Below are 57,671 nucleotides of genomic sequence, written 5' to 3' on the forward strand. Positions count from 1 at the left end.
GGTCTCCGACAGCAGCAGCTCACAGCTGGAGATGGCCGCGCGCCAGTCTTTATTCAGCAGATCGGCGATATCGCTTTTTACCGCCTGCTGCTGTTCGTCCATCAGGCGCTGCGTCATGTCGATGCTGTCAAAGATTTCCGCGACCGAATATTTCAGCGGCGCAAAGACGTTGCGATGCCAGTGAAATTCGTCGCCATCTTCCTCGGCGGCGTCGGCGGCGCGCTTCAGCTCCTGCGCAACAATCGACAGCTGCATCGACAGGCGCAGCGTGGAAAATTCGCGCTGGCGGATGTAATAGTCGGTGATGCCGATCGCCAGTGGCGTCAGACGATAGATGGCGTGACCTTCGGTCAACTCGCTGGTAAAACGGTTAAGCAGGCGCTGACGCACCATGTCGTTGATGGCGTTGTTAGCACGGACCTGAACGGTTTCGTGGGTTTGTTCAAACGCTTTGCTGACGTGACGAAAGGCGTCAATCAGCTCACCTTCACTCATCTCGCCGTCCATGCGCTCCCCGTTGAGGGTGGCGATGGCCAGCAAAAACGCCAGACGTTCTACCGGCAGCGCAAGGGAAAAGTCATTCTTGCGCGCCCATGCCACCAGTTCGGGGACCGTCTGGGAAAATTCGCTCATAGTTGATCCTTCTACCTGGGTTTGCGCGCAGTCACGTGGATATAGCGCCCTAAACTCAAAAAGGGCTCCTGACGACAGTAGCGCCGTTCCATCTCAATAATTTCCTCAACGCTCTTCCCGGCGCCGGGCTGCGGCTTCATGTAGTCACTGAACACGCGGATACCGGCACGCTGCTCGGTGATAAATCCGCACTGCGTCAGCCAGCGCTGTACATCGTCAGGATCGCGGGGGAAATCCGGCGACAGCGTGCGTTTTTTGCGCTTGTTCATGTTGGCGCGCAGATAGCCGAAATTGCCGAGCGTCAGGGTGCGGAACGTCAGGCCGTGCGCGTTATAAAACATCAGCGACAGCACACCACCGGGTTTCAGCGTATGCCACAGCGCCTGCAGCACCGCCAGCGGATCCGCCACCCACTCAAGCACAGCGTGAAACAATACCAGATCCACCGGCTTATCCAAATGTTCGCCAACCTGCTGCGCGCTAATTTGTTTGAATTGCATGTTGTGGCTCACACCTGCGCTGTGCGCATGGGCGGCGGCCAGCTTAAGCATCTCGCCCGACAGGTCGCACAGCAATACCTGATGCCCCTGCGCAGCAAGACCGCTGGAGATCTGACCGACGCCACCACCGGCATCCAGCACCGTCAGCGGGCCGGCGGGCAGCGTCGGCAGAATGGCGTTCAGCTCATCCCAGATGATCGCCTGACGCACCTGGCCTTTACGGGTGCCATAAATATTTTGCGAGAATTTATCCGCCAGATCGTCAAAGTTACGATCCTGCATGGTGATGGCTCCGCTTTGCTGCATTCAACTTGTGCTATTTTGTCACAGGCTCGACAAGAATGAACCTTTCATGCCGCAGTAACTGTCTGGCTGCTGTTTTTTCGGACAAAAGGAGACGTTTTCGATGTTTTTTGCCTTAAAAAAATGGATTGGCGCGATGCTACTGCCTTTGCCATTGCTGTTAACGCTTATGGCGGCAGGACTTTTACTGCTCTGGTTCAGCCGCTGGCAAAAAAGCGGCAAAATCCTTATCTCATTGAGCTGGCTGATGCTGTTACTGCTGAGTCTGCAACCGGTGGCCGACCGGCTGCTGGCCCCGCTGGAAAACCAGTATGCCACGTGGAATGGCAGCGAGCCGGTGGACTATATCGTGGTGCTGGGCGGGGGTTACACCTATAACCGGCAGTGGGCACCGAGCTCCAACTTGCTGAACAACAGCCTGCCGCGTGTGACCGAAGGCGTTCGCCAGTGGCGACGCTATCCTCAGGCCAAAATGATCTTCACCGGTGCCGCTGCGGGCTACAATCCGCGCAGCAACGCCAGCGTTGCTGCTGACGTGGCGCGCAGCCTTGGCGTGCCCGACGATGCCATTATCGTGCTGGATCAGCCACATGACACCGGCGAAGAAGCGCTGGCGGTGAAGCAGACCATCGGGCAGCATCCGTTTTTACTGGTGACGTCTGCCAACCATCTGCCACGCGCCATGCACTTTTTCCAGAGCGCCGGCCTGAATCCGCTACCGGCACCGGCTAACCAGCTGGCGATCACCTCACCGATCAGCGTCTGGGATCGCACGCTGCCCTCGCCGCTGTGGCTCAGCCATAGCCAGCGCGCGGTGTACGAAACGCTGGGGCTGATCTGGCAGCGGCTGCGCGGCAGTGGCAAACCTTCAGCCGAGCCAGGGGAGTAGCTGCGCGCGGGCATGGTCAAAGCGCGGGCGGTCAAACTGGCCGCTGCTGACCAGCGTGTCAACGCAATCCCACAGCTGATAGAGCCAGCGGCGCCAGACGAAACCGTCATCCACCGGCGCACGCTGTAAATAGTGCTGCAGCAGCGATGCTTCAGCACCGTTTTCCGCCAGGCGCATCAGCTCATACTCACGCGGGGCCCACAAAATGGTGCCCGGCTGGGTCATCGCCACCAGCTGATCGCTGTGCGGGTCTTTCAGCATACTGGCGAGACGCAGATTGCCGTGCATTAGCACGCACGGGTCGTCAAAGCCGACAAACAGCTGCGCCAGCTGTTCGCGGCTGCGGAACAGAATCTGACGATCGGCGTGGGTAAATCCGGGGGGCGACAGATAGCCCAGCGTGGACCACAGCACCTCCACCCGCTGGCGATACCATGCCGGCCAGCGATTTTCCTGCACGCTGTCAACGCTGCCGACCAGGCCATGGCTGTCAATGCGGTGCCACGCCAGCAGCCCTTCGACAATCTGTTCACACAGCTGCTCCCAGCGCGCTGCCGTGCGCGCCGGCGCTTCGGCCGATACGCCATTTAAGCGCGCCAGCAGCAGCATTTCATGCGCCGGCGGTTGCTGACTCAAAACCAGGCCGTACACCGTGGGCAGCGTAATCAGCCCTTCATGCGCCAGCATGGTGAGTTTTTTCGCTTCGAGCGCGGCGCGTCCCTGATGACGAAAATATTTGGCCACCAGCGGCATCGGCTTGCCGTGGTCATCATAGAGGGCGTAAAGACGCGATTGTGCCTGTTCGCTGATGGTTTCCAGCCGGCTGACGCTTTCGCCCAGCACCAGCGCCAGTTCTGCACGGAGTTGTTCCATGGAAGAGTCCTCCGGAGTTAACTCATTGCACCATCCTGGAGGTCATGACGGCGCAAAACTTAGCGCCAGATCAAACTTTGCGGCCAGCCGGGGCGCTGGCCGCTGACGATTATGCCTGCATCGCTTCTCGCACGCGCAGCAGATCGTCCGGCGTATCCACACCGACGCTCGGCACGGTGGCCGCTACCGCCACGTGGATCTTTTCGCCGTACCACAGCACGCGCAGCTGCTCCAGCAACTCGATCTGCTCCAGCGCACAGGGTTGCCATGCCACATAGCGACGGATGAAACCGGCGCGATAGGCATAGATACCGATGTGGCGCAGCAGTGTATCGCCAATCTGCTCACGCGACTGCGCGTAACGTTCGCGGTCCCACGGAATGGTCGCACGTGAAAAATAGAGCGCATAGCCGCTGGCATCGGTGACCACTTTTACCGCGTTGGGATTGAACGCCTCTTCTGCCTCGTGAATCGGTACCGCCAGCGTGGCCATGCCGGCATCCGCCTGGGCCAGATTGTCCGCGACCTGACGCACAATCTCCGCCGGAATCATCGGCTCGTCGCCCTGTACATTCACGATGATGGTATCGTCAGCAAACTGATACTTTTCAATCACCTCGGCCAGGCGCTCGGTACCAGATTGATGGTCGGCGCGCGTCATGCAGACTTCCCCGCCGGCAGCGGTCACCGCCGCCGCCACGTCAGGATGATCGGTGGCCACAATCACCCGCTCGGCGCCGGACTCGCGTGCACGTTCCATCACGTGCACCACCATCGGTTTACCGTGAATATCCAGCAGCGGTTTGCCCGGCAGGCGCGTGGAGGCGTAGCGTGCCGGAATAATCGCTACGAAACTCATGGATGAATCTCTTCAACGGACAGGGTGCGCGCTTCCACTTCCAGCAATACCGGAATACCGTCACGCACCGGGAACGCCAGTCCGTCGGGTTTGCAAATCAACTCCTGCTGCTCTTTGTTGTAATACAGTTTTCCGTTGCAGACCGGACAGGCCACAATCTCAAGTAAACGGTGATCCATACTTTTCTCCTTTCAGGACCGATACGTCAGAGGATTAGCATACCATAGCGCAATCAGGGGCGGCGCGCCGCCATCGGCTTATATGCTGACGTGCCAGCACGTGGACCAGGCGGCCCGCAGCGCATCAGGCGCGTTTTCCAGCACCACTTCGCTGGCGCCCTGCCAGGCGGCGAAGCGGTTAATGGCTTTATGCACATCGGCGAGAAACTGCTGGCTCAGCCGCACGCCGGGCTCCAGCCAGAAGGCCCGCAGAATCAGGCGCTGCGCCTGGCGATCCATTTTGGCATCGACGCGCCCTTTCAGTACGCCGCGGTGCAGCAGCGGCAGGACAAAATAGCCGTATTTACGTTTGTGCTCCGGCGTATAGCACTCGATGCGGTAGTCAAAATTGAACAACTCAAGCGCGCGGCGGCGATCCCATACCACCGGATCAAACGGTGACAGCAGCGCGCTGTGCGTGGCGGCCTGCGGCTGCGCCAGTTGCGGCAGTTGCGTGTGGTGCAGCCACATCTCGCCCAGTTGCTCAACCTCAACGCGCTGAATCACTTCCTGCTCAGCGGCCTGCGCCAGCCAGAGTGCGATGGGCGCACGTTTCAGCCGGTAGTAATCGGCCAGCCAGCTGGCGCGGAAAATGCCGAGGCTGCGCGCGCTGTGATCCAGCATCTGCATCACCGCCTCGTTCTCGCTCAGCGCATGCTGCTCGTCGCGCCAGTGCGGCATCACCCGGCTACGCAGATCGTAGACGCGCTGGAAGTTACGGCGCTCGACAACCATCAGCTCACCGGCGCTGAACAGGTTCTCCAGATGTCGCTTGTGCGGCTTCCACGCCCACCAGCCGGGTTTGGTGTGCTTGTCGCTGGCAAAATCAGCGGCGCGTACCGGACCGGTGGCGGCGATATGTTGCAGCAGATCGGCGATCTCCTGCTGATGCTGATCCACCCATTGCTGATTGTATTTCCAGCCCAGGCGCTGCGGAGCCAGCATGCGGTGACGCAGCAGCGGATAATCTTCAAAAGGGATAAAACAGGCTTCATGCGCCCAGTATTCAAACAGCGCGCCCGCCGCCAGCGTTTGCTCCAGCCACTCAGCAGGAAAAGCGCCCAGCCGGCTGAACAGCACCAGATACGGACTGCGCGCAACCACATTAATGGTATCGATTTGCAGCAACGACATCTGCCGCACGCAGGCGTGAATATCGGCAAAACGCGCCTGACGGCGCGGCGGACGTAGCAGGCCCTGGGCAGAGAGGTGCAGGTTGCGGGCGGTTTGCAGAGAGAGGGAATGCGTGCTGGTCATTACGTCGTCCCTTTAGATGGTTAGCGCGACCGGGCGTCGCGCGCAGCTGTACAGAGTTGCGTCAGATCGGCCAGTAATGCGGCCAGTGGCGCGCCCGCCAGATGCGCATCCACCGGCAGATACCACCAGTTAGCGCGGGCAAAATGGCGGCATTTGACCGCGTCTTTTTCCGTCATCAGCAGGCACTGTGCATCCTGAGTCAGGCTGCGTAACTCTTCTTCGCTATAAGCGTGGTGATCGGCAAAGGCAATCTCTGCCACCGGCTGCACGCCCTGCTGCTGCAGCGTATTGAAGAAACGCGGTGGATGACCGATGCCGGCCATCGCGACAATTGGCGGCAGCTGCGTCAGCGCAGCCTGTTCGCCGGTCAGCAGATTGACCGCCAGACCCGGCTGCAGCGTCATGACGATCTCGCCAGCCTGTGCGCTGCCCCCGTTGACTACCACGGCATCAACCTGCGCCAGTCGCGATGCGCGTTCACGCATCGGTCCGGCCGGTAGCCACCAGCCGTTACCAAAGCGACGCACGCCATCCACCACCACGATTTCGCGATCGCGCTCTAACGCATAGTGCTGCAGGCCATCATCCGTCACAATCACATCCAGCGGATGCGCCGCCAGCAGGGCCTCGATTGCCAGCCGGCGCTGCGGTGCCACTGCCACCGGCACCTGGGTGCGCTGGGCGATCAGCACCGGTTCATCACCAGCCTGTTCCGTCGCGCTATCCTGATTGACCAGCAGCGGATAGCGTTCCGCCTTACCGCCGTAACCGCGCGACACTACACCCGGACGCAGCCCCTGCTGTTGCAGCGCCTGCACCAGCCAAATCACCAGCGGTGTTTTACCGTTGCCGCCCGCGGTCAGGTTGCCAACGACAATGACCGGACAGGGCGCGCGCCAGCGGGTACGCCAGCCGCGCCGATAGCTCAGGCGAATCAGCCAGGTGATAGCGCCATACAGCAGACTCAGCGGCCACAACAGCAGCCACAGCGGCGAGCGTCCGCTCCAGATACGTTCAATCATTGACCGAACTGCAGTTTGTGCAGCTGCGCGTAAGCGCCTTTCTGCGCCAGCAGCACCTCATGGGTGCCGCGCTCTACGATACGCCCATCCTCGACCACCACGATTTCGTCGGCTTTTTCAATGGTGGAGAGACGGTGCGCAATCACCAGCGACGTGCGGTTCTTCTGCAGCTCATCCAGCGCCGACTGGATGGCGCGTTCGGATTCGGTATCCAGCGCCGAAGTGGCTTCATCGAGAATCAAAATCGGGCAGTCACGCAGCAGCGCACGGGCAATGGCGATACGCTGACGCTGGCCGCCAGACAGCAGCACGCCGTTTTCACCAATGACCGTATCGAGACCGTTATCCATCTTGTTGATGAAGTCCATGGCGTGCGCCATGGTCGCCGCCTGCTCGATTTGCTCGCGGGTGTATTCACCGTTGCGTGCATAAGCAATGTTATTGGCGATGGTGTCGTTGAACAGATGGACATTCTGCGAGACCAGCGCCACCTGATTACGCAGCGATCGCAGGGTATATTCCCGCAGGTCGTGGCCATCCAGCAGAATCTCGCCCTCGTTGATATCGTAAAAACGCGTCAGCAGGCTGGCCATGGTGGATTTACCCGAGCCGGAACGGCCCACCAGCGCCACGGTTTTACCCGCGGGCAGCGTGAGATTAATATCACGCAGCGCCGGAATGTCGCGGCCCGGATAGGTAAAGGTCACGTTGCGGAATTCAACATCCCCTTTTGCACGCGTGATTTCGCGCTTGCCGTTGTCGATCTCCTGCTCGCTATCCAGAATAGTGAACAGCGTCTGACAGGCTGCCATGCCGCGCTGGAACTGGGCATTGACGTTGGTCAGCGATTTCAGCGGGCGCATCAGGGCGATCATCGACGAGAACACCACGGTAATGGTACCGGCAGTCAGGGTATCCATCACGCTCGGGAAGCTGGCCGCATACAGTACAAAAGCCAGCGCCAGCGATGCGATCAGCTGGATCACCGGATCGGAAATCGAAGAGGCCGAGACCAGTTTCATGCCCTGCTGGCGCATTTTATTGCTCACCTGCGAGAAACGCTCAGCTTCAACTTCCTGTCCGCCAAAAATCAGTACTTCTTTATGCCCTTTCAGCATCTGCTCAGCACTGGTGGTCACCTGCCCCATGGTGTTCTGCATATTTTTACTGATGCTGCGGAAACGCTTGGATACGGTGCGGATGGCAAAAGAGACCAGCGGCGCCAGCAGGATCAAAATCAGTGACAGCTGCCAGCTGTAGTAAAACATCATGATGAATAGGCCAATGATCGATGCGCCTTCGCGTACCACCGTCACCAGCGCGCTGGAGGAGGAAGAGGCCACCTGTTCAGAATCGTAGGTAATCCGCGACAGCAGCGTACCGGTAGACTGCTGGTCAAAGAATGCAACCGGCATGCCCATCATGTGGCCGAACAGGCGACGGCGCATGTTCATCACCACATTGCCGGAGACCCATGAGATGCAGTAACTGGAGATATAACTGGTTACGCCGCGGATCAGCATCAGGCCGATGACCGCCAGCGGCATCCACAGCAGAACGGATTTGTCGGCTTTGCCGAAACCATCATCCAGTAAAGGTTTCAACAGGGAGAGCATTAGGGTGTCGCCTGCCGCATTGAGTATCAGCGCCACGGCGGACACAATCAGGCCAGCCTTGTGCGGTGCAATCATCGGCCAGAGTCGGCGAAATGTCTGCCACGTTGAGAGGTCTTTGTCTTGATGCATTATTTATTCACGCTGTTTGAAATAGCCGCTCATTCTACCTGGAATCGCGTTTGACGCCAAACCACTGATGATACCAGCGGGGGATTATTTGCTCTCTTAACCCCTTAATCTGCCAGCGACCCTGCCGTATCGCGATGTGAATCTGGCCTGATTGCGCAGTGTCATACCAGCGATAGCCCTGCTCGCGGTAACGCTGGACCACGGCGACGGCGGGCATACGCCAGGCGTTATAGCGCGCCAGCGAGGCCAGCGCCGCCTGCCCGGCAACACTCCGTAACAGTAAAGGGCCGGAGGAGCTCCGGCTGCCATGATGGGGCACCTGGATAACAGTGGATTTTAAACCGTGTTTTTCGAGGGCGACCAGCTTGCGCTCCGCCTCCAGCTCGATGTCCCCGGTCAGTAACAGGCTGAACTGGCCATCATCCACGCGCACCACGCAGGAGTCGTTATTTTGCCCGGCGGTCTGCGCGCGCGGCGGCCATAGCGCGTGAAAGTGCAAACGCCCCCACTGCCACTGCTGGCCGCGATAGCACGGCAGATGCCCGGGCTCGCCGAGCGCGCTGCGTACCCGCAGACCAGGCTGCGCCTGTTGCAGCGCGGCTAATCCACCACGGTGATCGAGATGCTTGTGGCTCAGGATCACCCCTTGCAGTTGGCGCCCGGTGTAGTGCAGCCAGGGTAACAAAACCCGCCCGCCAGCATTGTCCTCTGCCCAGCCGGGTCCGCTGTCATACAGCATCACCTCATTTCCCTGGCTGATCGCCACCGCCAGACCATGTCCGACATCGACCATGTCAATCTGCCAGTCGTCCTGCTGGGCATTGCTGCGCCAGAGCCACAGCAAGAGCAACAGCGCGCAGCAGGGCATCAGCGCCTTCGCGAGCAAGCCGCTGCGCCACAGCGCCAGCCCGGCCCAAAGCAGCAGCACCGCCGGCAGCGTATCGCTCCAGCGCCACCAGCCGGCGGGCAGCCACGCCAGCCCCTGCATCACCAGGCTGACCGACAGGTCGGCCAGCTGCCATAGCGGAATGGCGATTGCAGGCAGCGGCAACAGCATCGCCAGCAGAATCAACGGCACGGTAATCAGCGACACCACCGGCACTGCCAGCAGGTTGGCCACTAGCGCGCTCAGGCTGAGCCCGTGGAACAGAAAGATCTGCAGCGGCGCCATCAGAATCATCATGCCCAATTGCAGGTGCAGCAGTCGAAGCATGAGCCAGCGGCGCGGCTGGCGGAAACGTGGCGACAGAGGAAACCACTGAAACCACAGTATCAGCATCGCCACGGCCAGCGCCGACAGCCAGAAGCTCTCAGACAGCACCGTCAACGGATCAAGCCATAACAAACTCCCTACGCAGAGCGTCCACACCTGCCAGTTGCTCAGCTGCCAGCCAGCTATACGCGTCGCCAGCCACAGCGTTAACGCCAGCATCGCGCGCTGTGCCGGCGGATGACTGCCGGAGATCCAGCAATAAGCTGCCGCTGTTAACCCGCTGATCAGCAGCGGCATCAGATAGCCGATTTGCCTGGCAGGTAACACTAACTGGATGACGCGCGCCAGTAGCCAGCCTACGCTGGCCGCCAGCGCGATATGCATGCCGGAGATGGCCATCAGGTGCGCGGTACCGGTTTCGCGCAGCAAGGCTCGCTGGGCCGGGGTCATCGCGTCACGCACGCCAAAGGCCAGTGCCTGTATTATTGCGGGCTGCGTTAACCCGGTGAAACGCGCCAGATGATGATCGATAAAACGCGTCCGCCAGCTGCAGCGCAGAGACTCAGCCTGCTGGCTGACAATACGCCCCTGCAGCGCGCTGTGGTTAGCAATGGCAAAACGCTGCAGATCAAATTCGCCCTCGTTGAGCCGGGCGTGCACCGCGCGTAGCCGCAGCTGCATCTGCCAGCGCTGTCCCGCACACCAGGCGACCTCATCGCTGACATTACGCAGCGTGACAAACAACGGTGGAAAGACGTAGCGGTCACCTGTCCGGATTATCTGCGCCGTGAGCTGGTTCTTCGCGGGATTCACTGCAGTTATCTGAAGCGTGGCCGCCACCGGTGCCACGGTCAGTTGCTCGAGGGTATCGACCGTCTGACGCGCCTCGATCAGTGCCCAGCTCAACAGCAGCAAGCCCAGTCCGGCGTAGCGCAAAAGCATTACTGATGTACACGCCAGCAACAGTGCGCTTATTAACAGCAGCACAATGGTGCTGTAAGCAGGGATGTGCGGCAGCATACCCAGCGGCAGCGCCGCGAGGAGCATCATTCTGGCTACCACTGTTATTGTCACGCGCACGCCCTCTTCTGTCATTGCCGCAGATTGTGCGCGCTGGCAGAGGCAAAATCATGCGGCTAAATGTCGATTTCAGAGAGGGATTACGCGCAGTTTATGGTGGTTGCAGGAAATGAACAGCAACATGGAAGCATGATCGCAAACCTGAATGCGAGGCAAAAAAAAACGACACCTGCAGGTGTCGTTTTTATCGTTCGGTAACGGCTTAGCCGTAGATATTTGCACGGTCACGCAATTCTTTGCCTGGCTTGAAGTGGGGAACGTATTTACCTTCCAGTTCCACTTTGTCACCCGTTTTCGGGTTACGACCAGTGCGCGGTGCGCGGTAGTGCAAAGAAAAGCTGCCGAATCCCCGGATTTCAATGCGCTCGCCCTGGGCCAGCGTAGTGGCCATGTGCTCGAGCATCTCTTTGACCGCATCCTCAACGACTTTCGCCGGGATATGAGTATGCTGGCCAGCAAGTCTTTCAATCAGTTCTGACTTGGTCATGTAACCTCCGGTTAATCCCTGTTTGGAAAGGTATGACAGCTTTTACCGAAACCGGACGATTTTCACCGTCCGGTGCTTCGGGTCGATTACTCGCCTTTAGCCGCTTTGAACGCTTCAGCCATTGCGTTAGAGAAGTTGCCATCTTCCTGTTTGGTGTTAACAGTGTTGATAGCTTCTTTCTCGTCAGCCTGGTCTTTAGCACGAACAGACAGGCTCACAACGCGGTTCTTACGGTCAACGCCGGTGAATTTCGCTTCAACGTCGTCACCTACGCTCAGAACCTGAGTGGCGTCTTCGATGCGGTCCAGAGAAGCTTCAGAAGCGCGCAGGTAACCTTCTACGCCGTCAGCTAATTCTACTGTAGCACCTTTAGCGTCAACTGCAGTGACTTTACCCGTCACGATTGCGCCTTTCTTGTTCAGGGTGATGTAGTTGTTGAATGGATCTTCAGCCAGCTGCTTCACGCCCAGAGAAATACGCTCACGCTCTGCGTCAACCTGCAGTACAACGGCAGCGATTTCGTCGCCTTTCTTGTACTCACGAACGGCTTCTTCGCCAGTCGCGTTCCAGGAGATGTCAGACAGGTGAACCAGACCGTCGATGCCACCGTCCAGGCCGATGAAGATACCGAAGTCAGTGATTGACTTGATTTTACCTTCAACGCGATCGCCTTTGTTGTGGGTCTCTGCGAACTGCTGCCATGGGTTAGATTTGCACTGCTTCAGACCCAGGGAGATACGACGACGCTCTTCGTCGATGTCCAGAACCATAACTTCAACCACATCACCTACGTTGACAACTTTAGATGGGTGGATGTTTTTGTTGGTCCAGTCCATTTCAGACACGTGTACCAGGCCTTCAACGCCTTCTTCGATTTCAACGAAGCAGCCGTAGTCAGTCAGGTTGGTCACGCGACCGGTCAGTTTGGTACCTTCCGGATAACGCTTAGCGATAGCAACCCATGGATCTTCGCCCAGCTGTTTCAGGCCCAGAGATACACGAGTACGCTCGCGGTCGAACTTCAGCACTTTAACAGTGATTTCGTCGCCCACGTTGACGATTTCGCTTGGATGCTTAACGCGCTTCCACGCCATATCGGTGATGTGCAGCAGACCGTCAACGCCACCCAGGTCAACGAATGCGCCGTAGTCAGTGAGGTTCTTAACGATACCTTTGACTTCCATGCCTTCCTGCAGGTTTTCCAGCAGCTGATCGCGCTCAGCGCTGTTTTCAGATTCGATAACCGCGCGGCGAGAAACCACGACGTTGTTACGCTTCTGATCAAGCTTGATTACTTTGAATTCAAGCTCTTTGCCTTCCAGGTGCAGAGTGTCGCGGACCGGACGAACGTCAACCAGTGAACCTGGCAGGAACGCACGAATACCGTTCAGCTCAACTGTGAAGCCACCTTTAACTTTGCCGTTGATAACACCGGTAACAGTTTCAGCGTCTTCGTAAGCTTTTTCCAGCGTGATCCAAGCTTCGTGACGTTTAGCTTTCTCACGGGACAGCAGGGTTTCACCGAAGCCGTCTTCTACTGCATCCAGAGCAACGTCAACTTCGTCGCCCACCTGGATTTCCAGTTCGCCGGCTGCGTTCTTGAACTGTTCTGCAGGGATAGCAGATTCAGATTTCAGACCCGCATCAACCAGCACGACGTCTTTGTCGATAGCAACAACGACGCCACGAACGATGGAACCCGGACGGGTTTCGATTTCTTTCAGGGACTCTTCAAAGAGTTGAGCAAAAGATTCAGTCATATTGATAATCTTAGGATTCTTCAATTTAACGTCCACCTGACGTCATTGTCGGATGGGGTTGTTTCACATGCCCTGCACCGCTTCCCTGGCACAGGGTTACTACAATTCGGTCGCCGAAAAGATTAAATGCCCAGCTTCTGGCGGGCATAATCTAGTGCCTTTTCAATCACTTGCTCAATGGTCATGCTGGTTGAATCCAGCACCAGAGCATCAGCGGCTGGCACTAAAGGCGCGATGGCGCGGTTACGATCGCGGTCGTCGCGTTCCTTTATCTCGGATAAAAGGCGATCAAAGTTAACACTAAAGCCCTTTTCCTGCAACTGTAGCATACGGCGATGCGCACGCTCTTCGGAGCTGGCATCGAGGAAAATTTTAACGGGCGCGTCCGGGAAAACCACGGTGCCCATATCACGTCCATCGGCGATTAAACCCGGCTCCTCGCGGAAAGCACGCTGTCGGCGCAGCAAGGCTTCACGCACGCGTGGAAATGCCGCCACGCGCGACGCCGTATTGCTCACTTCCTGGGTGCGGATTTCGCCGGTGACATCCTCACCTTCCAGCACTACCTGCATTTCACCGTCTACCGACAGAAAACGCACGTCAAGGTGCGCCGCCATGGGCACCAGCGCTTCTTCCGACTCGATATCCACCTGATGATGCAGCGCGGCCAGAGCCAGTACGCGATAAATAGCCCCTGAATCCAGCAGGTGCCACTGCAACGACTCCGCCATCGCTTTACATAAAGTCCCTTTACCCGCGCCGCTTGGGCCATCAATGGTAATTACCGGGGCGATTGCCGTCATTGTTCTCTCCTGTTGCTGCGTGCTGATGATCAGCCTTCTTGGCTGTCTGGATTGCGCGGCATTATACGCTGCCCGCGTCCGCTTGGTTACCCTTTAGCGTAGACAGCGCCAGAAATTTCGACAGTTTCAGAACAATTTCCCGCCAGTGAGGCCAGCAGAGGGTTCAGAAGCCCGGCACGGCGGTACCGGGCGGGCGGATTAGGATGCGTGGCTGATTTTTGCCAACTGCTGGAAGTAATCCGGGAAGGTTTTTGCCGTACAGCCGGGATCGAGAATGGTTACCGGCGTGTCGGACAGCGCAACCAGCGAGAAACACATCGCCATACGGTGATCGTTGTACGTGCCGATATCGGCGTGCTGTAACTGCGCAGGCGGTGTGACGCGAATAAAATCGTGCCCCTCTTCCACTTCCGCACCAACTTTACGCAACTCGGTCGCCATGGCCGCCAGGCGATCGGTCTCCTTTACGCGCCAGTTATAGATGTTGCGCATCAGCGTGGTGCCTTCGGCAAATAGCGCGGTGGTAGCGATTGTCATTGCCGCATCCGGAATATGGTTCATGTCCATATCAATGGCGTTCAGCGCACCGCGCGTGCAGGCAATATAATCGTCGCCCCACTCAATCACTGCTCCCATCTTCTCCAGCACATCGGCAAAACGGATGTCGCCCTGCACACTGTTGCGGCCAATGCCGGTAACCCGCACCGTACCGCCGCGAATTGCCGCAGCGGCAAGGAAATAGGACGCTGACGACGCATCGCCTTCCACCAGATAATCACCCGGCGACTGATACTGCTGCTGACCTTTCACCACAAAGCGCTGGTAGTGCTGATTCTCAACGTCCACGCCAAAGCAACGCATCAGGTGCAGAGTGATATCAATGTAGGGTTTGGAAACCAGCTCGCCTTTAATAGTGATCGTGGTGTCGTTGTGTGCCAGCGGCGCGGTCATCAGCAGCGCCGTCAGAAACTGGCTGGAAACGCTGCCATCGACACTGACTTCGCCGCCGGTAAATCCGCCGTTCAAACGCAGCGGCGGATAGTCGGTTTGTTCGAGGTAATCAATGCGCGCGCCGCCCTGCCGTAACGCATCGACCAGATGGCCGATAGGACGCTCTTTCATGCGCGGTTCGCCGGTCAGTACTACCGACTGCTCACCGAGGCACAGTGCGGCCGCCAGCGGACGCATCGCGGTTCCGGCATTGCCCAGGAACAATTCCAGCGGCTGTTCGGCACGCAGCGGTCCACCATTGCCGACCACTTCACACACGGTGCGATCGGCTGACAGGGTATAGCTGACACCCAGCGCCTGCAGCGCATTAAGCATGTGTTTAACATCATCGCTGTCGAGCAGGTTGGTCAGGCGCGTGGTGCCGTTCGCCAGTGCAGCCAGTAACAGGGCGCGGTTTGATACGCTTTTTGAGCCCGGTAAGTTTACCGTGCCATCAACGCGGGCAATCGGCTGTAAAGTCAGGGAGTCCTGCATGTGAAACCAAATCTCCAGAAATACGAGACCCTGTCCAGTGACAGGGTCTGATGCCAGCCGGGCAGGCTGGCACTAAAGTAGATAATTAACCGTGACGACGTTCGAAGTCGACCATGAATTCGGTCAGCGCCTTAACGCCTTCCAGCGGCATCGCATTGTAGATCGAGGCACGCATACCGCCAACCACACGGTGCCCCTTCAGCGCATGCAGGCCCGCCTTCAGTGATTCTTCAAGAAACACCTTATCCAGCGCAGCATCGGCCAGCTGGAAAGGCACGTTCATCCGGGAACGGTTTTCACTGGCGACGTCGTTACGGTAGAAGCTGCTGCTATCAATCACGCCGTACAGCAGATCGGCTTTCGCCTGATTAACCTTGTCCATCTCCGCTACACCGCCCTTCTCTTTCAGCCATTTGAACACCAGGCCGGAGAGATACCAGGCAAACGTCGGCGGCGTGTTAAACATCGAATCGTTTTCGGCCAGCACTTTGTAGTCGAGAATGGAGGGCACCCAGCGCTGCGCTTTGCCCAGCAGGTCATCACGCACTACCACCAGCGTCAGGCCAGCGGGACCGATATTCTTCTGCGCGCCGGCATAAATCACGCCGTAGCGGCTGATGTCGAGCGGGCGGGACAGGATGGTCGAAGAGAGATCGGCCACCACCACTTTATCGCCGAAGTCTGGCTCTTCATCGATGGCAATCCCGTCGATGGTTTCATTCGGGCAGAAATGCACATAAGCCGCATCATCGCTGAGCTGCCATTCACGCATCGGTAACAGTGCGCGTTTACCCTCACGGGTGGTTTTGATGTCAATGGCGTTCGGCGAGCAGAATTTTTCTGCTTCTTTAATAGCACTGTGCGCCCAGTAGCCGCCGTCGATGTAATCCGCGCGGCTGGCATCGCCCAGCAGATTGCCCGGGATTGCCGCGAACTGCGCACGCGCGCCGCCATGGCAGAATAATACTTTGTAGTTGGCCGGGATTTTCAGCAGATCGCGAAAATCCTGCTCCGCCGCTTCCGCGACTTCAATAAACTCTTTGCTGCGGTGACTGATTTCCATCACCGAGGTGCCTAAGCCATGCCAGTTTGTCAGTTCTTGTTCTGCACGACGAAGCACTTCCACCGGCAGCATTGCCGGTCCGGAGCTAAAATTATAAACCTGCGCCATTTCCCCTCACCATTGTCATATCGAACGGTTATGAATACCCCATCGGTTTTATCATTGCCTCCGGATGGCTGCAATCATTTATCCGGCAGCGATCACATTTCCAGAGCCCGCTCCACCGCAGCTTATGTCACAAATGTAATAAGCCACGGAATTTTGTGAGGCAGTGCGGTGAAGTAAAATCAGACAGCTGCCAGAGCGCGAAAAAGCCGTAACAATGCGTTGAGAAATTTGGCGGAGCAATAGCGAAGCAGGCGCAAAACCCGTATTATTGCGCGCTTTACGCCCAACCATCGACTTGAGAGAGCGCCACCATGACGCAAACGTTTATTCCAGGTAAAGACGCCGCACTGGAAGACTCCATCGCACGCTTCCAGCAGAAACTGCAGGATCTGGGTTTCAACATTGAAGAAGCTTCCTGGCTGAACCCGGTGCCGCACGTCTGGTCAGTGCACATTCGCGACCGCGACTGCCCGCTCTGTTTTACTAACGGTAAAGGCGCCAGTAAAAAAGCGGCGCTGGCCTCAGCGCTGGGCGAATATTTTGAGCGCCTCTCAACCAACTACTTCTTTGCCGATTTCTGGCTGGGCGAAACCATCGCTAACGGCGACTTCGTGCACTACCCGAACGAGAAATGGTTCCCGCTGACCGACGATGACCGCCTGCCGGAAGGCATTCTGGATGCACGCCTGCGTAAGTTTTACGATCCGGAACAGAGCCTGAGCGCCTCCGATCTGGTGGATCTGCAGTCTGGTAATGCCGATCGCGGTATTTGCGGCCTGCCATTTACCCGCCAGTCCGATCAGCAAACCGTGTACATTCCGATGAACATCATCGGCAACCTGTATGTGTCTAACGGCATGTCCGCTGGCAACACCGCCAATGAAGCGCGCGTACAGGGCTTATCCGAAGTGTTTGAGCGCCATATTAAAAACCGCATTATCGCGGAATCCATCAGCCTGCCGGAAATTCCTGAAGCGGTGATGCAGCGCTATCCTGGCGTGGTGGAGGCTATCAATCGTCTTGAAGCGGAAGGTTTCCCGATTTTCTCCTATGACGCTTCGCTGGGCGGCAACTATCCGGTGATCTGTGTGGTGCTGTTCAATCCGGCTAACGGCACCTGCTTTGCCTCTTTTGGTGCCCATCCGGACTTTGGTGTCGCGCTGGAACGTACCGTCACCGAACTGCTGCAGGGCCGCGGCCTGAAAGATCTCGACGTGTTTACCCCGCCCACCTTCGATGATGAAGAAGTGGCCGAACACGCTAACCTTGAAACCCACTTCATTGATTCCAGCGGTCTGATCTCCTGGGATATGTTCAAAGACGATGCCGACTATCCCTTTGTCGACTGGAGCTTTGCCGGCGCCACCCATGAAGAGTTCGATACGCTGATGGCGATCTTCCGTGCGGAAGATAAAGAAGTGTATATCGCCGACTACGAACATCTGGACGTTTACGCCTGCCGCATTATCGTACCGGGCATGTCTGATATTTACCCTGCCGAAGACCTGCTGCTGGCGAATAACAACATGGGAGCATCACTGCGTGAAACGCTGTTGTCCCTGCCGGCAACCCAGTGGCAACCCGAGGAGTATCTGGCTCTGATCGAACAGCTGGATGAAGAAGGTCATGATGACTTCACCCGCGTGCGTGAACTGCTGGGGCTGGCGACCGGCAAAGACAACGGCTGGTTCACGCTGCGTATTGGCGAGCTGAAAGCGATGCTGGCGCTGGCCGGTGGCGATCTGGATCAGGCGTTGATCTGGACGGAATGGACCATGGAATTCAACCAGTCGATCTTCAGCCCTGAGCGTGCCAACTACTATCGCTGCTTGCAGACTCTGCTGCTGCTGGCGATGGAAGAAGATCGCGATCCGCTGCAGTATCATCGCGCGTTTGTGCGCATGTATGGCGAAGCCGCCGTCGACGCCGCTTCGGCTGCCATCAGCGGTGAGGCACCATTCTACGGTCTGCAGGTGGTTGACCGCGATCTGCACGCGTTCCCGGCGCATCAGGCACTGCTGGCCGCGTATGAAAAATTACAGGCGGCAAAACGTCGTTACTGGTCTGCGAAATAAATCGGCGCATTTTGTCTGTGACGAAATAGCCTGAAAATTAACGGGCACTGGCAGTATCCAGTGCCCTTTTTTTATGCCGCTGAAAATTCATCGGGCGCAGAAAATAATAAATAACAATTCACTATCATTGATAAACAGTATTTAACAAAACAGCCCTTAAGCCTGCCGCACCTTCAACTTATTTTGCATAAATTAAAAATTATTTATTGAATAAATTTCAATAACTTAATTGATTTTCTGGTCGTTTTGCGGCTTTGCTTAACCCTGCCATTTCGGCAAATATGATCCACATCAACTCCTGACCTATACTCCTTTGTTAGTATCTTTACAGACAATTTCTGGAGAGCGTTAGTGTGAAAGCTGACAACCCTTTTAATTCATTATTACCGGCGGCGATGGCAAAAGTCGCAGAAGATGCCGGTGTCTATAAAGCGACGAAACATCCCTTAACCACCTTCTTTCTGGCTATCACTGCTGGCGTCTTTATTTCCATTGCCTTTGTGTTTTATATCACCGCCACCACCGGCAGCGGCACTATGCCGTACGGCATGGCTAAATTAATCGGTGGCATCTGCTTCTCACTGGGTTTGATGCTGGTAGTGGTCTGCGGCGCTGATTTGTTTACTTCAACGGTGCTGATCGTGGTGGCAAAAGCCAGCGGACGCATTACCTGGCTGCAACTGGGTCGTCACTGGCTCAATGTCTACGTTGGCAATCTGTGCGGCGCGCTGTTTTTTGTGGCGCTGATTTGGCTGGCCGGTGAGCATATGGTCGCAAATGGTGCCTGGGGATTGAATGTCTTACAGACCGCCGACCACAAAATGCATCATACGTTTATCGAAGCGGTAAGCCTCGGTACACTGGCTAACCTGATGGTGTGTCTGGCGGTGTGGATGAGCTACTCCGGCCGCAGCCTGCTCGACAAAATGGTGGCGATGATTTTACCGGTTGCGATGTTCGTAGCCAGCGGCTTTGAGCATAGCATCGCCAATATGTTCCTGATCCCGATGGCCATCATGATTCGCGATTTTGCCAGCCCGGAATTCTGGCAGATGACCGGTGCCAGCGCGGCGCAATTTCCTGCACTGGGCATTGGCGATTTTATTGTTAATAACCTGATTCCCGTAACCATCGGCAACATCATTGGCGGCGGTCTGTTAGTCGGGTTGACCTATTGGGTTATCTATCTGCGCGACGGTGAGTCCGCGCACTGAGTCATTAAGTACGGGCGTGCTGAGCAGCGCGCCATACGTTACAGTCTCCCTAAATAAGGCAGGTATATCATGTCCGAACTGAATGAAAAAATGGCGTCAGCCTGGGAAGGATTTAGCGCCGGTGAATGGCAGAACAGCGTCAACGTCCGTGACTTCATCCAAAAAAACTACACGCCGTATGAAGGTGACGAAGCATTCCTCGCCGGCGCGACGCCAGCCACCACCAAACTGTGGGACAGCGTGCTGGAAGGCATCAAAATTGAAAACCGTACCCATGCACCGGTTGATTTCGACACTGATTTAGCGTCTACCATCACCTCACACGATGCGGGCTATATTAACAAATCGCTGGAAACCATCGTTGGTCTGCAGACTGAAGCCCCGCTGAAACGCGCCATTATCCCGTTTGGCGGCATCAAAATGGTGGAAGGCTCCTGTAAAGTTTACGGCCGCGAGCTGGACCCGGCGCTGAAGAAAGTTTTCACCGATTACCGCAAAACCCACAACCAGGGCGTGTTTGACGTTTACACCCCGGATATCCTGCGCTGCCGTAAATCCGGCGTGCTGACCGGTCTGCCAGATGCGTATGGCCGCGGTCGTATTATCGGTGACTACCGTCGCGTCGCGCTGTACGGCATCGACTTCCTGATGAAAGACAAAGTGGCTCAGTTCAACTCACTGCAGAGTGACATGGAAAATGGCGTTGATCTCGAAGCCACCATTCGCCTGCGTGAAGAGATTTCTGAACAGCACCGCGCACTGGGCCAGATCAAAGAGATGGCAGCCAAATATGGCTTTGATATCTCTCTGCCAGCCACCACCGCGCAGGAAGCAGTACAGTGGACCTACTTCGGTTACCTCGCAGCAGTGAAATCACAGAACGGTGCCGCGATGTCGTTTGGTCGCGTGTCCACCTTCCTTGACGTTTACATCGAGCGCGATATCAAAGCCGGTAAACTGAGCGAGGAGCAGGCACAGGAGCTGATTGACCATCTGGTGATGAAACTGCGTATGGTGCGCTTCCTGCGTACGCCGGAATACGATGAACTGTTCTCTGGCGACCCAATCTGGGCCACTGAATCACTGGCTGGTATGGGCGTTGACGGTCGTACGCTGGTGACGAAAAGCACCTTCCGCTTCCTGAACACGCTGTACACCATGGGTCCATCACCGGAACCAAACATGACCATCCTGTGGTCTGAGAAGCTGCCGGTTAACTTCAAAAAATATGCGGCAAAAGTCTCCATCGACACCTCATCGCTGCAGTATGAGAACGATGACCTGATGCGTCCGGACTTTGACAATGATGACTACGCCATCGCCTGCTGCGTGAGCCCGATGATTGTCGGTAAACAAATGCAGTTCTTCGGCGCACGTGCCAACCTGGCAAAAACACTGCTGTACGCAATCAACGGCGGTGTGGACGAGAAGCTGAAAATGCAGGTCGGCCCGAAAGAAGCGCCAATCACTGACGATGTGCTGGATTATGACACCGTGATGGCGCGTCTGGACCACTTCATGGACTGGCTGGCAAAACAGTACGTCACGTCACTCAACATCATCCACTACATGCATGATAAGTACAGTTATGAAGCCGCGCTGATGGCGCTGCACGATCGTGACGTTTACCGTACCATGGCGTGTGGTATCGCCGGCCTGTCTGTCGCCGCGGACTCACTTTCAGCGATTAAATATGCCAAAGTGAAACCCGTACGTGACGCCGATGGTCTGGCAGTGGACTTCGAAATTGAAGGTGAATATCCGCAGTTCGGTAACAACGACCCGCGCGTGGATGATCTGGCCTGTGACCTGGTTGAACGTTTCATGAAGAAAATTCAGAAACTGCAGACCTACCGTAATGCGGTGCCAACGCAGTCGGTACTGACCATCACCTCCAACGTGGTATACGGTAAGAAAACCGGTAACACGCCGGATGGTCGTCGCTCCGGTGCGCCATTTGGACCAGGTGCCAACCCAATGCATGGCCGTGACCAGAAAGGTGCTGTCGCTTCACTGACTTCCGTGGCCAAACTGCCATTTGCCTACGCCAAAGACGGTATTTCTTATACCTTCTCTATCGTACCGAATGCGCTGGGCAAAGATGATAACGTGCGTAAAACCAACCTTGCTGGCCTGATGGATGGTTACTTCCACCACGAAGCCAGTATCGAGGGCGGCCAGCACCTGAACGTCAACGTCATGAACCGTGAAATGCTGCTGGATGCCATGGAGCACCCTGAGAAATATCCACAGCTGACCATCCGCGTTTCCGGTTATGCCGTACGTTTCAACTCGCTGACGAAAGAGCAGCAGCAGGATGTGATTACCCGTACCTTTACTCAGTCGCTGTAATCCTCCTCACTGTAATCGAAAGGCTCCTGCGGGAGCCTTTTCTCCACAAGCCTGTTTTGCCAGTCTGCTTTTGCAGGCAGTCTGGCAAAACCGACTTACATCCCCAGAGCACAACACAGATTGTGCCGCCTGCGCGCCAGGCTGAACCGGAGAATACATCGCAATGTCAACCATCGGTCGTATCCACTCGTTTGAATCCTGCGGCACCGTTGACGGTCCAGGCATCCGTTTTATCACCTTCTTCCAGGGCTGCCTGATGCGCTGCCTGTACTGCCACAACCGCGATACCTGGGACACTCACGGCGGTAAGGAAATTACCGTCGATGAGCTAATGAGGGATGTGCTGTCGTATCGCCACTTTATGAATGCGTCTGGTGGCGGCGTGACGGCCTCCGGCGGTGAAGCCATTCTGCAGGCTGAATTTGTGCGCGACTGGTTCCGCGCCTGCCAGGCCGAGGGCATCCATACCTGCCTCGACACCAACGGCTTTGTGCGTCGTTACGATCCGGTGATCGATGAACTGCTTGATGCGACCGATCTGGTAATGCTCGACCTCAAGCAAATCAATGACGATATCCATGAGATTCTGGTCGGCGTGTCAAACCACCGCACGCTGGATTTCGCCCGCTATCTGCAAAAGCGCGGTAAAAGGACCTGGATTCGCTATGTGGTGGTGCCGGGTTATTCGGACGATGACGATTCGGTGCATCGCCTTGGTAAATTTACTAAAGACATGAGTAACATTGAAAAGATCGAGCTGCTGCCTTATCACGAACTCGGCAAGCACAAATGGATTGCGATGGGTGAAGAGTACAAGCTGGAAGGCGTAAAGCCGCCAACGAAAGAGACCATGGAGCGGGTGAAAAATATTCTTGCCGGTTACGGCCATAACGTCATGTATTAAGACCGTTGGAGTGTAGCTAAAGCCTCGCCGGCAAGACACAGAGGCGTTACCGTCGGGACATTTGCGACAGGTTGCGAATGTCCCGTTTAAGCACCGCCATCAGGCATGCGCCACCGGTGTTGCGTGCTGATCGGCTTTACGCAGCAGCATCACCAGATAGACCAGCGCCACCACCGCAATCATCACAAACAGCAGGCGATCGGAATAGTTCTGCATCAGCATCGCGGTCATCCCCGGCCCGACCAGACTGCCAACGGTATAACTGAACAGCAGCGCCTGATTCATCGCCACCAGTTCATGATGCGCCACCGTTTCACACGCCCAGGACATCGCTACCGGATAAAGCGTAAAGCCAGCCAGCCCCAGCACAAACAGTGCCGGTGCCATTGCCGTTCCGCTCAGCATAGCAATCGCACCCAGTATCACCACGAACACCTGCACGCGCAGCACCATCAGGCGACCAAAGCGGTCGGCAAGACGTCCTACCGGCCACTGACCAACAATCCCGGCACTGACCAGCAGCGCCATCCAGTAACCCACGGTGGCATCGCTCATGCCCTGATGCGAAAGATAAAGCGGCATCAGGCCGTAAAGCGAACCGAGCACGATACCGGAGATAATGCAGCCGTTGATACCTAACCGCGAACTGCGGCGGCGCAGCATGCTCCAGATACGCCCGGTTGAAGCTTCTTCAGTAGCCGCACCGGCGTTGACCTGCACAAACACCACGGGCAGCACGGCACAGACGATCAGCGCGCTCACCCAGGGAATGACATGCAGCAACTCTGTCGAGACACGGCTCACCAGCAGCTGACCGGCAACGGTGCCGAGGTAGTAGATGATCATGTAAGCGGCCAGCAGCTGACCGCGATTGCGCACGGTACCGCTGCACAATAGTGCACTCTCAACCACCACCCAAATCAGTGCACAGCCTACGCCCGCGGTGAAGCGCAGCAGCGTCCAGCTGTAAAAGCCGTCCAGCAGCACCATGCCCATGGTTGCCAGCGCAAACAGTAAGCTGGCAAGGTAAAAGCAGCGGTTAAAGCCATAGCGATTAATCAACCAGCCCGCCAGCAAGGTGCCCAGTAAGTTACCAGTGTAATAAGCAGAGCTCGCCATGCCCACCTGCCAGGTCGGCAGTTGATCATGGGTGAGCCACAGCGGCACCAGCGTATTAAGCACAGCAATAGACACCGTCATCAGCATTAAGCCGCAAAGCAGCAGCAGGACGGGGCGTGACCAGGTTGACATAAGGAATAAAACCAAAAGAAATGAACAGATTTGCGCGCAGTTTGCCATTGGCGATGGCAAAGTCAATGTGCAAAAAAACAGCGCCGCACATTTTGCTGCTGAACAATTTATTATTTTTATCTTCAGCGGGTTACAGGACTTGAGAAAGGTCTTATGCCTGAATCTATCTACATGAATTTATACATTTTTGATAGTTTGACGCGAAGCCATGACGATAACGTTTATTTCTGATTAATTCCGGTTAAAAAATAATGACTGACGCGCTTAAGAAATAAAAAACCCGGCCTGAGCCGGGTTAGTGCATGAATGCCTGTTAGCCGATATATTCCAGCCCGCCCATATACGGGCGCAGCACGTCCGGCACCGCAATGCGACCATCTGCCTGCTGATAGTTTTCCAGCACGGCCACCAGCGTACGCCCCACCGCCAGGCCTGAACCATTCAGCGTGTGCACCAGACGCGGTTTTTTGTCCGTTTTGCTGCGGCAGCGAGCCTGCATGCGGCGCGCCTGGAAATCCCACATATTCGAGCAGGAGGAGATTTCACGGTAGGTGTCCTGTGCCGGCAGCCAGACTTCCAGGTCATAGGTTTTGGCTGAGCCAAAGCCCATGTCACCGGTGCACAGCAGCACTTTACGGTACGGCAGGTTCAGCAGCTGCAGCACTTTCTCCGCATGACCGACCAGCTCTTCCAGCGCGTCCATGGAGGTTTCCGGTGCGACGATCTGCACCATCTCCACTTTGTCGAACTGGTGCATACGGATCAAACCGCGCGTATCGCGTCCGTAAGAACCGGCTTCGGAACGGAAGCAAGGCGTGTGGGCAGTGAGTTTGATCGGCAGAGATTCCTCTTCAACGATCTCATCGCGCACCAGGTTAGTCAGCGGCACTTCGGCGGTCGGGATCAGCGCATAGTTACTGCTGCCTGCTTCTTCGCCCAGCGGTTTGGTGTGGAACAGATCCTCACCAAATTTTGGTAACTGACCGGTACCGTACAGCGTCTCGTGGTTCACCAGATACGGCACGTAGGTTTCCAGATAACCGTGCTGCTGGCTGTGCAGATCGATCATGAACTGGCTCAGCGCGCGATGCAGACGGGCAATCTGGCCCTGCATCACGATAAAGCGCGAACCGGTCAGTTTCACCGCCGAGGCGAAATCCAGCCCTTTGACCGCTTCACCCAGCTCAACATGGTCTTTCACCGGGAAATCAAACTGGCGCGGCTGGCCCCAGCGGCTCACTTCCTGGTTTTCGCTGTCATCTTTACCCAGCGGCACTTCGTCGGCCGGCAGGTTCGGCAGCGCAAGCGCAAAGTCACGAATTTCGTTCTGCAGGGTATCCAGCTCTGCTTTCGCCGCATCCAGGCGTTCGCCCAGCGCGTTCACTTCCTGACGCAGCGGCTCGATATCTTCCCCACGTGCTTTGGCCTGACCGATGGATTTGGAGCGGGAGTTACGCTCAGCCTGCAGGTTTTCAGTTTCTACCTGCAACACCTTACGACGCTCTTCGAGGGAGCGCAGCGTATCCACATCCAGTTTAAATCCCCGGCGTGCCAGTTTTTCTGCGACTGCGTCTGGCTCATTACGCAGCAGATTGGGATCGAGCATGCTTATCCTGTGTAATAAAGGTTGATTGAACGAATGGAGGGATGCATTCCACTGGAATGCATTGAAATCCTTGCTCACCTTACCGTAACGCGTTTATCAGCGGTAGCGTTTTATCGGGCTATTTTGATCCTGTTCAGCAAGCCAGGCGAGTTTTTCACCGATCTTGCTTTCAAGGCCACGATTGGTGGGTTGATAGTAGCGCGTCTGCGCCATTTCCGGCGGGAAAAACACCTCGCCGGCCGCATAGGCATTGGGTTCGTCATGCGCGTAACGGTACTCTTTGCCAAGGCCCATCTCTTTCATCAGCTTCGTCGGTGCATTGCGCAGATGTTCCGGCACATCGTAATCCGGGAACTCACGCGCATCACGCATCGCCGCTTTGAAGGCGGTATAAACAGCATTGCTTTTTGGCGCGCAGGCCAGATAAACAATTGCCTGGGCAATTGCACGTTCCCCTTCCGCAGGCCCGACGCGGGTAAAACAATCCCATGCGGCAATTGCTACCTGCATCGCACGCGGATCGGCATTACCGACATCTTCCGAAGCAATCGCCAGCAGTCGCCGCGCCACGTACAGCGGATCGCCACCGGCAGTGATGATGCGCGCGTACCAGTAAAGCGCCGCATCCGGGGCTGAACCGCGAACCGATTTGTGCAGTGCCGAGATGAGATCGTAAAAGCGGTCGCCTTTGTTATCGAAACGCGCCGCGCGTTCACCCGACACTTCATTCAGCAGCTGTGGCGTTAGCTCCCGCTGTCCCTGCGCATTTAGCTCAGCCATATCGGCCATCATTTCCAGCGTATTCAGTGCGCGTCGTGCATCACCATTGACCAGTTCAGCGATCATGCGCCGGGTATTGTCCGGTAACAGAATATCGCTGTCGCCGTAACCGCGTGTTTTATCCTGCATCGCCTGATCCAGCACCTGTTCAATATCTGCGCTGGTCAGCGATTTAAGCAGATAAACGCGCGCGCGCGACAGCAGTGCCGAGTTCAGTTCAAAGGAGGGATTTTCCGTGGTTGCGCCAATGAAGGTGATGGTGCCGTCTTCAATGTGTGGCAGAAACGCATCCTGCTGGCTCTTGTTGAAGCGATGCACCTCATCAACAAACAGAATAGTGCGACGCCCCACCTGGCGGTTCTGCCGCGCGCGCTCAATGGCCTCGCGGATCTCTTTAACGCCGGAAGTCACCGCTGAAATGCGTTCGACATCAGCTTTGCCGTAATGCGCAATGATCTCCGCCAGCGTGGTTTTACCGGTACCCGGCGGTCCCCATAAGATCATGGAGTGCAGCTGACCTGCCTCAATAGCGCGCGGCAACGGTTTACCGGGCGCGAGCAGATGCTGCTGACCAATATATTGCTGCAGCGTCGCTGGCCGCATACGCGCAGCCAGCGGTCTGAACTCATTTGACGGTGCAAAATCCAGCGACAGGTTACTCACCCTCACCTCACTGACGTTGATCGTCCACCGTTACCCCTTTTGGCGGCGTAAAGGTGAATTTATCCGGGCTGATAGCGCCATTTTTCTGGCTCTTCAGCTGATAGCTGCTGCGCTGTCCATCCTGCTCAATCGCGCTGAACTGATTGATGGTACCTGCGGAAGTGACATTGATGGTGAACTGTTTCAGGTTGCCATCGCTGCTTTTAGGCGTCAGCTCAAAATTATCCCCCTGCTGCTTAATGTTGTACTGCTGCCAGTCAGAGGGCTGGTTACGCGCAATCAGCATAAACGGCGTGTTGCTGGTGGCATTCTGCAGCAGGCTAACGCTCGCCTGTTCCACAAAAGGATTATAGAACCACAGATTTTTACCGTCGGAGATAATCACGCTTTCGTCCGGCGCGGTCATGTGCCAGTTAAACAGGCTCGGACGTTTCACCCACAGTTCGCCTTCGCCGTCCTGCACATTTGCACCGTTACCATCAGTTACCTTCTGACTGAAGCTGGCATGGAAGCTGTTCACTTTATTAAGGCGCTGCTGCAGATCGCTGGAAGCATCCGCCAGGGCAGAAGAAGCAACAAAACCGGCCAGCAGGCCACAGGCAATAACGCGAAATTTCATCTGATACGATTCCTTATTCATGGTTTCCTGACACTTACTGCATTAACCGTAGTCGCCGCTCCGTCAGTTCGACAGGAGAAAAAGCCGAAAGCTCCCAATGATATGGGGATCGGACCACAGATAAACAACGGGCCAGTTTACACTGGCCCGGTATAACACTGCGGAGAAAAGTCTTACATTTCGTGAGGTGGCGGTGACAGCACTTCACGGTTACCGTTGTGGCCCGGCTCCGAAACAATGCCCTGCGCCTCCATCTGTTCGATAATCCGCGCCGCGCGGTTGTAGCCGATACGGAACTGGCGCTGCACGCCGGAGATCGACGCGCGGCGTTTCTCCACCACAAACGCCACCGCCTGGTCAAACAGCGGATCCAGCTCTTCATCGCCGTCCAGGCCGCCACCACCGCTTTCACTCTCTTCACCGGCGGTAATGCTGTCGATGTACTGCGGTCGCCCACGCGCTTTCCAGTCCTGCACGACCGCATGCACTTCCTGGTCTCGCACAAAGGCGCCGTGAACACGTACCGGCATGGAGGAGTTAGGTGGCATATAGAGCATGTCACCCATACCCAGCAGGGATTCTGCACCGCCCTGATCGAGAATGGTACGCGAGTCAATTTTACTGGACACAGTAAAGGCGATGCGCGTCGGAATGTTGGCCTTAATCAGGCCAGTAATCACATCCACCGACGGACGCTGGGTAGCCAGCACCAGGTGAATACCTGCCGCACGGGCTTTCTGTGCCAGGCGCGCGATCAGCTCTTCGACCTTCTTGCCCACCGCCATCATCAGGTCAGCGAACTCATCAACCAGCACCACAATGTACGGCAGTTTTTCCAGCACCGGCGGCGTGGTGTCCATGCTGTCGCCCGGTTTCCAGAACGGGTCCGGAATTGGCCGGCCCATTGCGGCCGCCTGCTCGATCTTCTCGTTATAGCCGGCCAGATTACGTACGCCCAGCGCAGACATCAGCTTATAGCGGCGCTCCATTTCGACCACACTCCAGCGCAGCGCGTTGGCCGCGTCTTTCATGTCGGTGACCACTTCCGTCAGCAGATGGGGAATGCCCTCATACACTGACAGCTCGAGCATTTTCGGGTCGATCATGATAAAGCGCACTTCTTCCGGCGTGGCTTTATACAGCATGCTGATGATCATGGTGTTGACGCCAACCGACTTACCGGAACCGGTGGTACCGGCCACCAGCAGGTGAGGCATCTTCGCCAGATCGGCCACCACGGGCTGACCAGAGATATCTTTACCCAGCACCACCGATAGTGGCGAAGGGTTGTCGCGGAACTTATCGCAGTCCAGCACCTCACGCAGATAGACGGTCTGACGATGTTTATTGGGGAGTTCAAGGCCGACATAAGGCTTGCCCGGAATCACCTCAACCACACGCACCGCAACGGCAGAGAGCGAACGTGCCAGGTCACGCGACAGGTTAGAAATACGTGCGGCCTTGACACCCGGTGCCAGATCCAGTTCAAAGCGGGTGATTACCGGCCCTGGAGAGATGCCCACCACTTCGGCTTTCACGCGGTAATCCGCCAGACGCGCTTCAACCAGACGCGCGGTCTGTTCCAGTGCGAACATATCCACCGGCTCCTCTTCCGCTGGCGGCGACGTCAGCAGATCCAGCGTCGGCAGCGGCGTGGAAGGTTTCTCCAGTGGCTGTTCGTGACGTACCAGGAAGGGGTGGAACAGACTGTCCTGCGCAGGGGCGACAGGCTTCGGCGTTTCAGCCGGCGCGGCGTAAACCTCGTCGTCTGGCGTTGACCACGGGCTGGTTTCCTCGCTCAGCGATGCGGGTACCGCCGACTCAGGTGCCGCTGGCTGCTGCCACTGGGCCGGGGCGTCCGGCTCTGGCGTGGCGGCAATGGTAAACAACGGTTCGCTCGGCGTGTCATCAACCAGATCTTTCATCGGAGAGAAATCAAACGCGGCTGAGGTATCCAGATTAAATACCGGCGCGCTCTCCTGCTCAGGCTGGCTGTAACGCTGTTGCTGCTGCTGAGCAAACTGCTGCGCCAGCTGGGCCTGCTGCAGCGCCTCTTCATCTTCTTCCTCTGCCGGCTGCTGCCAGCTGTCACCGTACCGCTGTTGCTGCTGCGAATGGAACGCTGCGCGCAGCTGGGCTTCCTGCAGCGCAGCATTATCATCATCGTGCGGCTGGGGCACTTGCCAGCTGGCGCTGATTTCCGGCTGCTGCTGGTCGGCCTCTTCACGTGCCTTCTCTTCTGCCATGCGTTGCGATGGCAGTTTGATACCGTATGAGGCCAGCTCACGCCGGGTTGGCAGCTTAACCTTGTTAGGACGCGGCAGTTCCGGGCCGATGCCCTGTTTCACCTGCGGGTTGTAATCGCGCTCCGGCACCACATCAAAGGCTGGCGTGTAAGCCGCAGAGCGGGCAGCAGCGGCGGCCGTCGCTGAACCGAGTGCGGCAGCGGCTGCCGTATTCAGCGGTGTGGCGGCCTGATCGGCACTCTGCCAGTTACCCATGCGCGGGCCATCGTCTTCTTCAGCGAGCGAGAAGGCGTCGGCGGCCGGTGACGCAGGCACTTCGAAGCGATATAACGGAGGAGCCGCTGGCGCGGACTCTGCTGGCGAAATAGCTGGCGTCGCAGGCGCACTGGCAACGGATGCCGATGCCGGCGCAGCTGCAGCCAGCTGTGACGGCGCAGGTTGTGGAGCTACGTTTACCGCCGGTGCGGAGGGCTCAGGTGCCGCGACGGACGGCACCTGACGTGCGGCGTCGCTGGTGGCGGCCAGCGTAGCCGCGGTAGCCGCACTGGCTTTCGCCAGCAGGGGATCGTCGCTGGCGACTTCAGCCACAGGTTCCGCTACCTGTCGGGGCTTAGCCAGCAGTACGTCATCTTCGTCGTCCTGAGCCGGCGCAGCGCGCAGTGGCGGAACCGCGTCGTCGGGGTGCGCCTCGTCGTAGTCGTCTTCTTCCTGCCAGGGTTCATCATGGCGCGAGCGGTTGCTGGCAAAGGTCAGCACGCCCATCACCACGCTGCCGATCTTCTCGGCAATCGCCAGCCAGGACCAGCCGGTATAAAGCGTGATACCCGCCGCCCAGACGCACAGCAGCGTCAGCGTGCCACCGGCACCGCTGAACCACGGCGCCATCGCATTGCTCACCAGGCTGCCAATTACGCCGCCGGAGGCAAAATACCAGATATCGTCCACGTTCAGCGCAGCCAGTCCGCAGGTAGTCACCACCAGCGCCAGCACGCCAATCAGCCGCAGGCCCACCGCAAAATAGTCGATGTAATCCTGGCGATCGCGCTGACGGAAGGTGATCCAGCACAGACCAATAATTACTGGCGGAATGGCGTAGGCCATCACACCAAAAATAAACAGCAGGGTATCGGCCAGCCATGCGCCCACGCTGCCGCCCAGATTGTGGATCGGCTCGTGCCAGGCGGTTTGTGACCAGCTGGGATCGGAGGGATTAAAGCTAACCAGCGACACCATCAGATAGATGGCAAACAAGGCCACCAGGATGAGCAACGCTTCCAGCAGCCGACGTCCGCTGCTCAGTGGTTGTAATGAAACGTCTTTATCTTCTGTATATTCCTGGCTCAAGAGAACTCTCCAGGTGCCTGTAAATTAAGAAGGCAACAGCGCCAGGCTTGCCTGACGCTGGTCCTGTATGAATTCACAGGAGTGTACCGAAATCCTGCAAGCTTTGCACCTGCCCTGCGTTACCGGGTCTTAATCACCAGACGATTGCTCTGTTTGACCTCTTCCATCACCACGTAGGTACGGGTGTCGTTGACGCCCGGCAGGCGCAGCAAGGTCTCACCCAGCAGTTTACGGTAGGCGGACATATCCGGCACGCGGGTTTTCAACAGGTAGTCAAAGTCACCGGAAACGAGGTGACATTCTTGAGTTTCCTCAAGTTTTTGTACGGCAGCGTTAAATTGTTCAAACACATCCGGTGCGCCGCGATTCAGAGTAATCTCAACGAATACCAGCAGTGAAGCATCGAGATAGTGCGGGTTCAGCTGCGCGGTGTAGCCCAGAATGAAACCCTGACGTTCCAGGCGACGTACGCGTTCAAGACAAGGTGTTGGCGAGAGGCCGACACGTTTTGAAAGCTCAACGTTGGAAATACGACCGTCTTTCTGCAGTTCATTCAGAATATTTCTGTCGATCCGATCCAGATCTTTTCCGGGGCGTTTCTTGTTGTCTACCATTATTATTGTCTCTCTTAATTCCTTCCCTTTACCTGCCAAACCCTGAAAACGTTCAATGTTCAGGGCCTTACTGAAGTGAAGTCTTTAAGCCTGTGCAGTAACGCGACCATCCGTATGACGCATGCTGTCTGTCCACATCATGCGTCATTACCAATGTCAGGCTGAGTTTATTTGGCGAAATTGCGCAAAACAGAGCTGAAATTCTGTTTCGAACCGCTAAATTTTCTCTGCTTCTGACAATGTTTTCGCAAAAGCGCAGGCGATTGTCAAAGTAAAACATCCAAATTCAGTACAAGATGCCAGACAGCATACTGGGTTGCTGTTTTTAAATGAGAATTTTTATACAGCTGCACCACAAATTGCCGAGCAATGCCCCCTTTTGGCGCAGCGCGCGTGCAGAATTGCCATTCATCGTCTACGCCGCTTGCAGTGATTGTTAACAAAATTGCTGAAACCTTTTTTTGCGACAGTAATTTCCCTACAATCGAAAACTATGTTGTCAGACACACACTGAGGAACGCATGAGTACGGCCAAACACAGTAAGCTGCTCATTCTGGGCTCCGGCCCTGCCGGTTACACCGCAGCGGTTTATGCCGCCCGCGCTAACCTGAACCCGGTTTTGATTACCGGACTGGAAAAAGGCGGCCAGCTCACCACCACGACTGAAGTCGAAAACTGGCCGGGCGACCCGCACGATCTGACCGGCCCTGCGCTGATGGAACGCATGCAGGAGCATGCTGAGAAGTTCAACACCGAAATCATCTTTGACCATATTCACACGGTTGATTTACAGAACCGTCCGTTCCGCCTGACCGGCGACAGCGGCGAATACACGGCGGATGCGCTGATCATCGCGACCGGTGCTTCAGCGCGCTACCTTGGCCTGCCGTCAGAAGAGGCATTCAAAGGCAAAGGGGTTTCGGCCTGCGCCACCTGTGATGGTTTCTTCTATCGCAACCAAAAAGTCGCGGTTATCGGCGGCGGTAACACGGCCGTTGAAGAGGCGCTCTATCTGGCGAACATCGCTTCCGAAGTGCACCTGATTCACCGTCGTGACAGCTTTCGCGCTGAGAAAATCCTGATTGACCGCCTGATGGAGAAAGTGCGTAACGGCAACATCGTGCTGCACACTGACCGCGCGCTGGATGAGGTGGTAGGCGATCAGATGGGCGTCACCGGGTTGAAACTCTCGTCAACCAAAGGTGAAGCCCCGGTCTCGCTGGAAGTGGCGGGCCTGTTTGTCGCCATCGGTCATAGTCCGAACACGGCGATTTTCGATGGCCAGTTGGATCTGGAAAACGGCTATATCAAAGTGCAGTCCGGCCTGCAGGGCAACGCCACGCAGACCAGCGTGCCGGGCGTGTTCGCTGCCGGTGACGTGATGGACCACATCTATCGTCAGGCCATTACCTCTGCCGGTACCGGCTGTATGGCCGCGCTGGATGCGGAACGTTATCTGGATGGTCTGGTTAAAAACGATAAGTAAGTTGTTAATTATCTGATCATAATTGCACTGAGGCGGCCACTTTTGGTCGCCTTTTTTATCGCCTGCGTGCTACAGTTCTGCCACCCGTCTGTCCGGCATTTAGCGTCGGATTTTGCCTCTCGTCACGGTGATCAAACGGCTTCGCATGAACAAATCACGGCAACACGAACTGCTGCGCTGGTTACGCCAGCAACGTCATCATGGCGCACACAGCCTGCGACTGGCTTCGCTGGCAGGTTTTGCTGCGGCGTTAATTCTCATCGCCCAGGCCTGGCTACTGGCTTCCCTGCTGCAAAAACTGCTGGTGGAACAGCAACCCCGCGCTGAACTGGTGAGTGATTTCCTGTTACTACTGCTGTGCTTCGCACTGCGCGCCGCGCTGCACTATGGTCGTGAGATGGCCGGCTTCAGGGCCGGCGTGGCGATTCGCCGTGCACTGCGGCAACAGGTGCTGGACCGGCTGAACGCGCTCGGTCCGGCCTGGATTCAGGGCAAACCGGCCGGGAGCTGGGCAACGCTGCTGCTGGAACAGATTGAAGAGATGCAGGAGTATTACGCGCGCTATCTGCCGCAGATGTCGCTGGCGGTGTTTGTGCCCTGCGCCATCCTGATCGCCATTTTCCCGATTAACTGGGCCGCCGGACTGATTCTGCTGGCGACCGCACCGCTGATTCCGCTGTTTATGGCGCTGGTCGGCATGGGTGCGGCCGATGCCAATCGGCGTAATTTTCTTGCGCTGGCGCGTCTGAGCGGCGATTTCTATGACCGGCTGCGCGGACGCGAAACGCTGCGCCTGTTTCACCGCGCGGACGCTGAGCAGCAGGCGATTGCCGCCACTACGCAGGATTTTCGTCAGCGCACCATGGAAGTGCTGCGCCTCGCCTTTCTCTCCTCTGCGGTGCTGGAGTTTTTCGCCTCGCTGGCGATTGCCGTGGTCGCGGTCTATTTCGGCTTCTCGTACCTGGGTGAACTCAATTTTGGCCACTACGGCAGCGGCGTGACGCTGTTCGCCGGTTTCCTCGCGCTGATCCTTGCCCCCGAATTTTTCCAGCCGCTGCGCGATCTTGGCACCTTTTACCATGCCAAAGCGCAGGCGGTGGGCGGCGCAGACGCGCTGGATACCTTCCTGCGCGAAACGCCCGAGCGCGCGCCGCAGGCGGCCACACAAACGCTGGATGCGGACGCGCCACTTTCTCTTCGGGCAGAGGATCTGGTGATCATGACCGCCACCGGCGAAGCGCTGTCACAACCGCTGAATTTCAGCCTTACTCCCGGTCAGCGCGTGGCGCTGGTCGGACAAAGCGGGGCCGGAAAAAGTGCGCTGATGAATGTCCTGCTCGGTTTTCTGCCCTATCAGGGTTCACTGTGCATTAACGGCCAGGAACTGCGCGACATCAGCCGCAGCAGCTGGCAGCAGCAGCTGGCCTGGGTAGGACAAAATCCGCAGCTGCCGGCGGCGACGCTGCGTGACAATCTCCAGCTTACTGACACGCCGGTGGACGAGGCCACGCTGACCGCCGTGCTGCAGCGTGCTGGCGTCAGTGAATTTTTGTCGCGTCTGCCACAAGGGCTGGATACGCCAGTTGGCGATGGCGGCATCGGCCTGTCCGTTGGGCAGGCACAGCGCATCGCCGTCGCGCGGGCGCTGCTGAAACCGGCCCGCCTGCTGCTGCTGGACGAACCGGGATCCGGGCTCGACAGCCAGAGTGAGCAGCACGTGATGGGCGCGCTACAGCAGGCCGCACAGCAGCAAACTACGTTAATGATTACCCATCAGCTGCACGCCCTCGACCAGTGGGATGAGGTGTGGGTGATGCAGGCCGGACAACTGGTGCAGCAGGGCCACTGGCAACAGCTGATCGCTGAAGCCGGCCCGCTGCGCGAGCTGGCGCAGCATCGTCAGAAGGAGATTGCCTGATGCGCACGTTACTGCCTTTCCTGCGCCTTTATCGCCGCCATCCGTGGCGTTTAGGTCTTGGCGTGGTGCTGGCGATTGTCACGCTGCTCGCCAGCATCGGCTTGCTGACGCTGTCCGGCTGGTTTCTTGCTGCCTCTTCGCTGGCTGGCGTCGCCGGCCTGTACAGCTTCAATTACATGCTGCCCGCAGCTGGTGTGCGTGGCGCGGCAATCACCCGCACCGCCGCGCGCTATTTTGAACGGCTGGTGAGCCACGACGCCACTTTCCGCGTGCTGCAACATCTGCGCGTCTTTACCTTTAGCCGGCTGATGGCGCTGGCACCGGCGCAGCTGGCGCGCTTTCGCAACGGTGAACTGCTGAACCGCTTTGTCAGCGATGTCGATACCCTCGACCATCTCTATTTACGTGTTATTTCTCCGCTGCTGGGTGCGGCGGTGGTGATTGTGGTGGTGACCTGTGGCCTGGCGCTACTCGATATGCGACTGGCGCTGCTGCTCGGGGCGATCATGTTGCTGACGCTGCTGCTGATGCCGCCGCTATTCTGGCGGCTCGGCGCGCGCACAGGCGCGCAGATTGCCCGTTACCAGGCTCGCTGGCGCCTGCAACTGACGCACTGGCTCAGCGGACTGGCCGAGCTGCAGATTTACGGCGCGGCGGCGCTGTGGCGACAGCGGCTGGATCAGGAAGAACGTGCGTGGCAACAGGCGCAGCAGCAGCAGCACCGGCTGCAGGCGCTGGCGCAGAGCCTGCTTACGTTGATCGCCGGCAGTACCGTTACGCTGCTGCTGTGGCTGGCCGCCAGCGGCGTCGGCACCAATAGCACACCGGGTGCACTGATTGCCCTGTTTGTGTTTTGTGCGCTGGCCGCGTTCGAAGCGCTGGCACCGGTGGCCGGCGCATTTCTGCCACTGGCCCAGGTGACGCACGCGGCGCAGCGCGTGCAGGAGATCATCGATCAACCGCCAGCCATTCACTTCCCGACACAACCGGTTGCGACGCAGCGCGGCCTCAGCCTGATGCTGGAACAGATCGATTTCAGCTATCCGCAGCGGCCAGAAGCGGTGCTGCACAACTTCTCCCTGACGTTAGCAGCCGGTGAACATCTGGCGCTGCTGGGCCCGACCGGCTGCGGGAAATCCAGCCTGCTGGCGCTGATCACGCGCGGCTGGGAAGCGCAGCGCGGCACGATTCGCCTGAACGGGATTGATCTGGCGGCGTGGGACGAAGCCAGCCTGCGTCAGCGTATCAGCGTTGTCACGCAGCGCGTCCATCTGTTCAGCCAGACGCTGCGCGCTAACCTGCTGCTGGCAGCACCACAGGCCAGCGATGCACAGCTGATTGACGTATTACAGCGGGTTGGGCTGGCGCATCTGACGCAGCACAGCGAAGGACTGAATGCGTGGATGGGTGAAGGTGGCCGACCGCTGTCCGGCGGTGAACTGCGCCGGCTGGCGATCGCCCGTGCGCTGCTGCACGATGGCGATCTGTGGCTGCTGGATGAGCCGACCGAAGGTCTGGATGCCGCGACCGAGCAGCAGATTCTCACGTTGCTACAGCAGGTTAGCCAGGGAAAAACGCTGATCATGGTGACGCATCGCCTGAGCGGACTGGAAAAAATGGATCGCATCTGTGTGCTTGACGGTGGCCAGATTATCGAATCCGGCAGCCATGACGAATTAATCTCAAAAGCGGGACGCTACTGGCGTTTCCAGCAGCGCTTTGCGCTATAGTCTATGCGTTTAGCCTGAGGGTGACTGACGCCATGAGACTGGTACAACTTTCCCGGGATTCGCTCAATTTCCCGCCGCCGGAGATGGCGCTGCGAGAGCCAAACGGCCTGCTGGCCATGGGCGGCGATCTCTCCCCTGCCCGCCTGATGAATGCCTATCAGCGCGGGATTTTTCCGTGGTTTTCGCCCGGCGATCCGATTTTATGGTGGTCGCCAGATCCACGTGCGGTCCTGCTGCCGGAGTCGTTTCATCTCAGCCGCAGCATGGCGCGCTTCCATCGCCGTTCGCCCTATCGCGTCACCATGAATCACGCCTTTGCTCAGGTGGTGGAAGGTTGTGCCAGCGGGCGTCAGGAAGGCACCTGGATCACCTTTGAAGTGAAACGCGCCTGGCTGCGCCTGTATGAGCTGGGCCATGCGCACTCAATCGAAGTCTGGCAGGATCAACGCCTGGTTGGCGGCATGTATGGCCTGGCGCTCGGACAGATTTTTTGCGGCGAGTCGATGTTCAGCCGGGCGGAAAATGCCTCTAAAACCGCGCTATGGGTTTTCTCACAGCACTTTATTGCCCATCAGGGACGGCTGATCGATTGTCAGGTGCTGAATCCGCATACCGCCTCGCTGGGCGCAGTTGAAATTCCGCGCGTCGATTATCTGCAATACGTGCAAACGCTGGCGTGGCAACCGGTGCAGGCCGGCTGCTGGCAAACACAAACCCTTTTTTGACCGACCCCGCAGATGTTTTGCACACAATTCCCGACAAAAGTGATACAATAAGCGAGTTTGGTATGTCGTCCGCGCTTCGCTGTGGCGAGCCGGAATTGCCAGGCTGGGAATCTCACCCTGTTCCCGAAGCTGTTTCAGTTGCGCACCCGATGCCGATTGCTGCAGATTCTTAGCCCGCTAATCCCCCGCAGACGTCAAAAACACCCGAATTTATCCGTAATGCACGCGCAGCGGCGCGACGCACGGCGAAGCGTTGGCAAAAACAGCCAACGTTTCTTTACATAAATCATGGAATTCGGCATTATCTTGCCGGTTCAACAGTTTGGTAGTTCACCCAGAGGATTCGATGGCCAAAGAAGACAATATTGAAATGCAAGGTACCGTACTGGATACGTTACCTAACACCATGTTCCGCGTAGAGCTTGAAAACGGGCACGTGGTTACCGCTCATATCTCCGGTAAAATGCGTAAAAACTACATCCGCATCCTGACGGGCGACAAAGTGACTGTCGAGTTGACCCCGTACGACCTGAGCAAAGGCCGCATTGTCTTCCGTAGTCGCTAAGTTGTTGCACTCGCCTCGCGTTTGCTGATGTAAACTAAGCGCGAAAAAAAAGGCCGGATTTTAATCCGGCCTTTTTCTTATCTGCGCACCCGCTTAATGCACGGTGCCCTCGGTTTTACGTTTTTCCGCACTCATGAAGTGGTAGGTGAGCTGGTTTTTCTCTTTATCCAGTCCAACCGACACCGATCCGCCATCCACCAGCGAGCCAAACAGCAGCTCGTTAGCCAGCGGTTTCTTCAGGTTTTCCTGCACGGTACGCGCCATCGGACGCGCGCCCATCGCTTTGTCGTAACCTTTTTCGGCCAGCCAGTCGCGCGCATCATCGCTGACTTCCAGCGACACACCTTTCGCATCCAGCTGTGCCTGCAGCTCAACAATAAATTTATCCACCACCTGATGGATCACCTGAGTGTCGAGGTGACGGAACCAGATAATGTTGTCGAGACGGTTACGGAACTCCGGCGTAAAGATCTTTTTGATCTCTTCCATCGCGTCGGTGCTGTTGTCCTGCTGAATCAGGCCGATGGATTTACGCTCGGTCTCGCGCACCCCGGCGTTGGTGGTCATCACCAGCACCACGTTGCGGAAGTCCGCTTTGCGACCGTTGTTATCGGTCAGCATTCCGTTATCCATCACCTGCAGCAGCAGGTTGAAGACATCCGGATGGGCTTTCTCGATCTCATCCAGCAGCACCACCGCGTGCGGATGCTTGATGACGGCATCGGTCAGCAGACCGCCCTGATCAAAGCCGACGTAGCCCGGAGGCGCACCAATCAAACGACTGACGGTGTGACGCTCCATATACTCGGACATATCTAAGCGCAGCAGTTCAATGCCCAGCGCCTTCGCCAGCTGCACGGTGACCTCGGTTTTACCGACCCCGGTCGGACCCGCAAACAGGAACGACCCGACTGGCTTACGCTCCTGCCCCAGACCCGCGCGGCTCATCTTGATGGCTTCAGTCAGCGCTTCAATCGCGTTGTCCTGACCAAACACCAGCATTTTCAGACGGTCACCGAGATTTTTCAGCGTATCGCGATCGGTGGCCGAAACGCTCTGCTCCGGAATACGCGCGATGCGCGCCACCACGGATTCGATGTCCGACACGTTGACGGTTTTCTTGCGCTTGCTGACCGGCACCAGACGCGCACGCGCGCCGGCTTCATCGATCACGTCAATCGCCTTGTCCGGCAGATGACGATCATTGATGTACTTCACCGCCAGCTCAACCGCCGCACGTACCGCTTTGGCGGTGTAGCGCACATCGTGATGCGCTTCGTACTTCGGCTTCAGCCCGTTAAGAATTTGTACCGTCTCTTCAACCGATGGCTCAGTAATATCAATTTTCTGGAAACGGCGCGCCAGCGCACGATCCTTCTCAAAGATATTGCTGAACTCCTGATAGGTCGTGGAACCCATCACGCGGATTTTACCGCTGGAAAGCAGCGGCTTGATCAGATTCGCCGCATCCACCTGGCCGCCCGATGCCGCACCGGCACCGATAATGGTGTGGATCTCGTCGATGAACAGAATGCTGTTGTTATCCTGTTCCAGCTGTTTCAGCAGCGCTTTAAAACGTTTTTCAAAATCACCGCGGTATTTGGTACCGGCCAGCAGCGAACCAATATCCAGCGAGTAGATGGTGCACTCTTTCATCACTTCCGGCACGTCGCCCTGCACAATGCGCCAGGCGAGCCCTTCCGCAATCGCAGTTTTACCGACGCCCGATTCGCCCACCAGCAGCGGGTTATTCTTGCGACGACGGCACAGCACCTGAATGGCCCGTTCCAGCTCTTTATCGCGGCCGATCAGCGGGTCAATTCCGCCGACGCGAGCAAGCTGATTAAGATTGGTGGTGAAGTTTTCCATACGTTCCTCCCCGCCTGCTTGCTCTTCGTTAACCGGATTTTCCGCGCTGTTTTGCGGCTGGCCCGGTTCGTCTTTACGCGTACCATGGGAGATGAAGTTCACCACATCAAGGCGGCTCACTTCGTGTTTGCGCAGCAGGTAAGCCGCTTGCGACTCCTGCTCGCTGAAAATGGCGACCAGCACGTTCGCACCGGAAACTTCACTGCGACCGGATGACTGGACATGGAAGACCGCACGCTGCAGCACACGCTGGAAGCTGAGCGTCGGCTGAGTGTCGCGCTCCTCTTCGCTGGCAGGCAGCACCGGCGTGGTTTGTTCGATGAAGGCTTCGAGTTCCTGACGCAGAGCCGCAATATCCACCGTACAGGCTTCCAGTGCCTCTCTGGCCGACGGGTTGCTGAGCAGCGCCAGCAACAGATGTTCGACGGTCATAAACTCGTGACGGTGCTCGCGCGCTCTGGCGAAAGCCATGTTTAAACTGAGTTCCAGTTCTTGATTGAGCATTTGGCACCTCCCCCAATTATCGCTCTGACGGACTGAATCCTATATGGAGACAGCTTCAGGCTTTTTCCAGCGTACACAGCAACGGATGTTGATTTTCCCGCGCATAATTGTTCACCTGGGCGACTTTGGTCTCCGCCACTTCTGCAGTGAATACACCACAGATTGCCTTTCCATGGTAGTGAACTTTCAGCATCAGTTGCGTTGCACGTTCAACATCATAAGAAAAGAACTTTTGCAGAACGTCAATAACAAATTCCATAGGTGTATAATCGTCATTATTCAGAATGACTTTATACATTGAAGGCGGCTTTAACCCTTCGCGTACTTTGTCTTCGGCCAGATGTTCAAAGTTAAGCCAGTCGTTTGTGTTTGCCATAATGTTCCGTTGAAATTCTGCGTTACGGTAGCGCACATTTCTGTGCTCTCACCTCAAGTTTAACACGCCTGTCAAGCCGCTTTTCCTGTGGCAAAAATCGGTCCTGAAAGCGCATGCGCGACCTGTATCACAAAATTTGCAATAGCGTTAACTGCCTCAAATTTTGATGAATTTCTCCCCGTGCGCCAGGGCCGTTTGCTTGACGATAAGGTCCGTTTCTCTACATTCTACTTACACAAGCTGATTGAGTTTTAAACAAACTCGACTCACAGCTTCAATGACCTCACCTACTTATCAAAATGTCTTGCGAGGGAAGTAAAAGCATGGAGACGGGTACTGTTAAATGGTTCAACAACGCCAAAGGCTTCGGCTTTATCTGTCCGATTGGCGGCGGCGACGATATCTTCGCACACTACTCCACGATTCAGATGGAGGGATACAGAACGCTGAAAGCGGGCCAGCACGTTCAGTTCGATGTCCATGAAGGGCCGAAAGGCAACCATGCCAGTCTGATTGTGCCCTGTGAAGCATCGTCACTCTCCTGACGGGCGCGCGTCTGCTCTCATTCTGACCACTCCCGAAAAAAAATGCCAGCCGCAGACGCTGGCATTTTTCTTTGGCGTCCCGCGTCAGTTTTACTCTGCCCGACCGCGCGCCAGCCACATGACGCGGCCAAACAGCTGATCGAGCAACGGCGGAATCGCCTGCGGCCCGCGTTCGGCCGCTGCCATCGCCACCGCAATCGCCAGTTCCGGCTTCGAGCTGTGATGAATGGCTTTGGTAATAATACGCCGTGCGTTCATTGGCACGTTTAACGGCAGGTGCGCCATCTGGTGATAGACATCACTAAAGCCATGCTTATAAAGGAAGTGTTCGATGTCGGGCGCCGGGAACTGCGTGAGATGGTCGCTCTCCTGCTCATGCGGCTGTAGCTGGCTGCGCGCAGTGGCGGCATATTTTTTCCCGGCCTCGTCGCCGTCAGTCAGCACGTGCCAGGCAATGCCCATGCGGCGCGCATATTTCAGCAGCGGCTTAAGCCCGGACTGCGCAAACTCAATCACCTTCACGCCTTCCGCGGCAAAATGGTAGCCGCGCTGCCGCGCCAGCTCATTGATGATCCATACTTCGGTTTCACCCTCAACCAGCAACCAGCAGCGGGCAAACAGCGCCGACGGACGGTTGACGCGGATGTGAAAGCCGATACGGCGCGCCTCTTCGGCACTTAATCCTTCCGGCCCGATACGCCACGCCGCCACGCGATCGGGTTCACGCACCAGTCGGCAGATTTGCTCCAGCGCTACCTGTGACAGCAGCTCACCGGAGTTCGTGGTGGCGATTTTTTGCAGCGGCATCAGCGCCAGCAGATTCCACGCCACCGACAGCATGATGGGATGCAGCCGCGTTTCCGGATCCTCCACCAGCAGCAAGGGGCGCGCGCCTGCGGGCAGCGCATCGTTGCCGTGCGCCTGCAGCAGGAGCGAGAACATGCGCAGCAGAATCACCTGGCGACTGCGCGATTCGGTACCGGCGATCAGCTGATTGAGCTGATCGAGCGAACGCCAGCCCTGACTGCCGTCACGCAGCTCCGGCGCAACCCGCGCGGCGCCCGTGTCCGGTTGCTGGACCAGAAAATAGTGCGCCATCAGCTGCTGCATGGTATGCAATCCCTGGCGCAACAGCTCGTCGCTCAGGGTTTGCGGCCGCGCCACCAGATCGCGCGTCAGGCTATGCATCTCCTGCGCCAGCGCGCTCAGCGTATCAGCGCGCCGCTGGGTGTCGTTGTCGTTATGGCGCGACCGCCGGCCAAAGCGCGCATCACGCAGGCGCAGCACCGGATAGTACGCGCGCAACTGCGCCAGCGCGGCGTCGGTACCCGCCAGCGGCAGCACCTCGCCACGCGCATCAATAAAGCGCCAGCGGGTTTTGACTTCGCTGCCCTGGCGCGTCGCCAGCGTACTGAAGCGCAGGTAGCGCCCCGCATCATCCTGCTGCCAGAACGGCGCAAACAGCGCTTCATGCTCATCGCCCTGCGCGCGAAAGCGAAACACCAGCTGCAACTTATGCCGCCGGGCTTCCACCTCACCGGGCGGAAAATGGAAGTCCTGTTCGGTGAACATATAGGGCTCAGCGGCCGGTGCCAGCAGCAGCGTTAGCGCATCCAGCAAACTGGATTTACCCCACGCGTTTTCCCCAATCAGCAGGTTGGTGTCGGTCAGCGGCAGCGACAACCGGTTAATGCCGCGAAAGCCGTGTATATCGATATGTTCCAGAATCATCGCGCAGTCCCTCCGTGCTTTGCCAGAGCATGGTCCGCCGCGCTGCGTTGGTCAAGTCGGCAGCGGGAGAAAAGGTTTACACTTCAGGCGTTTTCCATTAGCGTGGCGTCTCGCAAAAAAGGACGTCATTTTTCATGTATACCGGACTGCTTATCATTCTGGTGCCGCTGATGGTGGGCTATTTGCTGCCGTGGCATCAGCCTGCGCTGTTGCAGCGCGTTAACCGCCTGCTGAGTTTGCTGATTTACGCCATTCTGTTTTTTATGGGTACCAGCCTCGCCTTTCTCGACAATCTCGGCACCAATTTGCTGATCGTGTTTAAAACCGCGCTGATTGCCGCGGGCGCCATCCTGAGCTGCTCGCTGCTGGCGCTGTGGCTGCTGGATCGCCGCTGGCCGTGGCGGCAGCAGCATCGCCAGCAGAATCTGCCGTCGCGCTGGCACATGGTGCTGGAGTCACTCAAGCTGTGTGTGGCGGTGCTGGCCGGTTTCCTGCTGGGATTAACCCAATGGGCGCCGCTGCGTCATGCCTCCACCCTCAGCGAGATCGCGCTGGTGGTGCTGCTGTTCCTGGTGGGCGTGCAGCTGCGCGGCAGCGGCATGACGCTGCGCCAGATCACTCTGAACCGGCGCGGCATGACGGTAGCGCTGGTATCCCTGTGCGGCTCGCTGGGCGGCGGCGTGCTGGCGGCGTGGCTGCTCGGCGTTTCGCTGTCAACCGGACTGGCGCTGGCCAGCGGCTTCGGCTGGTATTCACTGTCCGGCATTCTGATGACCGAAGCGTACGGCCCGGTGATCGGCAGCGCCGCCTTCTTTAACGATCTGCTGCGCGAGCTGGCTGCGGTGCTGCTGATTCCGGTGCTGGTCAACCGCTACCGCAGTATGGCACTCGGGCTGAGCGGTGCCACGTCGATGGATTTTACCCTGCCGATTCTGCAGCGTGCCGGCGGAATGGAGATTGTGCCTGCGGCCATCGTGCACGGTTTTATCATGAACCTGCTGGCACCTATCCTCATCGCCCTGTTTTCCGCCTGACGCGCAGCGCATTTTTTCACGCCCGCTGCGCTGCGGCTTCGTCTACGCTTTCTCTCTGACACGTTTTTTGCCATCCGCCTGGATGGCCAACACCAGAAAGGAGCGAACGATGAAGCAAACTGTGGCGGCCCTGCTGGCCAAAACGCTGGAGAGCGCCGGCGTAAAACGCATTTGGGGCGTAACCGGTGACTCCCTCAACGGACTGAACGACAGCCTCAACCGCATGGGCACCATTGAATGGATGCCAACGCGCCATGAAGAAGTGGCCGCTTTTGCCGCCGGGGCGGAAGCACAAATCAGCGGTGAGCTGGCGGTGTGCGCCGGCTCCTGCGGCCCTGGCAACCTGCATCTGATCAACGGCCTGTTTGACTGCCATCGCAACCATGTTCCGGTGCTGGCAATTGCCGCGCACATTCCTTCCAGCGAAATCGGCAGCGGCTATTTTCAGGAAACCCATCCGCATGAGTTATTCCGCGAGTGCAGCCATTACTGCGAGCTGGTCTCCAATCCGGAACAGCTGCCGCAGGTGCTCGGCATTGCGATGCGTAAAGCCATCCTCAATCGCGGCGTATCGGTGATTGTGCTGCCGGGTGACGTGGCGCTGCAGGCGGCGCCGGAGAACGCGCGCAGCGAATGGTATCCGCCGCAGCTGCCGCAGGTGGTGCCGTCGGTCAGTGAACTGACGCGCCTCGCAGAAACGCTCAATGAAGCGAAAAATATCACCCTGATGTGCGGCAGCGGCTGCGCCGGTGCCCATGCGGAAGTAGTAAAGCTGGCCGAAACGCTGAAAGCACCGGTGGTGCACGCCATGCGCGGCAAAGAGCACCTCGAGTACGACAACCCGTATGATGTCGGCATGACCGGGCTGATCGGCTTCTCATCCGGCTATCACGCCATGATGAACGCCGACACGCTGGTGCTGCTCGGCACTCAGTTCCCTTATCGCCCGTTCTACCCGGCGGACGCGCGCATTATTCAGATTGATATCAATCCGGCCAGCCTCGGCGCGCACAGTCACGTCGACATGGCGCTGGTGGGTGACATCAAAGCCACGCTACAGGCGCTGCAGCCACAGCTCACCAGCCACAGCGACCGTCATCACCTCGATCGCGCACTGGAGCACTACGCGGATGCGCGCAAAGGGCTGGACGATCTGGCGACCGCCAACGATAAGCAGGCGATTCACCCGCAGTATCTGGCCCAGCAGATCAGCCACTACGCGGCCGATGATGCCATCTTTACCTGTGATGTCGGCACGCCAACGGTGTGGGCGGCGCGCTATCTGAAAATGAACGGCAAGCGCCGTCTGCTCGGCTCGTTTAACCACGGTTCGATGGCCAACGCCATGCCGCAGGCGCTGGGCGCACAGGCCATCGATAAACAGCGTCAGGTGGTCGCGCTGTGCGGCGATGGCGGCTTCAGCATGCTGATGGGCGATTTCATCTCGCTGGCGCAGCTTAAGCTGCCGGTGAAGCTGGTGATCTTCAATAACAGCGTGCTGGGCTTTGTGGCGATGGAGATGAAAGCCGGCGGCTATCTCACCGACGGCACCGATCTGGAGAACCCGGACTTCGCCGCCATCGCCACCGCCTGCGGCATCAAAGGCATCCGCGTGGAAAAAGCCTCGGAGCTGGATGGCGCGCTGCAACAGGCGTTCGCCCACGACGGTCCGGTGCTGGTGGACGTGATCACCGCCAAGGAAGAACTGTCGATGCCACCGCAAATCAAAGCCGAGCAGGCTAAAGGTTTCAGCCTGTACATGCTGCGCGCGATCCTGAATGGCCGCGGTGATGAAATCGTCGAGCTGGCGAAAACCAACTGGCTGCGGTAAAACGAAGAGACTTGCCGGATTAATCATCATGCGGGCGTTTAGCCCGCTTTTTTATGTCAGGAGAACAACGTGATCGATTTACGCAGTGATACCGTGACCCGCCCGAGTGCCGCGATGCTGGATGCGATGATGGCGGCCGAAACCGGCGATGATGTCTATCGCGATGATCCCACCGTCAATGCGCTGGAGGCTGAAGCGGCGCGCCTGAGCGATAAAGCGGCTGCGCTGTTCTTCCCTACCGGCACCCAGGCCAATCTGGTGGCACTGCTGTGCCACTGCCAGCGCGGCGATGAGTACATCGTCGGCCAGCAGGCGCACAACTACAAATATGAGGCTGGCGGTGCCGCGGTGCTCGGCAGCATCCAGCCGCAGCCGATCCTCGCGGCTGCCGACGGCACGCTGCCGCTGCACGACGTGGCGGCCGCCATTAAGCCGGACGACATGCATTTTGCCCGCACCCGCCTGCTGAGCCTGGAAAATACCCATCACGGCAAAGTGCTGCCGCTGAGCTACCTTGAACAGGCGTGGCAGTTTACCCGCGAGCGCCAGCTGGCGCTGCACATTGACGGCGCGCGCATCTTTAATGCCGTGGTGGCGCAGGGCGTGCAGCTGATCGATATCGCCCGCTACTGCGATAGCCTGACCATCTGCCTGTCGAAAGGACTGGGCACGCCGGTCGGCTCCCTGCTGTGTGGTGATGAAGCTTATATCGAGCAGGCGCGGCGCTGGCGCAAAATGACCGGCGGCGGCATGCGGCAGGCCGGCATTCTGGCGGCAGCCGGTCTCTACGCGCTGCAGCACAACGTGGCGCGTCTGCAGGAGGATCATGACAACGCCGCGTGGCTCGGTGCGCAGCTCAGCGCTATTGGTGTGGAAGTGGTGAGCCAGCACACTAACATGCTGTTCGTGAAAGTGCCGGCGGAGCAGGTCGCACCGCTACAGCGCTGGATGCTGGCGGGCGACGTGCTGCTTAGCGTAGGTCCGCAGACCCGCATCGTCACCCATCTGGATGTCAGCCGCCAGCAATTACAGCAGCTGGTGGCGCGCTGGCAGGCCTTTCTGCAGCCGTAACGCCGCAACGCGCGGCTACGGTGCCGCGCCGTATTTCGCCAGCAGCGCACGGGCGATGGCCAGCGTCTCGGCATCGGCTTCGCCACGGTAATCACGCGGGCGGAAATGCATCTGAAACGCCGCAATCAGTTTGCGCTGCATCTGCGGCGTTTGCGCAGCGGCAACGTCATAACCATAGCGCTGCAGCGCAGCCAGTAGCGTTGCAGCCTCGACCGGGGCATCCGGCGGCTGGTTAGCCAGATAGCGCTGCACCGTGGCGGCATCCGGCCACGCTCCCAGCCCCTGCCGGGCCAGCTGTTGCCACGGAAACAGCGGACCGGGATCCTGCTTGCGCTGCGGCGCGATATCACTGTGCCCGACAATATTTTCCGGACTGATGCCGTAACGCTGGCTGATATCGCGCACCAGTGCGATCAGGGCCGTGATTTGCGCGGCGGTGAACGGCTGCCACTGCCGGCCGGTCAGCGTGCGGCGATAGCCGTCATTGACGATTTCGATGCCAATTGAGGTGTCATTAATGCGCGTTGCACCGCGCCAGAAGCTCGGTCCGGCATGCCACGCCAGCTGGTTTTCAGGCACCAGCTGCCAGATCACCCCGGCGCCGTTTTTCTGCGGCGGCTGCTGCGGAATCAGATAGTGCGCGCTGACGTTGCGGTCCGTCAGGGTCGCCAGCGACGAGGGAAAGTCCTCCGCCGTGTAGTGGATTACCACCACTTTGATGCGCGGTCTGGCTCCCTGCGCCGGGTGCGCGCTATCGACCCAATAGCCGTTGCGCGCTTCCAGCGTCGACTGGCAGGCGCTGAGCAGCAGCGCCATCGCCAGCAGTAACACCGCGCGCATTAGTGCACGATCACCGCAGTACCGGTAACGCTCACCATCAGCATGCTGCTGTCTTTGCCCACGGTTTCGTAGTCAATATCAATGCCAACCACCGCATTGGCGCCCAGCGCTTTTGCCTGTTCTTCCAGCTCTTCGAAGGCGATCTGCCGCGCTTTACGCAGCTCTTTCTCATAGGCACCGGAGCGGCCGCCGACGATATCGCGGATGCCGGCAAAGAAGTCGCGGAAAATGTTGGCACCGAGAATCGCTTCGCCGGTCACAACGCCGCAATATTCAGTGATGCTCTGCCCTTCCAGGGTTGGCGTAGTCGAAAATTTCATCGTTCTCTCCTGTGGTGATTCATGAGGCGATAGCTCGTACGGCGTAAAAGCACGGCTATACTCTATGCTAAAAATGGCGCTTTGCCAGTGAACAATAAGGAAATCGAGATGAGAAACAAAGCCTTTGCGCTGCTTGTTCCCGCTGCATTGCTGCTGAGTGCCTGTACCACCGTTGAGCCGGTGATCAAGGACAACGGGCCGCGTACCGCACCCTGCGTTGACGGCGGTCCGGACAGCGTGGCGCAGCAGTTCTACGATTTACGTGTCAGCCAGCCAACCCAGGGATTGCCGGACAGTACCACGCTGGCAAAATATCGCCCGTACCTGAGCGACAACCTGTATCAGAAACTGCTGCGTGCCAGCAGCCAGAGCAACCCACCGGCAGCGTGGCGCCAGGGCGATCTGTTCTCCAGCCTGGCACAGGGGCCCACTGCCGCTGACGTGGCCAGCGCCTCCAGCATTCCTAACCGCGACGCGCGTAACATTCCGCTGCGCGTGACGCTGAGCCGCGGCGATAAAAGCTGGCGCGATGAAGTGCTGATGATCCACGAAGGCACCTGCTGGGTAGTGGATGATGTGCGCTACGTCGGCGACTGGCCACACGCCGGTGGCGGCTCGCTCAGCCAGCTGCTGGAAGAGAAAAAATAGTCGCGCATTTTTTCCGCACTCAGCCGCAACCATTAGCGCGCCGCACCATTGCGGCGCCGCTAAGCTTCCGCGCAACAGCCAACGCTTACCCGTCAGCCCCTTTCCCCGCTGCCCTGCCCGATTTTGTGCTACGCTTTTGCTGTTTAATTGCTCTTTAATAAATTTTAACCCACCTCAATTGCATAACTATTCTGGTGACGTTAAGATTTGCGACACTAATTGCTATTCATTTTTTGCGCATGAGTATTCAACTAAACGCCATCAACTGTTTTTACGGTGCCCATCAGGCGCTGTTCGATATCAACCTGGCCTGCCCACAGGGCGAAACGCTGGTGTTGCTCGGCCCGAGTGGCGCGGGTAAAAGTTCACTCCTGCGCGTGCTCAACCTGCTGGAGCTGCCGCGTTCCGGTAGCCTGCAGATTGCCGGCAACCACTTCGATTTCAGCCAGACGCCGTCCGACAACGCGATTCGCGAACTGCGCCAGAATGTCGGCATGGTGTTCCAGCAGTACAACCTGTGGCCGCACCTCAGCGTGATGCAGAACCTGATTGAAGCACCCTGTCGTGTGCTCGGGCTCAGCAAAGATGCGGCACGCGCGCGCGCCGATAAACTGCTGGAACGCCTGCGCCTGACGCCGTACGCCGATCGCTTCCCCCTGCACCTTTCCGGTGGCCAACAGCAGCGCGTGGCAATTGCGCGCGCGCTGATGATGGAGCCGCAGGTGTTGCTGTTTGATGAACCGACCGCGGCGCTTGATCCGGAGATCACGGCGCAGATCGTCAGCATCATTCGTGAGCTGGCGCAGACGCAGATCACGCAGGTGATTGTGACCCACGAAGTTGAGGTGGCGCGCAAAACCGCCAGCCAGGTGGTGTACATGGAGAATGGTCGCATCATTGAACAGGGCGATGCCAGCCACTTTACACAGCCGCAAACCGACGCGTTTGCTCATTATCTTTCGCACTAAGTCAGGATGCTTCTAATGAAAAAAGTTGTACTTGCTGCACTGCTTGCCAGCCTGAGCCTGAGCGCTTCTGCCGCGCAGACCCTGCGTTTCGCGACCGAGGCGTCTTATCCGCCGTTTGAATTTGTCGACTCCGACAACAAAATCCAGGGCTTTGATGTCGATCTGGCCAATGCGCTGTGCAAAGAGATCGATGCGACCTGCACCTTTACCAACCAGGCCTTCGACAGCCTGATCCCCAGCCTGAAATTCCGCCGTTTTGACGCGGTGATGGCCGGCATGGATATTACGCCAGAGCGTGAAAAGCAGGTGCTGTTCACCAAACCTTATTACGACAACTCTGCGACCTTCATCGCGCAGAAAGGCAAGCTGGCGGACGTTGCGGCGCTGAAAGGCAAGCGTGTGGGCGTGCAGAACGGCACTACGCACCAGAAATACCTCTCTGACAAGCACAGCGACATCACCATCGTGCCTTACGACAGCTACCAGAATGCGGTGCTCGACCTGAAGAATGGCCGTATTGATGCGGTGTTCGGGGATACCGCCGTGGTTAACGAGTGGCTGAAGCAGAACGCCAACCTCGCCGCGCTGGGTGAGAAAGTGACCGACAAAGCCTACTTCGGCACCGGTCTCGGCATCGCCGTGCGTCAGGGCAACAGCGAACTGCAGCAGAAGTTCAACGGCGCGCTGGATAAGATCAAAGCCGACGGCACCTACAAAACCATCTACAACAAATGGTTTCAGCAGTAATTTCTGATGAATGAAATGATTCCACTCGCAAGCGCCGCCGGCATGACCGTCGGCCTTGCCGTTTGTGCCCTGATCGCCGGCCTCGCGCTGGCGATGATTTTTGCTGGCTGGGAATCGCTGCGCTGGAAACCGCTGGCGTGGATCGGTACCGGGCTGGTGACGCTGATTCGCGGCCTGCCGGAAATTCTGGTGGTGCTGTTTATCTATTTCGGTGCCTCGCAGCTGCTGCTGACGCTGTCGGACGGCTTCCAGCTCAATCTGGGCCTGTTCATCCTGCCGGTGCAGATGCAGATTGAGAACTTTGATGTCAGCCCGTTCCTGTGTGGCGTGATTGCGCTGGCGATGCTCTATTCGGCTTACGCCTCTCAGACGCTGCGCGGTGCGCTGAAAGCGGTGCCGTCCGGCCAGTGGGAATCAGGCCAGGCGCTGGGCATGAAAAAGTCAGCGATATTCTTCCGCCTGATTATGCCGCAGATGTGGCGCCATGCGCTGCCCGGACTCGGCAATCAGTGGCTGGTGCTGCTCAAGGATACGGCGCTGGTGTCGCTGATTAGCGTCAACGATCTCATGCTGCAGACCAAAAGCATTGCGACGCGCACCCAGGAGCCGTTTACCTGGTATCTGGTGGCTGCCGCGATCTATTTAGTGATTACGCTATTCAGTCAGGCGGTACTGCGCCGTATTGAATCACGTACCACGCGTTTCGAGCGGGGGGCCTGACGCATGCTGGCGTATTTACCTGAGCTACTGAAAGGCCTGCATACCAGCCTGACGCTAACGGCCGCCTCGCTGGTCGCCGCGCTGCTGCTGGCGCTGCTGTGCACCATTGTGCTGGCGCTGAAGCTGCCGCTGCTCAACTGGCTGGTCAAAGGCTATATCACCCTGTTTACCGGCACGCCGCTGCTGGTGCAGATTTTCCTGATCTATTACGGTCCCGGCCAGTTCCCCAGCATTCAGAACGTGCCGTGGCTCTGGCATTTACTGTCGCAGCCGTGGCTGTGTGCCATGCTGGCGCTGTCGCTTAATAGCGCAGCCTACACCACACAGCTGTTCTACGGCGCGGTGCGCGCCATTCCGGCCGGGCAGTGGCAGTCCTGCGCCGCGCTGGGCATGCGCCGCCGCGATACGCTGCGTATTCTGCTGCCGTACGCGTTTAAGCGCGCCCTCTCCTCTTACTCCAACGAAGTGGTGCTGGTGTTCAAGAGTACTTCGCTGGCCTATACCATCACGCTGATGGAGGTGATGGGCCACGGCCAGCTGCTGTATGGCCGCACCTATGACGTCACCGTATATGCTGCCGCCGGTCTGATTTATCTGGTGGTTAACGGCCTGCTGACGCTGCTGATGCGCCTGGTCGAGAAGCGCGCGCTGGCGTTTGAGCGCCGCAACTGATCGTCTGACGCGGTGCGAAGGAAAGCGCCGCGCCCTTCCTCACTGTATTAGATCGCAACGAAATAAATTTTTAATCATATTTATTGCATACAAATGCATTAACTGGCATCGTGTAAATCGTTTCGCCTCTGGCATAGTTTACAGGAGCCTTATAATGAAAAAATGGATTGTTGCGGCAGTGATGGCAACGCTGGCAATGAATGCTTATGCGGCAGAGAAAATTCGCTTTGCTGCCTCAGCCACTTATCCCCCGTTCGAATCACTCGATCAGAATAACCAGATTGTCGGTTTTGATATCGACCTCGCTAAAGCGCTGTGTCAGCAGATGCAGGCCGAGTGCACTTTCACCAACAATGCCTTTGATAGCCTGATTCCTTCGCTAAAATTCCGTCGCTATGACGCGGTCATTTCCGGCATGGATATCACCGCCGAGCGCAGTAAGCAGGTCGATTTTACCCAGCCCTACTACGCCAATTCGGCAATCGTCATCGCCCATAAAGGTGAATATAGCGATTTTAGCCAGCTGAAAGGCAAACGCATCGGCGTGGAAAACGGCACCACCCATCAGAAATACCTGCTGGAGAAGCATCCGGAAGTAATTGCGGTGGCCTACGACAGCTACCAGAACGCAATCCTCGACCTGAAAAATGGCCGGCTCAACGGCGTATTTGGTGACAGCGCAGTCGTCAATCAGTGGCTGAAGGCCAATGCGGATTTGAGCACGGTCGGCGAGCACATTACCGACAGCGACTACTTCGGCACCGGGCTCGGCATTGCGGTGCGCAAGGGCAACAGCGCGCTGCTGCAACAGCTGAACAGCGCGCTGGCGGCGCTGAAAGCCAATGGTCGCTGGCAGCAGATCAATCAGAAGTGGTTCCCGGAATAAGCATTATGGAGTTGCGTGGCGCCGGGCCTGCCAGGTTCTGCACGTCCTCAGCGCAGCCGGGCGCTACGCGATTCCACCCTTACGACGCAGTAACGTCAGCACCTCGAAATGTGCGGTGTGCGGGAACATATCGAACAGCTGCACGCGGCTGATGTCATAGTCGGCCAGGCGCGCAATGTCCTGCGCCATGCTGGCGGGATTGCAGCTGGAATACAGGATGTAGTCCGGCGCCATGCGGCTCAGCCAGGCGCACAGTTCAGCACCAATACCGCGACGTGGCGGATTGACCAGCACCAGCTGCGGCACGCTCGTATGCCCGGTGGCAAACTGCGTGGAATCCAGCGCGGCAAAACTCACCTGCTCTAACCCCAGCTGCTGCGCCGACTGCTGCGCGCAGGCGATGGCTTCCGCACTGATTTCAATGCCGGTCAGCTGCATCTGCGGCGTGGCGCAGTGCAGGCCAAAGCCGCCAACGCCACAGAACAGATCCCACATGCTGTGCACCGGCAGCTCCGCCACCCAGTCGCGTGCCGTTGCGTATAGCGCAGCCGCCACCTGCGGGTTAGTCTGGAAGAAACTTTGCGGACGGATATACAGCGGCACGTCGTTAAAGCGTTCCGGCAGCGCCTGCTCAGGCGTCAGCGCCATCTCCTCCTCGCCCTCCAGTATCGCCATGTGCACCGGCTGAATATTGGCGGAGATCACCTGCAACTGCGGCAGCTGCTGTTGCAGCCACGGCAGCGCGGCGCGCAGCTGCGCCAGTTTGCGGTGCGAGCGCAGGACAAAACGCAGCATCATGCCGCCCTGGGTACTCTCCGTCAGCAGCAAAAACTTCAGCTCGCCGCGTTTGCGCGCCACGTTGTACGGCGTCAGACCGGCACGGGCGATAAAGGGTTTCAGCACGTCGAATACCGCCGCGAAGCTGGCGGGATAGAGCGGACAGGCGCAGAGATCCACCGGCTCGCCGTCACGCGCCACCACGCCGAACAGCGGTTTTTCCACGCTGCCGCTCACCACCATCTTGGCTTTATTGCGAAACCCCTGCTGCGCCGAGGTAACCGGCGGCCGCCAGTCGGCGACCGGCATGCCGTCCAGCAGCTGCGTCAGCTGTGTCTGCTTGTCGCTCAGCTGTTGCGGATAGGGTTTTTCCAGCCACTGACATGAGCGACAGCGACCGGCCTGATAAAGCGCGCAATGCATGGAAAGGCCTGTATTGAGAATCGGGAGCAAAAACGGGGGCCGATTGTATCACCGGCTGCGGAAAAAAGCGCGGCTGCTGGCCGGCACAAACAGCAGCAGCAGCACCAGCACATCCGGCAGTTTCTGCAGCAGCGTGTGGTGGATAATCTGCGCGTTATTCTCGCCGGGAATGCTGAAAATCTCCGGATAGATCCAGCCGACCGACGCCATCAGCATGTACAGCAGCACCACGATCTGTGTGGCCACATAGCCCCAGCGCCCGGCATCACTGCCGCGCATCAGGGTAAAGGCACAGCGCAGTTCAAACAGGAAAATCAGCTGGCTGGCGATAAAGATCAGCGTGGAGTCCCACGCCTGCGCGCTGCGGTGCACGAAATTGGCGATTTCGTCATAGCCCAGCTCATTGGCCAGCATCAGCACGCTGATACAGCGCGTGGCGATAATGGCGCTGCCGGCAATGGTCACCGGCACGGGCGTGGAGGTTAACACCAGGTTTTTCAACGTTTCCGACATTGCGCGCGCTCCATAAGAAAAGGCTGACAGAGTCAGCCTTGCTTATATTGGCAAATGTTGCGTCACTCAGCCACGTTTTGCTTTCTGAATATCGCGCAATCGCTGTTTTTCTTCGTGCGCCATAAAGCGCCAGGCGATAAAGCCGACCAGCCCGACCACAAACAGAATCAGCGAGGCCAGCGCGTTGATCTCCGGATTGACGCCGCGCCGCACCGTGGCAAAGATCGCCATCGGCAGCGTGGTAGCGCCCGGCCCGGTGACGAAGCTGGCGATCACCAGGTCGTCCAGCGACAGAGTAAACGCCAGCAGCCAGCCGGTAATGATCGCCGGGGCAATCATCGGCACGGTAATCACGAAGAACACCTTCAGCGGCGTAGCGCCGAGGTCCATCGCCGCTTCTTCAATTGAGCGATCCAGCTCGCGCAGCCGCGAGTTGATCACCACCGCCACGTAGGCGGTACAGAACGTGACGTGCGCCAGCCAGATGGTCAGCATGCCGCGATCGCCCGGCCAGCCAAAGGTGTTACCCATCGCCACGAACAGCAGCAGCAGTGACAAACCGGTGATCACGTCGGGCATCACCAGCGGCGCGGTGAGCATGAAAGCAAAGCCGCTGTGGCCGCGAAAACGCCCGAAGCGCACGATAATCACCGCCGCCATGGTGCCGAGCACCACTGCCATGGTGGCCGACAGCGCCGCGATGGTCAGGCTCAGGCCAACCGCATCCAGCATCGCATCATCCTGGAACAGCACGCGATACCAGTGAAACGAGAAGCTCTCCCATACCGTCACCAGCTGCGAGCTGTTGAAGGAGTAAACCACCAGCAGCAGCATCGGCGCGTACAGGAACAGGAAGCACAGCGCCAGAATCGCGGTGCGCCACGGAGAGCGGATTACCGGTAGCTGATTCATCCCTTCTCCCCCATTTCACGGTTTTGATGTTTGTGGAACCAGACGATCGGCAGAATCAGGATCAGCAGGATGATCACCGCCAGCGCCGAGGCCACCGGCCAGTCGCGGTTGTTGAAGAACTCCTGCCACAAAATGCGCCCAATCATGATGCTGTCCGGTCCGCCGAGCAGTTCCGGGATCACGTACTCGCCCACCGCCGGGATAAATACCAGCATTGAGCCAGCAATAATGCCGCCTTTGGTCAGCGGCACGATGACGCTGAAGAAGGTTTTCAGCGGTCGCGCGCCGAGGTCGAGCGACGCCTCCACCAGCGAATAATCAATGCGCGTCAGCGCGGTGTAGATCGGCAGCACCATAAACGGCAGGTAGCAGTAAACGATACCGATATACACCGCCGTGTTGGTGTACAGGATGATCAGCGGATGATCGATCACGCCAAGCCACATCAGAAAGCGGTTGAGGATCCCGTTGTTGTTCAGCAGTCCCATCCACGCATAGACGCGTACCAGGAACGAGGTCCACGACGGCAGGATCACCAGCAGCAGCAGGATGGTGCGCATGGAGGGCTTGCTGTGCGCCACCGCCCACGCCAGCGGATAACCGATCAGCAGACAGATTACCGTTGAGATCGCCGCCACCTTCAGCGAGGTGAGATACGCTTCGGCGTACAGCGGGTCGTCGGTCAGCGTCAGGTAGTTGCCCAGATTGAGCACCAGGTTGAGCTGGTCGTCCGCCCAGGTCACCAAATCGGTGTACGGCGGAATGGCGCGCGCAATATCGGCGAAACTGATTTTCAGCACGATGAGGAACGGCAGCATAAACAGCAGGATTAGCCACAGATAAGGCAGCGCGATCACCAGCTTGCGACCGTGCTGCATTTTCATGCGTGTGCCCCAGCGCTGCAGCGGTGTGCCCGCTACCTCCGGCTCGCTGCGTTGAGAAATCTGGCTCATAGCGCCTCCTTAAACCGTCAGGACCACACAGCTGTCGGCATCCCAGCACAGGCGCACTTCATCGCCCCAGGTGGGCGCGCCTTTACGGTAGCGATGCGCATTCTGCAGCTGGGCGCTGATCATCTGGCCGCTGCGCAGCCGTACGTGGTAAATCGACAGATCGCCGAGATAGGCGATGTGCACCACTTCGCCGACGGCAAAGTTGCAGCCGTCGGCCGGCACCTCGTCGCACAGCATGACTTTTTCCGGCCGCAGCGCCACGTGCACCGGCACGTTGTCCACAATCGACACATCGGTCTGCACCTTGAGCGGATGCATCAGCCCCGGACTGTCGATCACCACGCCTTCGTCGCGGCGTTCGCGCAGCAGGCCATCAAACACATTCACCGAGCCGATAAACTCGGCGCTGTAGCGGCTGGTCGGGTGCTCGTAAATCTCTTCCGGCTCGCCGATCTGCACAAATTTACCGCGGTTCATGATGGCGATGCGGCCCGCCATGGTCATGGCTTCTTCCTGATCGTGGGTCACCATCACGCAGGTAGCGCCTACGCGCTCCAGAATATCCACCACTTCGTGCTGCATGCGGTCACGCAGTTTTTTATCCAGCGCGCCCATCGGTTCGTCGAGCAGCAGCAGCTTGGGACGTTTCGCCAGGCTCCGCGCCAGCGCCACGCGCTGACGCTGGCCGCCAGAAAGCTGGTGCGGCTTACGTTTGGCATACTCTTCCATATGCACCAGCGCCAGCATCTCTGCCACGCGACTGCTGATTTCGCCTTTCGGCAGTTTGTCCTGCTTCAGGCCAAAAGCGATGTTCTGTTCCACCGTCATGTGCGGAAACAGCGCGTACGACTGGAACATCATGTTGATGGGCCGCTGATACGGCGGCACGTGGGACAGATCCTGACCATCCAGCACAATCTGGCCGCTGCTGGGAATTTCA

At 57.9% G+C, this 57,671-nt stretch carries 50 protein-coding genes (2 of these 50 only partly in view); 20 read left to right on the plus strand and 30 right to left on the minus strand.

Going from position 1 to position 57,671, the window contains the following annotated elements:
- Positions 1-633, minus strand: the 5' portion of a protein-coding gene (mukF, locus tag K7H94_RS12010; RefSeq protein WP_058757757.1) for a chromosome partition protein MukF. It extends 690 nt beyond the left edge of the window; only the first 633 of its 1,323 coding nucleotides appear in the window; the start codon lies at positions 631-633; the stop codon falls past the left edge of the window.
- Between the two features lie 11 nt (positions 634-644).
- Entirely contained in the window at positions 645-1,415 is a 771-nt protein-coding gene (gene cmoM / locus K7H94_RS12015) for a tRNA uridine 5-oxyacetic acid(34) methyltransferase CmoM (protein WP_058769552.1), read from the minus strand.
- 124 nt (positions 1,416-1,539) lie between these two features.
- Here cmoM and elyC point away from each other — a divergent pair, with 124 nt between their 5' ends.
- The gene (gene elyC / locus K7H94_RS12020; protein WP_222951101.1) at positions 1,540-2,325 is read left to right on the plus strand and encodes an envelope biogenesis factor ElyC; all 786 of its coding nucleotides are present in this window, start codon (positions 1,540-1,542) and stop codon (positions 2,323-2,325) included.
- Here the strand turns inward: elyC and K7H94_RS12025 are convergent.
- The 12 genes from K7H94_RS12025 to serC all read right to left on the minus strand — a co-directional run bounded on the left by K7H94_RS12025 (position 2,305) and on the right by serC (position 16,298).
- Complete coding sequence (locus tag K7H94_RS12025; RefSeq protein WP_222951102.1) at positions 2,305-3,198, minus strand: YcbJ family phosphotransferase; 894 nt, start codon at positions 3,196-3,198, stop codon at positions 2,305-2,307. The genes elyC and K7H94_RS12025 overlap by 21 nt on opposite strands.
- Before the next feature lie 109 nt (positions 3,199-3,307).
- On the minus strand, positions 3,308-4,057 hold the full coding sequence (gene kdsB, locus K7H94_RS12030; RefSeq protein WP_058757760.1) for a 3-deoxy-manno-octulosonate cytidylyltransferase: 750 nt from the start codon (positions 4,055-4,057) through the stop codon (positions 3,308-3,310).
- Positions 4,054-4,236, minus strand: a complete 183-nt coding sequence (locus K7H94_RS12035) for a Trm112 family protein (protein ID WP_010618270.1) — start codon at positions 4,234-4,236, stop codon at positions 4,054-4,056. Before K7H94_RS12035 ends, kdsB begins: the two co-directional genes overlap by 4 nt.
- Positions 4,237-4,314: 78 nt before the next feature.
- Positions 4,315-5,532 (minus strand): winged helix-turn-helix domain-containing protein, encoded by a 1,218-nt coding sequence (locus K7H94_RS12040; protein WP_222951103.1) that lies wholly within the window; start codon positions 5,530-5,532, stop codon positions 4,315-4,317.
- A 20-nt stretch (positions 5,533-5,552) separates the two neighbouring features.
- Entirely contained in the window at positions 5,553-6,554 is a 1,002-nt protein-coding gene (lpxK, locus tag K7H94_RS12045; protein ID WP_222951104.1) for a tetraacyldisaccharide 4'-kinase, read from the minus strand.
- Positions 6,551-8,299, minus strand: a complete 1,749-nt coding sequence (msbA, locus tag K7H94_RS12050; protein WP_021508343.1) for a lipid A ABC transporter ATP-binding protein/permease MsbA — start codon at positions 8,297-8,299, stop codon at positions 6,551-6,553. The genes lpxK and msbA overlap by 4 nt, the downstream gene beginning before the upstream one ends.
- Before the next feature lie 34 nt (positions 8,300-8,333).
- A complete protein-coding gene (locus K7H94_RS12055; protein WP_245001373.1) occupies positions 8,334-10,562 on the minus strand; it encodes a DNA internalization-related competence protein ComEC/Rec2 in 2,229 nt (742 codons plus the stop codon).
- A 232-nt stretch (positions 10,563-10,794) separates the two neighbouring features.
- The gene (gene ihfB / locus K7H94_RS12060) at positions 10,795-11,079 is read right to left on the minus strand and encodes an integration host factor subunit beta (protein ID WP_010618275.1); all 285 of its coding nucleotides are present in this window, start codon (positions 11,077-11,079) and stop codon (positions 10,795-10,797) included.
- Positions 11,080-11,165: 86 nt separating this feature from the next.
- Complete coding sequence (rpsA, locus tag K7H94_RS12065; protein WP_021508345.1) at positions 11,166-12,839, minus strand: 30S ribosomal protein S1; 1,674 nt, start codon at positions 12,837-12,839, stop codon at positions 11,166-11,168.
- A 122-nt stretch (positions 12,840-12,961) separates the two neighbouring features.
- Complete coding sequence (cmk, locus tag K7H94_RS12070; protein ID WP_021508346.1) at positions 12,962-13,642, minus strand: (d)CMP kinase; 681 nt, start codon at positions 13,640-13,642, stop codon at positions 12,962-12,964.
- Positions 13,643-13,840: 198 nt separating this feature from the next.
- A complete protein-coding gene (gene aroA / locus K7H94_RS12075) occupies positions 13,841-15,127 on the minus strand; it encodes a 3-phosphoshikimate 1-carboxyvinyltransferase (RefSeq protein WP_222951106.1) in 1,287 nt (428 codons plus the stop codon).
- A gap of 85 nt (positions 15,128-15,212) precedes the next feature.
- Positions 15,213-16,298 (minus strand): 3-phosphoserine/phosphohydroxythreonine transaminase, encoded by a 1,086-nt coding sequence (gene serC / locus K7H94_RS12080; RefSeq protein ID WP_021508348.1) that lies wholly within the window; start codon positions 16,296-16,298, stop codon positions 15,213-15,215.
- 311 nt (positions 16,299-16,609) lie between these two features.
- Here serC and ycaO point away from each other — a divergent pair, with 311 nt between their 5' ends.
- The 4 genes from ycaO to pflA all read left to right on the plus strand — a co-directional run bounded on the left by ycaO (position 16,610) and on the right by pflA (position 22,843).
- Complete coding sequence (gene ycaO / locus K7H94_RS12085) at positions 16,610-18,373, plus strand: 30S ribosomal protein S12 methylthiotransferase accessory factor YcaO (protein WP_222951107.1); 1,764 nt, start codon at positions 16,610-16,612, stop codon at positions 18,371-18,373.
- Between the two features lie 353 nt (positions 18,374-18,726).
- On the plus strand, positions 18,727-19,587 hold the full coding sequence (focA, locus tag K7H94_RS12090; RefSeq protein ID WP_021508350.1) for a formate transporter FocA: 861 nt from the start codon (positions 18,727-18,729) through the stop codon (positions 19,585-19,587).
- A 69-nt stretch (positions 19,588-19,656) separates the two neighbouring features.
- Complete coding sequence (gene pflB, locus K7H94_RS12095; RefSeq protein WP_058769544.1) at positions 19,657-21,939, plus strand: formate C-acetyltransferase; 2,283 nt, start codon at positions 19,657-19,659, stop codon at positions 21,937-21,939.
- Positions 21,940-22,102: 163 nt separating this feature from the next.
- Positions 22,103-22,843, plus strand: coding sequence for a pyruvate formate lyase 1-activating protein (gene pflA, locus K7H94_RS12100; RefSeq protein WP_222951108.1), 741 nt, complete (start codon positions 22,103-22,105; stop codon positions 22,841-22,843).
- A gap of 99 nt (positions 22,844-22,942) precedes the next feature.
- Here pflA and K7H94_RS12105 read toward each other — a convergent pair whose 3' ends face one another.
- From K7H94_RS12105 to lrp, 6 genes are all read right to left on the minus strand, one after another.
- Complete coding sequence (locus tag K7H94_RS12105) at positions 22,943-24,094, minus strand: MFS transporter (RefSeq protein ID WP_058757767.1); 1,152 nt, start codon at positions 24,092-24,094, stop codon at positions 22,943-22,945.
- Positions 24,095-24,407: 313 nt separating this feature from the next.
- A complete protein-coding gene (gene serS, locus K7H94_RS12110) occupies positions 24,408-25,700 on the minus strand; it encodes a serine--tRNA ligase (protein WP_021508354.1) in 1,293 nt (430 codons plus the stop codon).
- 96 nt (positions 25,701-25,796) lie between these two features.
- Positions 25,797-27,143 carry a replication-associated recombination protein A gene (locus K7H94_RS12115; RefSeq protein WP_088516417.1) on the minus strand — a complete coding sequence of 449 codons (1,347 nt, stop codon included), beginning with the start codon at positions 27,141-27,143 and terminating at the stop codon, positions 25,797-25,799.
- Between the two features lie 7 nt (positions 27,144-27,150).
- Complete coding sequence (gene lolA / locus K7H94_RS12120) at positions 27,151-27,762, minus strand: outer membrane lipoprotein periplasmic chaperone LolA (RefSeq protein WP_058758036.1); 612 nt, start codon at positions 27,760-27,762, stop codon at positions 27,151-27,153.
- Positions 27,763-27,935: 173 nt separating this feature from the next.
- Positions 27,936-31,352 carry a DNA translocase FtsK 4TM domain-containing protein gene (locus tag K7H94_RS12125; RefSeq protein ID WP_222951109.1) on the minus strand — a complete coding sequence of 1,139 codons (3,417 nt, stop codon included), beginning with the start codon at positions 31,350-31,352 and terminating at the stop codon, positions 27,936-27,938.
- Positions 31,353-31,471: 119 nt separating this feature from the next.
- Positions 31,472-31,966: a leucine-responsive transcriptional regulator Lrp gene (gene lrp, locus K7H94_RS12130; RefSeq protein ID WP_006118610.1), complete on the minus strand. Its 495-nt coding sequence runs from the start codon at positions 31,964-31,966 to the stop codon at positions 31,472-31,474.
- 521 nt (positions 31,967-32,487) lie between these two features.
- Between lrp and trxB the strand changes: the two genes are divergently transcribed.
- The 5 genes from trxB to infA all read left to right on the plus strand — a co-directional run bounded on the left by trxB (position 32,488) and on the right by infA (position 38,391).
- Entirely contained in the window at positions 32,488-33,453 is a 966-nt protein-coding gene (gene trxB, locus K7H94_RS12135; protein WP_021508358.1) for a thioredoxin-disulfide reductase, read from the plus strand.
- A gap of 145 nt (positions 33,454-33,598) precedes the next feature.
- Positions 33,599-35,371, plus strand: coding sequence for a heme ABC transporter permease/ATP-binding protein CydD (cydD, locus tag K7H94_RS12140; RefSeq protein WP_222951110.1), 1,773 nt, complete (start codon positions 33,599-33,601; stop codon positions 35,369-35,371).
- Positions 35,371-37,101, plus strand: a complete 1,731-nt coding sequence (cydC, locus tag K7H94_RS12145; protein ID WP_222951111.1) for a heme ABC transporter ATP-binding protein/permease CydC — start codon at positions 35,371-35,373, stop codon at positions 37,099-37,101. Before cydD ends, cydC begins: the two co-directional genes overlap by 1 nt.
- 32 nt (positions 37,102-37,133) lie before the next feature.
- Positions 37,134-37,826, plus strand: coding sequence for a leucyl/phenylalanyl-tRNA--protein transferase (gene aat / locus K7H94_RS12150; protein WP_031279861.1), 693 nt, complete (start codon positions 37,134-37,136; stop codon positions 37,824-37,826).
- 346 nt (positions 37,827-38,172) lie between these two features.
- Positions 38,173-38,391, plus strand: a complete 219-nt coding sequence (gene infA / locus K7H94_RS12155; protein WP_002211347.1) for a translation initiation factor IF-1 — start codon at positions 38,173-38,175, stop codon at positions 38,389-38,391.
- A 93-nt stretch (positions 38,392-38,484) separates the two neighbouring features.
- On the opposite strand, the gene clpA is transcribed toward infA, so the two are convergent.
- Both clpA and clpS read right to left on the minus strand, forming a co-directional pair.
- Positions 38,485-40,764, minus strand: coding sequence for an ATP-dependent Clp protease ATP-binding subunit ClpA (clpA, locus tag K7H94_RS12160; protein ID WP_222951112.1), 2,280 nt, complete (start codon positions 40,762-40,764; stop codon positions 38,485-38,487).
- A 55-nt stretch (positions 40,765-40,819) separates the two neighbouring features.
- Positions 40,820-41,140, minus strand: coding sequence for an ATP-dependent Clp protease adapter ClpS (clpS, locus tag K7H94_RS12165; RefSeq protein ID WP_021508363.1), 321 nt, complete (start codon positions 41,138-41,140; stop codon positions 40,820-40,822).
- Between the two features lie 323 nt (positions 41,141-41,463).
- Here clpS and cspD point away from each other — a divergent pair, with 323 nt between their 5' ends.
- Entirely contained in the window at positions 41,464-41,685 is a 222-nt protein-coding gene (gene cspD, locus K7H94_RS12170; protein WP_058757774.1) for a cold shock-like protein CspD, read from the plus strand.
- Between the two features lie 90 nt (positions 41,686-41,775).
- On the opposite strand, the gene K7H94_RS12175 is transcribed toward cspD, so the two are convergent.
- Positions 41,776-43,416 (minus strand): ATP-dependent nuclease, encoded by a 1,641-nt coding sequence (locus tag K7H94_RS12175; RefSeq protein ID WP_211726446.1) that lies wholly within the window; start codon positions 43,414-43,416, stop codon positions 41,776-41,778.
- Positions 43,417-43,550: 134 nt separating this feature from the next.
- Between K7H94_RS12175 and K7H94_RS12180 the strand changes: the two genes are divergently transcribed.
- The 3 genes from K7H94_RS12180 (at position 43,551) to ltaE (ending at position 47,352) form a co-directional block, all read left to right on the plus strand.
- On the plus strand, positions 43,551-44,450 hold the full coding sequence (locus K7H94_RS12180; RefSeq protein WP_021508365.1) for a LysO family transporter: 900 nt from the start codon (positions 43,551-43,553) through the stop codon (positions 44,448-44,450).
- A 109-nt stretch (positions 44,451-44,559) separates the two neighbouring features.
- Entirely contained in the window at positions 44,560-46,281 is a 1,722-nt protein-coding gene (gene poxB / locus K7H94_RS12185) for a ubiquinone-dependent pyruvate dehydrogenase (protein ID WP_222951113.1), read from the plus strand.
- Between the two features lie 69 nt (positions 46,282-46,350).
- Positions 46,351-47,352 carry a low-specificity L-threonine aldolase gene (ltaE, locus tag K7H94_RS12190; protein ID WP_222951114.1) on the plus strand — a complete coding sequence of 334 codons (1,002 nt, stop codon included), beginning with the start codon at positions 46,351-46,353 and terminating at the stop codon, positions 47,350-47,352.
- 15 nt (positions 47,353-47,367) lie between these two features.
- Here the strand turns inward: ltaE and K7H94_RS12195 are convergent, their stop codons facing one another.
- Positions 47,368-48,192, minus strand: a complete 825-nt coding sequence (locus K7H94_RS12195; RefSeq protein ID WP_125308436.1) for an N-acetylmuramoyl-L-alanine amidase — start codon at positions 48,190-48,192, stop codon at positions 47,368-47,370.
- Positions 48,192-48,512, minus strand: coding sequence for a heavy metal-binding domain-containing protein (locus tag K7H94_RS12200; protein ID WP_222951115.1), 321 nt, complete (start codon positions 48,510-48,512; stop codon positions 48,192-48,194). Before K7H94_RS12200 ends, K7H94_RS12195 begins: the two co-directional genes overlap by 1 nt.
- 108 nt (positions 48,513-48,620) lie before the next feature.
- Between K7H94_RS12200 and K7H94_RS12205 the strand changes: the two genes are divergently transcribed.
- The 6 genes from K7H94_RS12205 (at position 48,621) to K7H94_RS12230 (ending at position 53,153) form a co-directional block, all read left to right on the plus strand.
- Positions 48,621-49,160, plus strand: coding sequence for a lipoprotein (locus K7H94_RS12205; RefSeq protein ID WP_222951116.1), 540 nt, complete (start codon positions 48,621-48,623; stop codon positions 49,158-49,160).
- A gap of 239 nt (positions 49,161-49,399) precedes the next feature.
- Positions 49,400-50,128 (plus strand): arginine ABC transporter ATP-binding protein ArtP, encoded by a 729-nt coding sequence (gene artP / locus K7H94_RS12210; RefSeq protein WP_058769534.1) that lies wholly within the window; start codon positions 49,400-49,402, stop codon positions 50,126-50,128.
- A gap of 15 nt (positions 50,129-50,143) precedes the next feature.
- On the plus strand, positions 50,144-50,875 hold the full coding sequence (gene artJ, locus K7H94_RS12215; protein ID WP_021508372.1) for an arginine ABC transporter substrate-binding protein: 732 nt from the start codon (positions 50,144-50,146) through the stop codon (positions 50,873-50,875).
- Between the two features lie 6 nt (positions 50,876-50,881).
- Positions 50,882-51,595: an arginine ABC transporter permease ArtQ gene (gene artQ, locus K7H94_RS12220; protein ID WP_058757782.1), complete on the plus strand. Its 714-nt coding sequence runs from the start codon at positions 50,882-50,884 to the stop codon at positions 51,593-51,595.
- Positions 51,596-51,598: 3 nt separating this feature from the next.
- Positions 51,599-52,267, plus strand: coding sequence for an arginine ABC transporter permease ArtM (gene artM, locus K7H94_RS12225; RefSeq protein WP_021508374.1), 669 nt, complete (start codon positions 51,599-51,601; stop codon positions 52,265-52,267).
- A gap of 154 nt (positions 52,268-52,421) precedes the next feature.
- Positions 52,422-53,153, plus strand: coding sequence for an arginine ABC transporter substrate-binding protein (locus K7H94_RS12230; protein ID WP_021508375.1), 732 nt, complete (start codon positions 52,422-52,424; stop codon positions 53,151-53,153).
- A gap of 63 nt (positions 53,154-53,216) precedes the next feature.
- Here the strand turns inward: K7H94_RS12230 and rlmC are convergent, their stop codons facing one another.
- From rlmC to potG, 5 genes are all read right to left on the minus strand, one after another.
- Complete coding sequence (gene rlmC / locus K7H94_RS12235) at positions 53,217-54,353, minus strand: 23S rRNA (uracil(747)-C(5))-methyltransferase RlmC (protein ID WP_222951117.1); 1,137 nt, start codon at positions 54,351-54,353, stop codon at positions 53,217-53,219.
- Positions 54,354-54,401: 48 nt separating this feature from the next.
- Entirely contained in the window at positions 54,402-54,866 is a 465-nt protein-coding gene (locus tag K7H94_RS12240; protein ID WP_222951118.1) for a YbjO family protein, read from the minus strand.
- A 66-nt stretch (positions 54,867-54,932) separates the two neighbouring features.
- Positions 54,933-55,778, minus strand: a complete 846-nt coding sequence (gene potI / locus K7H94_RS12245; protein ID WP_058757786.1) for a putrescine ABC transporter permease PotI — start codon at positions 55,776-55,778, stop codon at positions 54,933-54,935.
- Entirely contained in the window at positions 55,775-56,731 is a 957-nt protein-coding gene (gene potH / locus K7H94_RS12250; RefSeq protein WP_021508379.1) for a putrescine ABC transporter permease PotH, read from the minus strand. Before potH ends, potI begins: the two co-directional genes overlap by 4 nt.
- A gap of 9 nt (positions 56,732-56,740) precedes the next feature.
- A protein-coding gene (gene potG / locus K7H94_RS12255; RefSeq protein WP_021508380.1) for a putrescine ABC transporter ATP-binding subunit PotG crosses the window boundary here: on the minus strand, positions 56,741-57,671 show its 3' portion. 203 nt of this gene lie beyond the right edge of the window; only the last 931 of its 1,134 coding nucleotides appear in the window; the start codon falls outside the window, past its right edge — the gene reads right to left on this strand; it ends in the stop codon at positions 56,741-56,743.

Source organism: Pantoea dispersa (genome assembly GCF_019890955.1).
Classification (GTDB): Bacteria; Pseudomonadota; Gammaproteobacteria; order Enterobacterales; family Enterobacteriaceae; genus Pantoea; species Pantoea dispersa.

Coding starts and splice junctions, on each gene's coding strand:
- cmoM (WP_058769552.1), bottom strand. CDS start 1,415: ATGCAGGATCGTAACTTTGACGATCTGGCGGATAAATTCTCGCAAAAT.
- elyC (WP_222951101.1), top strand. CDS start 1,540: ATGTTTTTTGCCTTAAAAAAATGGATTGGCGCGATGCTACTGCCTTTG.
- K7H94_RS12025 (WP_222951102.1), bottom strand. CDS start 3,198: ATGGAACAACTCCGTGCAGAACTGGCGCTGGTGCTGGGCGAAAGCGTC.
- kdsB (WP_058757760.1), bottom strand. CDS start 4,057: ATGAGTTTCGTAGCGATTATTCCGGCACGCTACGCCTCCACGCGCCTG.
- K7H94_RS12035 (WP_010618270.1), bottom strand. CDS start 4,236: ATGGATCACCGTTTACTTGAGATTGTGGCCTGTCCGGTCTGCAACGGA.
- K7H94_RS12040 (WP_222951103.1), bottom strand. CDS start 5,532: ATGACCAGCACGCATTCCCTCTCTCTGCAAACCGCCCGCAACCTGCAC.
- lpxK (WP_222951104.1), bottom strand. CDS start 6,554: ATGATTGAACGTATCTGGAGCGGACGCTCGCCGCTGTGGCTGCTGTTG.
- msbA (WP_021508343.1), bottom strand. CDS start 8,299: ATGCATCAAGACAAAGACCTCTCAACGTGGCAGACATTTCGCCGACTC.
- K7H94_RS12055 (WP_245001373.1), bottom strand. CDS start 10,562: ATGATGCTCCTCGCGGCGCTGCCGCTGGGTATGCTGCCGCACATCCCT.
- ihfB (WP_010618275.1), bottom strand. CDS start 11,079: ATGACCAAGTCAGAACTGATTGAAAGACTTGCTGGCCAGCATACTCAT.
- rpsA (WP_021508345.1), bottom strand. CDS start 12,839: ATGACTGAATCTTTTGCTCAACTCTTTGAAGAGTCCCTGAAAGAAATC.
- cmk (WP_021508346.1), bottom strand. CDS start 13,642: ATGACGGCAATCGCCCCGGTAATTACCATTGATGGCCCAAGCGGCGCG.
- aroA (WP_222951106.1), bottom strand. CDS start 15,127: ATGCAGGACTCCCTGACTTTACAGCCGATTGCCCGCGTTGATGGCACG.
- serC (WP_021508348.1), bottom strand. CDS start 16,298: ATGGCGCAGGTTTATAATTTTAGCTCCGGACCGGCAATGCTGCCGGTG.
- ycaO (WP_222951107.1), top strand. CDS start 16,610: ATGACGCAAACGTTTATTCCAGGTAAAGACGCCGCACTGGAAGACTCC.
- pflB (WP_058769544.1), top strand. CDS start 19,657: ATGTCCGAACTGAATGAAAAAATGGCGTCAGCCTGGGAAGGATTTAGC.
- pflA (WP_222951108.1), top strand. CDS start 22,103: ATGTCAACCATCGGTCGTATCCACTCGTTTGAATCCTGCGGCACCGTT.
- K7H94_RS12105 (WP_058757767.1), bottom strand. CDS start 24,094: ATGTCAACCTGGTCACGCCCCGTCCTGCTGCTGCTTTGCGGCTTAATG.
- serS (WP_021508354.1), bottom strand. CDS start 25,700: ATGCTCGATCCCAATCTGCTGCGTAATGAGCCAGACGCAGTCGCAGAA.
- lolA (WP_058758036.1), bottom strand. CDS start 27,762: ATGAAATTTCGCGTTATTGCCTGTGGCCTGCTGGCCGGTTTTGTTGCT.
- lrp (WP_006118610.1), bottom strand. CDS start 31,966: ATGGTAGACAACAAGAAACGCCCCGGAAAAGATCTGGATCGGATCGAC.
- trxB (WP_021508358.1), top strand. CDS start 32,488: ATGAGTACGGCCAAACACAGTAAGCTGCTCATTCTGGGCTCCGGCCCT.
- cydD (WP_222951110.1), top strand. CDS start 33,599: ATGAACAAATCACGGCAACACGAACTGCTGCGCTGGTTACGCCAGCAA.
- cydC (WP_222951111.1), top strand. CDS start 35,371: ATGCGCACGTTACTGCCTTTCCTGCGCCTTTATCGCCGCCATCCGTGG.
- aat (WP_031279861.1), top strand. CDS start 37,134: ATGAGACTGGTACAACTTTCCCGGGATTCGCTCAATTTCCCGCCGCCG.
- infA (WP_002211347.1), top strand. CDS start 38,173: ATGGCCAAAGAAGACAATATTGAAATGCAAGGTACCGTACTGGATACG.
- clpA (WP_222951112.1), bottom strand. CDS start 40,764: ATGCTCAATCAAGAACTGGAACTCAGTTTAAACATGGCTTTCGCCAGA.
- clpS (WP_021508363.1), bottom strand. CDS start 41,140: ATGGCAAACACAAACGACTGGCTTAACTTTGAACATCTGGCCGAAGAC.
- cspD (WP_058757774.1), top strand. CDS start 41,464: ATGGAGACGGGTACTGTTAAATGGTTCAACAACGCCAAAGGCTTCGGC.
- K7H94_RS12175 (WP_211726446.1), bottom strand. CDS start 43,416: ATGATTCTGGAACATATCGATATACACGGCTTTCGCGGCATTAACCGG.
- K7H94_RS12180 (WP_021508365.1), top strand. CDS start 43,551: ATGTATACCGGACTGCTTATCATTCTGGTGCCGCTGATGGTGGGCTAT.
- poxB (WP_222951113.1), top strand. CDS start 44,560: ATGAAGCAAACTGTGGCGGCCCTGCTGGCCAAAACGCTGGAGAGCGCC.
- K7H94_RS12195 (WP_125308436.1), bottom strand. CDS start 48,192: ATGCGCGCGGTGTTACTGCTGGCGATGGCGCTGCTGCTCAGCGCCTGC.
- K7H94_RS12200 (WP_222951115.1), bottom strand. CDS start 48,512: ATGAAATTTTCGACTACGCCAACCCTGGAAGGGCAGAGCATCACTGAA.
- K7H94_RS12205 (WP_222951116.1), top strand. CDS start 48,621: ATGAGAAACAAAGCCTTTGCGCTGCTTGTTCCCGCTGCATTGCTGCTG.
- artP (WP_058769534.1), top strand. CDS start 49,400: ATGAGTATTCAACTAAACGCCATCAACTGTTTTTACGGTGCCCATCAG.
- artJ (WP_021508372.1), top strand. CDS start 50,144: ATGAAAAAAGTTGTACTTGCTGCACTGCTTGCCAGCCTGAGCCTGAGC.
- artQ (WP_058757782.1), top strand. CDS start 50,882: ATGAATGAAATGATTCCACTCGCAAGCGCCGCCGGCATGACCGTCGGC.
- artM (WP_021508374.1), top strand. CDS start 51,599: ATGCTGGCGTATTTACCTGAGCTACTGAAAGGCCTGCATACCAGCCTG.
- K7H94_RS12230 (WP_021508375.1), top strand. CDS start 52,422: ATGAAAAAATGGATTGTTGCGGCAGTGATGGCAACGCTGGCAATGAAT.
- rlmC (WP_222951117.1), bottom strand. CDS start 54,353: ATGCATTGCGCGCTTTATCAGGCCGGTCGCTGTCGCTCATGTCAGTGG.
- K7H94_RS12240 (WP_222951118.1), bottom strand. CDS start 54,866: ATGTCGGAAACGTTGAAAAACCTGGTGTTAACCTCCACGCCCGTGCCG.
- potI (WP_058757786.1), bottom strand. CDS start 55,778: ATGAATCAGCTACCGGTAATCCGCTCTCCGTGGCGCACCGCGATTCTG.
- potH (WP_021508379.1), bottom strand. CDS start 56,731: ATGAGCCAGATTTCTCAACGCAGCGAGCCGGAGGTAGCGGGCACACCG.